General features: G+C 67.9%; 65 protein-coding genes and 1 pseudogene (1 of these 66 only partly in view). 21 read left to right on the forward strand and 45 right to left on the reverse strand.

Annotated elements, in window-relative coordinates; all coding sequences use genetic code 11:
- Positions 1 to 115: 115 nt before the first annotated feature.
- Positions 116 to 643 carry an NUDIX domain-containing protein gene (locus tag ACWGID_RS27455; RefSeq protein ID WP_452201271.1) on the reverse strand — a complete coding sequence of 176 codons (528 nt, stop codon included), beginning with the start codon at positions 641 to 643 and terminating at the stop codon, positions 116 to 118.
- Between the two features lie 18 nt (positions 644 to 661).
- On the opposite strand from ACWGID_RS27455, the gene ACWGID_RS27460 reads away from it, so the two are divergent.
- Complete coding sequence (locus tag ACWGID_RS27460; protein WP_452201272.1) at positions 662 to 829, forward strand: hypothetical protein; 168 nt, start codon at positions 662 to 664, stop codon at positions 827 to 829.
- 1 nt (position 830) lies between these two features.
- Here the strand turns inward: ACWGID_RS27460 and ACWGID_RS27465 are convergent, their stop codons facing one another.
- Complete coding sequence (locus tag ACWGID_RS27465) at positions 831 to 1616, reverse strand: DUF899 domain-containing protein (RefSeq protein WP_452201274.1); 786 nt, start codon at positions 1614 to 1616, stop codon at positions 831 to 833.
- Between the two features lie 103 nt (positions 1617 to 1719).
- Between ACWGID_RS27465 and ACWGID_RS27470 the strand changes: the two genes are divergently transcribed.
- Positions 1720 to 3195, forward strand: coding sequence for an MFS transporter (locus tag ACWGID_RS27470; RefSeq protein ID WP_452201275.1), 1476 nt, complete (start codon positions 1720 to 1722; stop codon positions 3193 to 3195).
- Here the strand turns inward: ACWGID_RS27470 and ACWGID_RS27475 are convergent.
- The 3 genes from ACWGID_RS27475 to ACWGID_RS27485 form a co-directional block, all read right to left on the reverse strand.
- Positions 3155 to 6190 (reverse strand): alpha-N-acetylglucosaminidase TIM-barrel domain-containing protein, encoded by a 3036-nt coding sequence (locus ACWGID_RS27475; RefSeq protein ID WP_452201277.1) that lies wholly within the window; start codon positions 6188 to 6190, stop codon positions 3155 to 3157. The genes ACWGID_RS27470 and ACWGID_RS27475 overlap by 41 nt on opposite strands.
- A gap of 91 nt (positions 6191 to 6281) precedes the next feature.
- The gene (locus ACWGID_RS27480) at positions 6282 to 7595 is read right to left on the reverse strand and encodes an ABC1 kinase family protein (protein WP_452201279.1); all 1314 of its coding nucleotides are present in this window, start codon (positions 7593 to 7595) and stop codon (positions 6282 to 6284) included.
- Between the two features lie 190 nt (positions 7596 to 7785).
- Positions 7786 to 7944, reverse strand: coding sequence for a DUF5679 domain-containing protein (locus ACWGID_RS27485; RefSeq protein WP_012922897.1), 159 nt, complete (start codon positions 7942 to 7944; stop codon positions 7786 to 7788).
- A gap of 524 nt (positions 7945 to 8468) precedes the next feature.
- Here ACWGID_RS27485 and ACWGID_RS27490 point away from each other — a divergent pair.
- From ACWGID_RS27490 to ACWGID_RS27510, 5 genes are all read left to right on the forward strand, one after another.
- Positions 8469 to 9005 (forward strand): M48 family metallopeptidase, encoded by a 537-nt coding sequence (locus ACWGID_RS27490; RefSeq protein ID WP_137258184.1) that lies wholly within the window; start codon positions 8469 to 8471, stop codon positions 9003 to 9005.
- Positions 9006 to 9264: 259 nt separating this feature from the next.
- On the forward strand, positions 9265 to 11466 hold the full coding sequence (locus ACWGID_RS27495) for an MMPL family transporter (protein ID WP_452201282.1): 2202 nt from the start codon (positions 9265 to 9267) through the stop codon (positions 11464 to 11466).
- Between the two features lie 208 nt (positions 11467 to 11674).
- The gene (locus ACWGID_RS27500; RefSeq protein ID WP_452201284.1) at positions 11675 to 12346 is read left to right on the forward strand and encodes a hypothetical protein; all 672 of its coding nucleotides are present in this window, start codon (positions 11675 to 11677) and stop codon (positions 12344 to 12346) included.
- A 27-nt stretch (positions 12347 to 12373) separates the two neighbouring features.
- Entirely contained in the window at positions 12374 to 12658 is a 285-nt protein-coding gene (locus ACWGID_RS27505) for a hypothetical protein (RefSeq protein ID WP_452201286.1), read from the forward strand.
- A 120-nt stretch (positions 12659 to 12778) separates the two neighbouring features.
- Positions 12779 to 13480 (forward strand): uridine kinase, encoded by a 702-nt coding sequence (locus ACWGID_RS27510; RefSeq protein WP_452201288.1) that lies wholly within the window; start codon positions 12779 to 12781, stop codon positions 13478 to 13480.
- Here the strand turns inward: ACWGID_RS27510 and ACWGID_RS27515 are convergent.
- On the reverse strand, positions 13434 to 14033 hold the full coding sequence (locus ACWGID_RS27515; protein WP_452201292.1) for a CGNR zinc finger domain-containing protein: 600 nt from the start codon (positions 14031 to 14033) through the stop codon (positions 13434 to 13436). The genes ACWGID_RS27510 and ACWGID_RS27515 overlap by 47 nt on opposite strands.
- 68 nt (positions 14034 to 14101) lie before the next feature.
- On the opposite strand from ACWGID_RS27515, the gene ACWGID_RS27520 reads away from it, so the two are divergent.
- Positions 14102 to 15277, forward strand: a complete 1176-nt coding sequence (locus tag ACWGID_RS27520) for an MFS transporter (protein WP_452201293.1) — start codon at positions 14102 to 14104, stop codon at positions 15275 to 15277.
- Here the strand turns inward: ACWGID_RS27520 and ACWGID_RS27525 are convergent.
- Positions 15252 to 17507 carry an FdhF/YdeP family oxidoreductase gene (locus ACWGID_RS27525; protein ID WP_452201295.1) on the reverse strand — a complete coding sequence of 752 codons (2256 nt, stop codon included), beginning with the start codon at positions 17505 to 17507 and terminating at the stop codon, positions 15252 to 15254. The genes ACWGID_RS27520 and ACWGID_RS27525 overlap by 26 nt on opposite strands.
- A 146-nt stretch (positions 17508 to 17653) precedes the next feature.
- Here ACWGID_RS27525 and ACWGID_RS27530 point away from each other — a divergent pair, with 146 nt between their 5' ends.
- The 5 genes from ACWGID_RS27530 (at position 17654) to ACWGID_RS27550 (ending at position 23148) form a co-directional block, all read left to right on the forward strand.
- Positions 17654 to 18382, forward strand: a complete 729-nt coding sequence (locus tag ACWGID_RS27530; RefSeq protein ID WP_452201297.1) for a 3-hydroxybutyrate dehydrogenase — start codon at positions 17654 to 17656, stop codon at positions 18380 to 18382.
- A 17-nt stretch (positions 18383 to 18399) separates the two neighbouring features.
- Positions 18400 to 19701: an MFS transporter gene (locus tag ACWGID_RS27535; protein WP_452201299.1), complete on the forward strand. Its 1302-nt coding sequence runs from the start codon at positions 18400 to 18402 to the stop codon at positions 19699 to 19701.
- 17 nt (positions 19702 to 19718) lie between these two features.
- The gene (locus tag ACWGID_RS27540; protein WP_452201301.1) at positions 19719 to 21485 is read left to right on the forward strand and encodes a helix-turn-helix domain-containing protein; all 1767 of its coding nucleotides are present in this window, start codon (positions 19719 to 19721) and stop codon (positions 21483 to 21485) included.
- A gap of 317 nt (positions 21486 to 21802) precedes the next feature.
- Positions 21803 to 22312, forward strand: coding sequence for a response regulator transcription factor (locus ACWGID_RS27545; protein WP_452201430.1), 510 nt, complete (start codon positions 21803 to 21805; stop codon positions 22310 to 22312).
- 155 nt (positions 22313 to 22467) lie between these two features.
- Positions 22468 to 23148: a response regulator gene (locus ACWGID_RS27550; protein WP_452201303.1), complete on the forward strand. Its 681-nt coding sequence runs from the start codon at positions 22468 to 22470 to the stop codon at positions 23146 to 23148.
- A gap of 5 nt (positions 23149 to 23153) precedes the next feature.
- Here the strand turns inward: ACWGID_RS27550 and ACWGID_RS27555 are convergent, their stop codons facing one another.
- Entirely contained in the window at positions 23154 to 24074 is a 921-nt protein-coding gene (locus tag ACWGID_RS27555) for an NADP-dependent oxidoreductase (protein WP_452201305.1), read from the reverse strand.
- Between the two features lie 101 nt (positions 24075 to 24175).
- Here ACWGID_RS27555 and ACWGID_RS27560 point away from each other — a divergent pair, with 101 nt between their 5' ends.
- Positions 24176 to 24583, forward strand: a complete 408-nt coding sequence (locus tag ACWGID_RS27560) for a winged helix-turn-helix transcriptional regulator (protein ID WP_452201307.1) — start codon at positions 24176 to 24178, stop codon at positions 24581 to 24583.
- A 116-nt stretch (positions 24584 to 24699) separates the two neighbouring features.
- The gene (locus ACWGID_RS27565) at positions 24700 to 25281 is read left to right on the forward strand and encodes a DUF2064 domain-containing protein (RefSeq protein ID WP_452201309.1); all 582 of its coding nucleotides are present in this window, start codon (positions 24700 to 24702) and stop codon (positions 25279 to 25281) included.
- Positions 25282 to 25949: 668 nt separating this feature from the next.
- Here the strand turns inward: ACWGID_RS27565 and ACWGID_RS27570 are convergent.
- Together ACWGID_RS27570 and ACWGID_RS27575 are read right to left on the reverse strand one after the other, a co-directional pair.
- On the reverse strand, positions 25950 to 26495 hold the full coding sequence (locus tag ACWGID_RS27570; RefSeq protein ID WP_452201311.1) for an NUDIX hydrolase: 546 nt from the start codon (positions 26493 to 26495) through the stop codon (positions 25950 to 25952).
- 103 nt (positions 26496 to 26598) lie between these two features.
- Positions 26599 to 27918 carry a zinc-dependent metalloprotease gene (locus tag ACWGID_RS27575; protein WP_452201313.1) on the reverse strand — a complete coding sequence of 440 codons (1320 nt, stop codon included), beginning with the start codon at positions 27916 to 27918 and terminating at the stop codon, positions 26599 to 26601.
- A 335-nt stretch (positions 27919 to 28253) separates the two neighbouring features.
- Between ACWGID_RS27575 and ACWGID_RS27580 the strand changes: the two genes are divergently transcribed.
- From ACWGID_RS27580 to ACWGID_RS27600, 5 genes are read left to right on the forward strand one after another with little or no spacing between them, the layout of a single operon-like run.
- Positions 28254 to 28679, forward strand: coding sequence for a molybdenum cofactor biosynthesis protein MoaE (locus tag ACWGID_RS27580; RefSeq protein ID WP_452201315.1), 426 nt, complete (start codon positions 28254 to 28256; stop codon positions 28677 to 28679).
- 30 nt (positions 28680 to 28709) lie between these two features.
- Positions 28710 to 29015 carry a hypothetical protein gene (locus ACWGID_RS27585; RefSeq protein WP_452201317.1) on the forward strand — a complete coding sequence of 102 codons (306 nt, stop codon included), beginning with the start codon at positions 28710 to 28712 and terminating at the stop codon, positions 29013 to 29015.
- A complete protein-coding gene (locus ACWGID_RS27590; protein WP_452201318.1) occupies positions 29012 to 30052 on the forward strand; it encodes a YlbL family protein in 1041 nt (346 codons plus the stop codon). Before ACWGID_RS27585 ends, ACWGID_RS27590 begins: the two co-directional genes overlap by 4 nt.
- Before the next feature lie 43 nt (positions 30053 to 30095).
- Entirely contained in the window at positions 30096 to 30707 is a 612-nt protein-coding gene (locus ACWGID_RS27595; protein ID WP_452201320.1) for a PPA1309 family protein, read from the forward strand.
- Positions 30704 to 33697: a UPF0182 family membrane protein gene (locus tag ACWGID_RS27600; protein ID WP_452201322.1), complete on the forward strand. Its 2994-nt coding sequence runs from the start codon at positions 30704 to 30706 to the stop codon at positions 33695 to 33697. Before ACWGID_RS27595 ends, ACWGID_RS27600 begins: the two co-directional genes overlap by 4 nt.
- A gap of 99 nt (positions 33698 to 33796) precedes the next feature.
- Here ACWGID_RS27600 and rplQ read toward each other — a convergent pair whose 3' ends face one another.
- From rplQ to ACWGID_RS27640, 8 genes are all read right to left on the reverse strand, one after another.
- Positions 33797 to 34483: a 50S ribosomal protein L17, sunset domain variant gene (gene rplQ, locus ACWGID_RS27605; RefSeq protein WP_452201324.1), complete on the reverse strand. Its 687-nt coding sequence runs from the start codon at positions 34481 to 34483 to the stop codon at positions 33797 to 33799.
- A gap of 68 nt (positions 34484 to 34551) precedes the next feature.
- Positions 34552 to 35577, reverse strand: coding sequence for a DNA-directed RNA polymerase subunit alpha (locus tag ACWGID_RS27610; protein WP_452201326.1), 1026 nt, complete (start codon positions 35575 to 35577; stop codon positions 34552 to 34554).
- Positions 35578 to 35680: 103 nt separating this feature from the next.
- Positions 35681 to 36289 carry a 30S ribosomal protein S4 gene (gene rpsD, locus ACWGID_RS27615; protein WP_452201328.1) on the reverse strand — a complete coding sequence of 203 codons (609 nt, stop codon included), beginning with the start codon at positions 36287 to 36289 and terminating at the stop codon, positions 35681 to 35683.
- Positions 36290 to 36315: 26 nt separating this feature from the next.
- Positions 36316 to 36723 (reverse strand): 30S ribosomal protein S11, encoded by a 408-nt coding sequence (gene rpsK / locus ACWGID_RS27620; RefSeq protein WP_130384622.1) that lies wholly within the window; start codon positions 36721 to 36723, stop codon positions 36316 to 36318.
- Positions 36724 to 36758: 35 nt separating this feature from the next.
- Positions 36759 to 37130: a 30S ribosomal protein S13 gene (rpsM, locus tag ACWGID_RS27625; protein WP_387771342.1), complete on the reverse strand. Its 372-nt coding sequence runs from the start codon at positions 37128 to 37130 to the stop codon at positions 36759 to 36761.
- A 178-nt stretch (positions 37131 to 37308) separates the two neighbouring features.
- On the reverse strand, positions 37309 to 37422 hold the full coding sequence (gene rpmJ, locus ACWGID_RS27630; protein ID WP_008361054.1) for a 50S ribosomal protein L36: 114 nt from the start codon (positions 37420 to 37422) through the stop codon (positions 37309 to 37311).
- 32 nt (positions 37423 to 37454) lie between these two features.
- Positions 37455 to 37676: a translation initiation factor IF-1 gene (infA, locus tag ACWGID_RS27635; RefSeq protein ID WP_012923661.1), complete on the reverse strand. Its 222-nt coding sequence runs from the start codon at positions 37674 to 37676 to the stop codon at positions 37455 to 37457.
- Positions 37677 to 37768: 92 nt separating this feature from the next.
- On the reverse strand, positions 37769 to 38092 hold the full coding sequence (locus ACWGID_RS27640; protein WP_452201331.1) for a winged helix-turn-helix transcriptional regulator: 324 nt from the start codon (positions 38090 to 38092) through the stop codon (positions 37769 to 37771).
- A 76-nt stretch (positions 38093 to 38168) separates the two neighbouring features.
- On the opposite strand from ACWGID_RS27640, the gene ACWGID_RS27645 reads away from it, so the two are divergent.
- On the forward strand, positions 38169 to 39029 hold the full coding sequence (locus tag ACWGID_RS27645) for an NAD(P)-dependent oxidoreductase (RefSeq protein WP_452201332.1): 861 nt from the start codon (positions 38169 to 38171) through the stop codon (positions 39027 to 39029).
- Here ACWGID_RS27645 and ACWGID_RS27650 read toward each other — a convergent pair.
- The 27 genes and pseudogenes from ACWGID_RS27650 to tuf all read right to left on the reverse strand — a co-directional run.
- Positions 39010 to 39825 carry a hypothetical protein gene (locus ACWGID_RS27650; protein WP_452201334.1) on the reverse strand — a complete coding sequence of 272 codons (816 nt, stop codon included), beginning with the start codon at positions 39823 to 39825 and terminating at the stop codon, positions 39010 to 39012. The two genes, ACWGID_RS27645 and ACWGID_RS27650, sit on opposite strands and share 20 nt — an antisense overlap.
- Positions 39822 to 40268: a DUF1707 SHOCT-like domain-containing protein gene (locus tag ACWGID_RS27655; protein ID WP_452201335.1), complete on the reverse strand. Its 447-nt coding sequence runs from the start codon at positions 40266 to 40268 to the stop codon at positions 39822 to 39824. Before ACWGID_RS27655 ends, ACWGID_RS27650 begins: the two co-directional genes overlap by 4 nt.
- A 101-nt stretch (positions 40269 to 40369) precedes the next feature.
- A complete protein-coding gene (gene map, locus ACWGID_RS27660; RefSeq protein ID WP_452201337.1) occupies positions 40370 to 41191 on the reverse strand; it encodes a type I methionyl aminopeptidase in 822 nt (273 codons plus the stop codon).
- A 22-nt stretch (positions 41192 to 41213) separates the two neighbouring features.
- Positions 41214 to 41786 (reverse strand): adenylate kinase, encoded by a 573-nt coding sequence (locus ACWGID_RS27665; RefSeq protein ID WP_452201339.1) that lies wholly within the window; start codon positions 41784 to 41786, stop codon positions 41214 to 41216.
- Complete coding sequence (gene secY / locus ACWGID_RS27670) at positions 41786 to 43087, reverse strand: preprotein translocase subunit SecY (RefSeq protein ID WP_452201341.1); 1302 nt, start codon at positions 43085 to 43087, stop codon at positions 41786 to 41788. Before secY ends, ACWGID_RS27665 begins: the two co-directional genes overlap by 1 nt.
- Positions 43088 to 43222: 135 nt before the next feature.
- Positions 43223 to 43663: a 50S ribosomal protein L15 gene (rplO, locus tag ACWGID_RS27675; RefSeq protein WP_344191671.1), complete on the reverse strand. Its 441-nt coding sequence runs from the start codon at positions 43661 to 43663 to the stop codon at positions 43223 to 43225.
- 1 nt (position 43664) lies between these two features.
- Positions 43665 to 43847 carry a 50S ribosomal protein L30 gene (gene rpmD / locus ACWGID_RS27680; RefSeq protein WP_452201344.1) on the reverse strand — a complete coding sequence of 61 codons (183 nt, stop codon included), beginning with the start codon at positions 43845 to 43847 and terminating at the stop codon, positions 43665 to 43667.
- A complete protein-coding gene (gene rpsE, locus ACWGID_RS27685; RefSeq protein WP_452201346.1) occupies positions 43847 to 44446 on the reverse strand; it encodes a 30S ribosomal protein S5 in 600 nt (199 codons plus the stop codon). The genes rpmD and rpsE overlap by 1 nt, the downstream gene beginning before the upstream one ends.
- Before the next feature lie 29 nt (positions 44447 to 44475).
- The gene (gene rplR / locus ACWGID_RS27690; protein ID WP_452201348.1) at positions 44476 to 44859 is read right to left on the reverse strand and encodes a 50S ribosomal protein L18; all 384 of its coding nucleotides are present in this window, start codon (positions 44857 to 44859) and stop codon (positions 44476 to 44478) included.
- Between the two features lie 2 nt (positions 44860 to 44861).
- Positions 44862 to 45404, reverse strand: coding sequence for a 50S ribosomal protein L6 (rplF, locus tag ACWGID_RS27695; RefSeq protein WP_452201350.1), 543 nt, complete (start codon positions 45402 to 45404; stop codon positions 44862 to 44864).
- Between the two features lie 27 nt (positions 45405 to 45431).
- Positions 45432 to 45839 (reverse strand): 30S ribosomal protein S8, encoded by a 408-nt coding sequence (rpsH, locus tag ACWGID_RS27700; protein ID WP_452201352.1) that lies wholly within the window; start codon positions 45837 to 45839, stop codon positions 45432 to 45434.
- A 91-nt stretch (positions 45840 to 45930) separates the two neighbouring features.
- Complete coding sequence (locus ACWGID_RS27705) at positions 45931 to 46116, reverse strand: type Z 30S ribosomal protein S14 (protein WP_012923674.1); 186 nt, start codon at positions 46114 to 46116, stop codon at positions 45931 to 45933.
- 1 nt (position 46117) lies between these two features.
- On the reverse strand, positions 46118 to 46690 hold the full coding sequence (rplE, locus tag ACWGID_RS27710; protein ID WP_452201354.1) for a 50S ribosomal protein L5: 573 nt from the start codon (positions 46688 to 46690) through the stop codon (positions 46118 to 46120).
- A complete protein-coding gene (gene rplX, locus ACWGID_RS27715) occupies positions 46690 to 47076 on the reverse strand; it encodes a 50S ribosomal protein L24 (RefSeq protein ID WP_452201356.1) in 387 nt (128 codons plus the stop codon). The genes rplE and rplX overlap by 1 nt, the downstream gene beginning before the upstream one ends.
- A 1-nt stretch (position 47077) precedes the next feature.
- Entirely contained in the window at positions 47078 to 47446 is a 369-nt protein-coding gene (rplN, locus tag ACWGID_RS27720) for a 50S ribosomal protein L14 (protein WP_012923677.1), read from the reverse strand.
- A 97-nt stretch (positions 47447 to 47543) separates the two neighbouring features.
- Positions 47544 to 47840, reverse strand: coding sequence for a 30S ribosomal protein S17 (gene rpsQ / locus ACWGID_RS27725; RefSeq protein ID WP_452201358.1), 297 nt, complete (start codon positions 47838 to 47840; stop codon positions 47544 to 47546).
- Positions 47837 to 48115, reverse strand: coding sequence for a 50S ribosomal protein L29 (rpmC, locus tag ACWGID_RS27730; RefSeq protein WP_452201360.1), 279 nt, complete (start codon positions 48113 to 48115; stop codon positions 47837 to 47839). Before rpmC ends, rpsQ begins: the two co-directional genes overlap by 4 nt.
- Positions 48115 to 48534, reverse strand: coding sequence for a 50S ribosomal protein L16 (gene rplP / locus ACWGID_RS27735; RefSeq protein WP_452201362.1), 420 nt, complete (start codon positions 48532 to 48534; stop codon positions 48115 to 48117). Before rplP ends, rpmC begins: the two co-directional genes overlap by 1 nt.
- A gap of 3 nt (positions 48535 to 48537) precedes the next feature.
- Positions 48538 to 49401: a 30S ribosomal protein S3 gene (gene rpsC / locus ACWGID_RS27740; RefSeq protein WP_452201364.1), complete on the reverse strand. Its 864-nt coding sequence runs from the start codon at positions 49399 to 49401 to the stop codon at positions 48538 to 48540.
- 151 nt (positions 49402 to 49552) lie between these two features.
- Positions 49553 to 50008 (reverse strand): annotated as a pseudogene (gene rplV / locus ACWGID_RS27745) (50S ribosomal protein L22); the annotation flags it as partial.
- Between the two features lie 56 nt (positions 50009 to 50064).
- Positions 50065 to 50346 (reverse strand): 30S ribosomal protein S19, encoded by a 282-nt coding sequence (gene rpsS, locus ACWGID_RS27750; RefSeq protein ID WP_130441496.1) that lies wholly within the window; start codon positions 50344 to 50346, stop codon positions 50065 to 50067.
- Positions 50347 to 50362: 16 nt separating this feature from the next.
- A complete protein-coding gene (rplB, locus tag ACWGID_RS27755) occupies positions 50363 to 51196 on the reverse strand; it encodes a 50S ribosomal protein L2 (RefSeq protein ID WP_355482555.1) in 834 nt (277 codons plus the stop codon).
- Positions 51196 to 51501 carry a 50S ribosomal protein L23 gene (rplW, locus tag ACWGID_RS27760; RefSeq protein ID WP_452201367.1) on the reverse strand — a complete coding sequence of 102 codons (306 nt, stop codon included), beginning with the start codon at positions 51499 to 51501 and terminating at the stop codon, positions 51196 to 51198. The genes rplB and rplW overlap by 1 nt, the downstream gene beginning before the upstream one ends.
- Complete coding sequence (gene rplD, locus ACWGID_RS27765; protein WP_452201369.1) at positions 51498 to 52202, reverse strand: 50S ribosomal protein L4; 705 nt, start codon at positions 52200 to 52202, stop codon at positions 51498 to 51500. The genes rplW and rplD overlap by 4 nt, the downstream gene beginning before the upstream one ends.
- Positions 52199 to 52858 (reverse strand): 50S ribosomal protein L3, encoded by a 660-nt coding sequence (gene rplC, locus ACWGID_RS27770; RefSeq protein ID WP_452201371.1) that lies wholly within the window; start codon positions 52856 to 52858, stop codon positions 52199 to 52201. Before rplC ends, rplD begins: the two co-directional genes overlap by 4 nt.
- 16 nt (positions 52859 to 52874) lie before the next feature.
- A complete protein-coding gene (rpsJ, locus tag ACWGID_RS27775) occupies positions 52875 to 53183 on the reverse strand; it encodes a 30S ribosomal protein S10 (RefSeq protein ID WP_012923688.1) in 309 nt (102 codons plus the stop codon).
- Between the two features lie 361 nt (positions 53184 to 53544).
- On the reverse strand, positions 53545 to 54087 hold the 3' portion of the coding sequence (gene tuf, locus ACWGID_RS27780; RefSeq protein ID WP_452201373.1) for an elongation factor Tu. Its footprint extends 651 nt past the window's final position; 543 of the gene's 1194 nt are visible here — the last part of the coding sequence; its start codon lies off the right edge, out of view; the stop codon is at positions 53545 to 53547.

Here is a 54087-nt window from a genome sequence, read left to right on the forward strand (position 1 = left end):
GTCTGGCGCCGCGCCCGCGCCCCGCGCCCCCCCCCCCGCACACTAACAAACCACAACACCCCCCGCGCCCGAGCACACACGGGGGGGGGCCCCCCCCCCGGCGCCCCCCCCCCCCTCAGCCACGTCTTTGAAGCAGCGCCTGCTGCAGACCGATCAGCGTGATCCCACTGACGATCTCGTGCCGCGCGATCATCCCCGGTACGTCGGCCAACGGGACCCACTCGATCCGATCCGACTCGTTCCGCTCCGTCGGCTCACCGACCCGTACGGCGCCAGCCGCGGAGTACACGAAATGCCGCGAGTCCATGATCCCGGCGGCCGGCTCGGACCGGATCAGCTCGGTCAGCTCACCCGCCCGCCACCCCGTCTCTTCCTCGAGCTCCCGCGCCGCCGCGGCCATCGGGGTCTCACCGACTTCGATGATCCCCATCGGGAGCTCCCACGCCCAGGTGTCGGTGAGGAACCGGTGCCGCCACATCAGCAGCACGTGCGCGTCGCGGAGGACGACCGCCGCGGCGATGTCCTTGAGCCGGACGGCGTGGTAGTCGAACCGCTCCCCATCGGGTTGCTCGACGTCCAAGCGCCGGACGCTCAGCCATCGATTGCCCCAGACTTCGGCCTCGTTGTGAACGGTCCATCGCACTCGGTGCAGACTAGTCGTATGGGAGTTGCTACGTGTGCGTTGTGTGGTCAGCAGGCTGAGTCGGAGGATGCGCCGCTGACCTGGGTGACGTCGATCGAGGGTGGCCGCAGGCTGTTGTACTGCGATCGCTGCGCCCGGGAGAACGTGCGCAGTATCGAGGGCAAGCTGGACTCGGTCCACTGGTGAGTCAGTACTGATCCGGTACCCGCATCGACGGGCCGCCGACCTGCAGGCCCAGCGGTTCGGCGCGTCCGGCCGGCTCCTCCCACGCCTCCTGGCGCCCGAGCGCCGTGAGGTCGAGGTAGCGGTAGCCGTTGTGGAAGTCCTCGATCCCGCGGCCGAACGTCGAGTAAGTGTGGAACACGTCGTCGCCGACCCGGAGGAACGCGCTGATCCCGGGCATCTCCTCGCCGTTCATGTCCGCGGTCCAGGGCCCGTCGGTCCACGGCGTACCCTTCTCGGCCGCCAGCTCGTCCTGCGTCCGGAAGTGCAGCAGCACCGGCGCGACCCGATCGTCGAGCGTGGCGTGGAAGTCGTAGTTGAAGTCGCCCGGGTACGACGAGTACCACGGGAACGTCCAGCCCAGCCGCTCCTTGAACGCGGCGATCTTCTCGTACGGCGCCCTGGACACGGCCGCGAGTGACGTGTTGCGAACGTGCAACTGGCGGAGGTTGCCGATCTCGTCTGCGGCGGACGAACAGCTCGGGCACGCCTCGTCCCAGTCCGGCCCGAACATGAAGTGGTGGATCACCAGCTGATCCCGGCCCTCGAACAGGTCGAGCAGACCCACCGGCCCGTCCGGCCCCTCGAACACGTACGGCTTCGTGACCCGGACCATCGGCAGCCGCCGTCGCTCGGCGTTCAGGCGGTCCCGCGCTCGGGTCGCCTCCTTCTCCAGCCGCAGCAGTTCGCGGCGGGCGGCCAGCCACTCCTGCTCCGACACGACCTCGGGAAGATTTCCGGACGCCGTCATCGCGCTCTCCGCTCGTCGGGGGACTTCTTCCGAGCCTATGTCGATTCCGGGGTGATCCGGTCGACGCAGGGAGTGAAGACACTCCTGTGGAAGGACCGCACTCATGACCCGCACCCTCGAGGCCGACACCGTGGCGACCGGCCGGCGGCAGTGGATCGCCCTGAGCGTTCTGTGCCTGGCAACGCTGCTGGTGTCACTGGACTTGTTCGTGATGCTGCTCGCGGTTCCGGCCGTCACCGAGGCGCTCGGCGCCACCAGCAGCCAGCAGCTGTGGATCCTGGACGTGTACGGGTTCATGGTGGCCGGCCTGATGATCACGATGGGCAGCCTCGGCGACCGGCTCGGCCGACGGCGCCTGCTGCTGATCGCGGCCGGCGTGTTCGGGGTCGCCTCCATCGTGGCGGCGTACTCGGTGAGCCCCGGCATGCTGATCGGGGCCCGAGCGGTGCTGGGGATCGCGGGCGCGGCGATCGCGCCGTGCACGCTGGCGCTGATCTCCACGCTGTTCCCGGACGAGCGGCAGCGGGCGACCGCGCTCGGCGTCTGGGGCGGTTGTTTCACGGTCGGCGCCGTGGTCGGGCCGATCGTCGGGGGTGTGCTGCTGAACCACTTCTGGTGGGGTTCCGCGTTCCTGATCGGTGTCCCGGCGATGGTGGCGCTGCTCGCGATCGGTCCGTTCCTGCTCCCGGAGTACCGGAACGAGAAGGCCGGGCGGATCGACGTACCGAGTGTGGTGCTGTCGCTGGCGGCGATCCTGCCGGCCATTCACGGTCTCAAGCACCTGGCGGCGCACGGGGCCGGTGCGCAGTCGGTCGGAGCCCTGGTGTTCGGGGGCGTGTTCGGGTGGTTCTTCGTACGACGGCAGTTGCGCCTGGCCGAACCGTTGGTCGACGTGCGGCTGTTCACGCGGCGGACCTTCAGCGTGACGCTCGGCAGCATGACGGCGTACTCGATGCTGTCCGGTGGCGTGATGGTGTTCGTCGCGCAGTACTTCCAGCTGGTGAAGGGGATGACGCCGCTGGCCGCCGGGCTGGCGTTGGTGCCGGGCATGATCACGTCGACGATCGGCTTCCAGCTCGCGCCGCGGCTCGCTCGGCGGATCCGCCCGGGCATCCTGATCCCGGCCGGTGTCGCGTTCACGGTCGCCGGGATGATCGTGGTCAGCCAGACGACGTCGACGACGGTCCTGGTCGTCGCGTTCGCGGTGGAGTGCTTCGGGCCCGGCGCGCTGGTCATCCTCGGCACGAACCTGGTCATCGGTTCGGTCCCGCCGGAGCAGGCAGGATCGGCCGGCGCGCTGACCCAGACCGGCAACGAGTTCGGCTACTCGCTCGGCATCGCGGTGCTGGGCAGCGTGGTGACCGTGGTGTACCGGGGCCGCATGGACGGCCGCGGCGGCAACTCGCTCGGCGAGGCGATCAGCCAGGGCGCGTCGGGCGACGTACTGGACGCCGCCCGACACGCGTTCACCTCAGGTCTTCACCTGGCTGCGGGGATCACCGCCGTCGCACTGACCGGTATGGCGATCCTGCTTGCCGTCACCCTCCGCTCGGCACCTGCGCTGGGCCGGCAGAACTGAAGCTGGCGAACTCGGCGGCGCCACGAGTCCCAGCACCGCCGTTCGCGGCCGACATGAACAGACCGCCATCAAGCACAGCCCCCGCCGGTACGACGGAGCTCGCGATCGTGGTCCACGTCGTACTGTCCGGGCTGCACGCCGCGGTCACGGTGTCGCCGTCCCGCGTGAGGCGCAGCCACTGGGGAGCAGTCCGACCGGTGACGTTGCGGTACTGGTCCAGGGACCCGTTGCCGTCGGAGTCCCACGAGTAGACGCACCCGTTGTCCGGAGTGATCGCGATGTCGGCCAGTCCGGCGCTGCCGGTCTTGGTCAGGTCGGGGCTGATGACCAGTCCGGCTCGTGCCCAGGGACCGGTGCGGTCCTGGGTGACAACGCGAGTGGTGAGCGATCCGCCTGCCACCAGGGCGTTCTGGCGGTAGATGGTGCCGTACTGCTTCGTCGTACCCCACATGTCGTTTCCGGCGCCTTCGATGAGGTAGGAGTCACCGGACTGGGCGAATACGGCGTTGTTGGTCGTGAGCGTGCGGTTCGGCTCCTGCACTGGTCCAGCGCGTAGGACGCGGAGAGACGCTGCTGACTGATCGGTGCGAGCAGTCAGGGTTGTTGTCAGGTGCGCTGCGGGTCCTGTCGCTGTCACGGCGAAGGAAGCGGTGGTGCGTTCACCAGGTGCCAGTCGGGGGATGGCGACGGACGCTGGTTCCACGGTGAGGCCGCTGTCGGCTGGAGCGGTCAGAGTGACGCTGACGTTGGAGGCGGTCTGGAACGGGTCGACATTGCGCAGACTGGCCGTCACGGTCGTCTTGGCGCCGTCCGGAACGTTGGCCGGCGTAGCGGTGGCTGTCAGCGCGACCGGTTCAGGGTGTGCGGTCAGGTAGCTGACGACCTGCTGTGCGACCTGGTGGATGTCACCGGTCGGCTTCTGGGGGAGTGGCGTCGTGGACGCCGTCCAGTCGGCGCCGCGCTGGTACCAGTCGAAGGTGGACGGTGCCCGGCTGTCCCGCAGCGCTGCGGACAGGTCGTCCAGGTATGCCTTCCACCGCGGGGCGTAGTACGTGCTGATCAGACCGGACCATTCGCGGTTGGCGTAGTCACTCAGACCGGCGTTGAACCCGGCCCGCGTACCCCAGATGGTGAGGATGGTGCGGGCGCTCTTCTGCAGTGACGCGTCGCCGGCGTTCGCCAGCCACGGTCCGAGCATCGTCTGCCGGTTTGTCGCCGTCACCTGCTCCAGCAGAGCCATCTGGTCCAGCCACTGCGCCTTGAGCGTGTCGAAGGTCGCGAGGTCCCTGGCGTCGTACGCCGACTTGAGCCGCGGGAGCAACGTCCTGCTCCGGTTCGACAGCACCTGCCGCGTCACATCCATCAGGTCATAGCGGTACGACGCTGTGCCGCGCAGCCGTCGATCGACCGAGAGGAGCGCCGGTAGTGCGGCTGCGAAGTCAGTGGCGTCGTACTGCATCGAGCTGGGCGACCACGTTGCTGCGGAGTCGGCGGTCAGCGATGGAGTGGCGGCGTACAGACCGTCCTGCGCTTCACTGCCTCCGGCGAGCGAGTACGCCGTCTTGCCGATCGCGGTCCACGCCGTCGCGGATGCCTGGTCAGAGCCGCCGTACCGACGCTGGGACCAGTCCTTGAACCAGGTGTCCCGGTCGATCGGTCCGCTGCGCCACGCGAGACCGGTGAGGTACTCGAAGGCCGCTGGGTTGTTGTCACTCGCTTCGGGCATCACCGCGATGCCGTCGAGCTTGCTGCCGGTTTCCGAGCGCCAGCGCCAGAAGCGGTCCTCCCAGGTCGTCGTGGCCGCACCGATCGTGGTGTGACCGCCGAAGTTCCAGATCGAGCCGAAGGCGTACGTCGAGTCCGGCCAGGTCTTGTTGCGGTTCTGATCGGTCCGGTCCGACAGGCCGTCCACGATCAGGATGCGTGAGCGGTCGATGCCCGCCAGCGTGTCCGCCCGCGGGTTGCTCTGCCAGCCGAGGAACACCCAGGTGGCTCCGGGACGTGCGGCCTCCAGTGCGTCCTGGACTGCCTTGCTAGCTGCGCCGACCGGTACTGGACCGGGCTGGCCTCCCTCGTGCAACAGGTCCATCTTGTAGTGCGTACTGCGGCCGAACAGCCGCTCGGAGTTGGCGTAGAACGCCTTCGCCACGTCGGCGAACGGAGTGCTCGTCGGGTCGAGCCAGTCCGGTCGCTGGAAGCCCACCCAGTTGCCCTGCGGCACGGTACGCGCGCTAGGGACCTTTGCTGCGAAGCCGGGCGGGACCGTACCGAAGTACCCGGGGAGCACGGGGGTGATGCCGAGATCGCGCAGTCTGGTGATGATCTTGCGCCCCAGGTCGGCGCGCTGGCGGACCTGGTCGGCGGTCATCGCGGCCGGGAAGCCGGACATGTTCTGCAGCAGCCACCACGGTTGGTGGCTCGGTTGCGGGACCCAGCTCAGCAGGTCGCTCTCGGAGTACCCGAACTGCTGGAACGTGTCGACGTACACCGCCTCCGCCCCGACCGGGACGAAGACCTCGTTGATCCCGTGCAGGGCGAGGACGTCGATCTCGTGCTCCCACTCGGCCCAGGTGCGGTACGCGCCGGTGTAGCCGTCGTCGGTGTCGTTGAGCGCGAAGCGGTTGGCGACCGTGGCCGACTGGTGCAGCGGTTGTTGTGGAGTGGGCAGGGTGCGGGGGAGGCGGGCCAGCGAGTCGCCGTTCCACGAGACGTCGACGCGGGCGACCTGCTCGAGGTACGCGTTGAAGCCGGCCAGCATCGCGCTCGGCGTGGTGGCCGAGATCCGCACGTTCTGGCCGTGCCGGTCGACGTCGTACGACTCACCGGTCGGCGGGAGGGCGCGGAGCTCGACCTGTGCGGCCTGAGCGGGGACGAGCCGCTTGATCACGGCTCCGACAGAGGTGGTGTCCCAGGGCTGCGGCGGGCCGGCCTGGGCGGCGGTGGTGGCCGTGGCCAGGAGGGCGAAGGGGACGGTGAAGGCCAGGAATCGGCGCATTGGGCGGTCCTTCCAGGAAAGGAAAGGTCGCTACATTAAGAGGCTGTAAATGCGCAGACGTCAAGGCTTGAGCGCACTAATGCGCAGAAAGTCAGTCCTCCGTGAAGCCCGGCAGCAGCTCCTCGAGCACCGCCCGGAACGGCGCCTCGGCCTCGAGCTGCGACAGTACGGCGATGCCGCCGATCCAGACGCGATGGATCAGCAGGTACGACGGCGGCAGGTTGAGGCGGAGCGCCAGCGACGCGTTCGGCGAGCGGAAGTCACCGGTCCGGTTCGCCTGCGCGCGCATCCACGCCCGGCTGAACTGGAACGTCTCCTCCTTGGCCGGCTCCGCGAACGGCGCCAGGTAATCCATCAGCTGGTCCGGATCGATGTCCATCCGCGGCTTGATGAAGCCCTCGGCCTTGAGCCCGTCCCGGACGGCCGTTCCGTCGCCGCGCAGCGAGATCCGCAGCAGCCGCCCGATCGCCGGCGGCAGACCGTCCGGCAGCCGGGCGCACAGGCCGAAGTCGACCACGCCGAGCCTTCCGTCCTCCATGACGCGGAAGTTCCCCGGGTGCGGATCGGAGTGCAGCAGACCGGCGTACTTCGGCCCGCTGAACATGAACCGGACGTACTTCAGCCCGATCGCGTCCCGCTCCTCCTTGGTGCCTTCGGTGATGTACGACGACAGCGGGCGGCCCTCGATCCACTCGGACACGATCACCGTGGGGGAGTGCTTCACCACCCGCGGGACGACGAACTCCGGGTGGTCCTTGAATGCGTCGGCGTACTGCTGCTGGGCCTGGGCCTCACGGTCGTAGTCGAGCTCCTCACCGATCCGCTCCTGGAGCTCGGCGATCAGCGGCTTCACGTCCAGACCGGGGACCAGCGTGCCGATCGTGCGGGCGAAGCGGCCGAGCTGGCGAAGGTCCGACCGGAGAGCCTCGGCGGCCCCCGGGTACTGCAGTTTGACCGCGACCTCGCGGCCGTCCTTGAGCCGGCCACGGTGCACCTGGCCGATCGACGCGGCCGCCGCGGGCAGGTCGTCGAACTCCTCGAAGCGGTCCCGCCAGCGCTTCCCGAGCTCGCGGGACAGGATCGTGTGCACGGTCGAGGCCGGCATCGGCGGGGCGGAGTCCTGCAGCTTGGTCAGGGTCGCCCGGTACGGCGCCGCGAGCTCCTCCGGCATCGCGGACTCCATCAGGCTGAGCATCTGCCCGAACTTCATCGCGCCGCCCTTGAGCTCGCCCAGGACGGCGAACAACTGGTCGGCGGTCCGGCGCTGGAACTCGGCCAGCACCGCCTCCGCGGGCGCACCACCGATGCGCTTGCCGAGGCCGACCGTCGCGCGCCCGGCGGCGCCGAGCGGCAGGCTGGCGAGTTTCGCGGTCCGGCTCAGCGCCTTACGAGGAAGGTCCGACACTCTCCCATTCTGTCCGGTCGCTCAAGCCCGGCCACCGTGGGGTCGCCGTGTGTCGCCCGAACATGTCCCCGGACGGCGCCCCCGAGGGTGTCCCGGAGCGTGCCCGCGGCGTGCTCCGGCCCGGGGACGACGAAGGCGGTGCCCGGCACGCGCAACGTGCCGGGCACCGCCCTTTTTACGACTTGGTGCGTCAGGCCTTGCCGAGGATCCGGTTCAGGTTCGTACCGCACTCGGGGCACTTGGCCTTCGCCATGCGCGTGCCCTTGTCGTTGACCTTGACCTCGCCGTCGGCGGTGCGCTTGGCCTTGCACTTGACGCAGTAGAACTCGCCGCTCCAGGTCTCTGCCATGAGGGCCCTCTCCTTGCTCTGAATTACAGCCCGGGGGTCTCGCCCCGGGCAGTCGTTGGATGCTAACGGCAGACCTTCCTGCCGTAGGCCGTTCGGCCCAGTCGGGATTCACCCTACGGCCTTCTGGCGCAGGCTCAAGCGCACCTGATGGCCCGCGTGCCGCCTGAATCCCCCGAGGAAAACCCTTACCGAAACTTTCGCCGGCACGGAACAGGCTCCCGGGGTTCCGCCGCCGGAACCGCTCGGCTTCCCCTCCGAGCGACCCCGGCGACGGTCCGGGAGCCTGTTGCAGACGACGCTAGGAGGCCACGGCCCCGGTGGCAAGACCGCGTTGTCCACCCCTGTGGATAACTCTGTGCGCAACCTGTGGGACGCGCCGTCGGGCACGGTGGACGGGCTGGGGAACACGGTGTGAACAACAGGGGGCGGCGGGCTCAAGATCTGGCATCTGACCTGCGGAAACAGGAATTCACAGGGTGTGCACCGAAGAAACTTGTCGGATTCGGGGGGTACATTTTTGAGCCATGGCCGACTCTCCACCGCGCCCGATCCCGCCGTACGTGGACATCCGTCGCAGCAAGCGCCGCAAGCGCACAGTCAGCGCCTACCGGGACGGCGAGCGAGTGGTCGTGCTGATGCCCGACCGGCTGTCCGCCGTCGAGGAGGCGCGCTGGGTAGAGACCATGTTGGCGCGGCTGGAGAAGCAGCGCAGCCGATCGCGCGTGTCGGACGAAAAATTGTTGGCCAGAGCACACGAACTCGCGTGTCGCCACCTCCCCGAAGTGCCCGAACCTGCGTCGGTGAGGTGGGTTTCGAACCAAAACAGACGGTGGGGATCCTGCACTCCGGCGGACCGGTCGATCCGGTTGTCGACCCGGTTGCAGTCGATGCCGGGGTGGGTTGTGGACTACGTCCTGGTGCACGAGCTGGCCCATCTGATCGAGCCGACCCACAACGCCACCTTCTGGGATCTCGTGCACCGCTACCCCAAGGCCGAGCGCGCCGAGGGGTACCTCGAGGGCGTTTCCGCCGCCTCGTCCCTGAACCTCGAGGACTTCTGACCCGCCTCCCGAGGACATCCGATCACCGGGTGCGTACGGCGTACGGGAAAGGGCTCCCGCGCGCTCGTGTGACGGCCGGTCCTCAGGTGGCGTAGGGCGTACGAGAAAGGGTGGGGTGGGGTTTCCCCCAGGGGGAACTCGGGGGTCTCCTGCATGGTCCCGGACTGTGTCCGCCAGCGAGGCTTTTGTCCCGTAGCCGGTGCCACGCCAGGGGGCGCCGGGTGGGGCGCCTGAGGGGGCGCAGAGGGGCAGGGACGGTATGGCCAGGGGACAGATCACGGTGCGGGCGGCGCGTTGGAGCGCCACCCATCCGTGGCGGGCGATCGCGATGTGGGTTGTCGTCGTGGTCGCCTGTTTCGCGCTCGGTTCGATGACCGGGACGAAGGAGTCGAAGAACGAGGGTGACATCGGTGAAGTGACCCGGGCGGACAACATCGTCAAGTCCGGCAACTTCGACGACCCGGACGTGGAGAGCGTGCTGATCACGGCGCCGTCCGGGCAGCTCGACCAGGCGGCGGCGACCACGGCCGCCGGCACGGTGATCCAGCGGATGCGCGGCCTCGGTGGGGTCGCGGAGGTCGCTCAGCCGATGCCGTCGCCGCAGAAGGACGCGGTGATCGTCCGGGTCACGCTGAAAGACGCGGCCGAGGGCGCCGACAAGGACGCTCGCGTGCAGCCGCTGCTCGACACCACCGCGCAGGTCCAGAAGCAGTATCCGGACCTCCGGATCGAGGAGGTCGGTGGCCTCTCGATCGACAAGGCGCTCAGCGAGACGCTCGGCAAGGACTTCAAACGGGCCGAGATGTTCAGCCTGCCGGTCACGCTGGCGATCCTGCTGATCGCGTTCGGCGCCCTGATCGCCGCCTCGGTGCCGTTGCTGCTCGCGCTGTCCGCCGTCGCCGCCGCGATCGGGTTATCGGCTGCCGCATCACAGCTCGTGCCCGCGGTCGACGCGGTCAACAGCGTCATCCTGCTGATCGGTATGGCGGTCGGCGTCGACTACTCACTCTTCTACCTGCGCCGCGAACGTGAGGAGCGTGCCAAGGGCCGCGGTCACGTCGACGCGGTCGAGATCGCCGCGGCCACCTCGGGCCACGCGGTCGTCGTCTCCGGTACGGCGGTGATCATCTCGATGGCCGGGCTGTTCCTCGCCCGCGACGCGGTGTTCTCGTCCTTCGCGGTCGGTTCGATCCTGGTCGTCGCGGTGGCCGTCGTCGGTTCGCTGACCGTGCTCCCCGCCGTACTGGCGAAGCTCGGGCGCTGGGTGGATCGTCCGCGGATCCCGCTGCTCTGGCGGCTGACGGCGAGCAAGGGACAGCCGCGGTTCTGGCCGACGGTGCTGAAGCCGGCTCTGAAGCACCCGATCGCGACGCTGCTGGTCGCCGTCACCGCGCTGCTCGCGGTCGCGTCGCCGGCGCTCGGGATGACGCTGAAGTTCCCGGGCACCGAGGACCTGCCCCGCACGACCTCGGTGATGAAGGCGTACGACCGGCTCACCGCCGCGTTCCCGAGCACGGGGACGAGCCACGAGGTCGCCGTACGGGCTCCGGCCAATCAGGAGCCCGCGGTGAAGGCGGCGCTGGCCGAGCTGATGCAGAAGACCAAGGGCGACAAGCTGTTCGCGTCGGACGGTCTCGAGGAGCCGCGGTTCTCCAAGGACGGCACCGTCGCGACGCTCGAGGTCGCAACGCCGTACGAGGGGGGCAGCCAGCAGGCGCGCGACTCGTTGGCCAAGCTGCGCAAGGATCTGATGCCGGAGACCGTCGGCAAGGTGCCGGGCGTCGAGTACGCCGTCGGCGGGTTCGTGGCCGCGGACGTCGACTATGCGGCGCACACGCGGGACAAGCTGCCGCTGGTGATCGGGTTCGTGCTGCTGCTGACGCTAATCGTGATGATGGTGACGTTCCGGTCGGTGGTGGTCGCGGTCACCGCGATCGGGCTGAACCTGCTGAGCGCCGGAGCGGCGTACGGCGTCGTCACCGCGGTCTTCCAGAACACCTGGGCCGAAGGACTGCTGCACTTCCGCTCCAACGGCGCGGTGGTCAGTTGGCTGCCACTGTTCCTCTTCGTGGTGCTGTTCGGCCTGTCGATGGACTACCACGTGTTCGTCGTGAGCCGGATCCGCGAGGCGGTACTGCGCGGCGTGCCGACCCGGCAAGCCGTCGCCGAAGGCATCACCGGCTCGGCCGGCGTGGTCACCAGCGCGGCCGCGGTCATGATCGGTGTATTCGCGGTCTTCGCGACCCTGAGCACCCTCGACATGAAGCAACTCGGCGTCGGCCTCGCCGTCGCGATCCTGATCGACGCGACGATCATCCGCGCGGTCGTCCTCCCCGCCGTCATGACCCTCCTCGGCGACGCCAACTGGTGGGCCCCCAAGTGGCTCCGCCCGACCCGCCCGAAGCACACCACCCTTCCCCCGTCCGCGGAGGAAGAGCGCGAACTAACCCCCGTCGGCTAACCACCCACAGGCGCCCCACCCGAACCAACTCGGGCGGGGCGCCTGCCGTTTCGCCTGTGTGGACGGGGCGACCGCGGTGACGAGCGCCGGGCGCACTCGGCACGGCGTGGGTTCGGCGTGGGCCTGCGGTGCGCTCCGCGCGGCGGTGACCTGTGGTCGCGGGGATGATGGACGCCGGGGCGGGTGATCCGAGCGGCGAGGGGGCGCGGTGACTGCTGGGGACGCGGGGGATCCGGAGGGCCGGGTCGGCGTCGAGGCAGGTTCAGGCACGGGCTCGGCGTACCGGCGTGTTTTGTTTCTCGCTGGTCAAGCGGGTCTGCTGATTAGCGCGCTGATCGGTGTGCTCGTGTTCGGTTGGGTGGGCGCGGGCCTGAGCTTCTACCTGACGACCGTCGACCCACGGGGTGGCACCGATCTTGGCAAGCCTCTCGACCTCACCTGGGCAGCACTCGTTCTGTGGATGGCGATAACGCTCGCCGCAACAACCGGCCTGCCCCGCCTGCTTGAAGGATCGGGAGGCGTTGGGCATTTGTGGCGTCAGGCTCGGGGTGGTGAGGGTGCGGCGCTCGTCCAGGGGATCAGCGGGGTGCTCGTGATCGGTGGTTCGCTGCTCGGGTACCTCCTCAGCCACCCGTACACCTTCGGCGGACCGGACACCCCGTGCACCCACACCTCCTGCTGGCCCGAGCGACCCCAGGCAATCGCACTCACCGCGCCCGGCCTGGCCGCCGGCCTCGCCCTGATCGCGATGGCCATCCTGGTCAACCGCCTGCCCTGGTGGATCCGGGCAGCGATGCCGGCCGTGGTGTGGCTACTCTTCCTCTCACTACAGCACGGGATCTGGAACACGACCCTGCTACCGATCTTCCAACGTGGATGAGCGAAACCACGACGAGGTAGGTGGAACTTGTCAGGAGCTCCCTTTGAGATCGAGTTTCCGTCATACCTGGACGGCTACGAATTCGAGACCGAGTCGAAGGGCTATCTCGTAGACCTCGTCGTCCGCAGCGGTGATCGGGTGTGGAACCTGACGGTGTACGACGCGGTTCGCCTGCAGCAGGAGGTGTCGGACGAGGTCCGATCCTCCGGATACACCACGCTGTCGAACATCCTCGTCGTTCCCCAGATAACGCGCACCGCCATCACCTCTGCCGTCTCCAAGCTGGCGAAGTCGAATTTCGTGGAGCTCTGAGGTATTCGCGTGGTACTTCGAGACCGGGCGGGTGCCGCACGCGTTTCACCTCCGACGCTTTCGCTGTGAGTCGCGAAAACCGTTCGGGTGGGGCGCTCGCTGGGGTGGAGGATGGCGGGTATGGGTGAGCGTGGTGCGGTGCTGGGGGAGTTGGCGGGGGAGATTCTGGCCGTGGAGCGGGCGCATCCGGTGCGGGTTGGGGTTGACGGGTGTTCGGCTGCTGGGAAGACGACGCTCGGGGATGAGTTGGCCGACGTACTGCGTCAGCGGAGTGGGCGTGAGGTGATTCGGGTTGGTCTCGATTACTTCAAGCGGGCGCCTGAGTTGCGGACGACGTACCCGATCGATTCTCCGGAGAGCTACTACTTCGAGATGTACGACCACGCCGCGATTCGTGACCGGCTGCTGGGGCCGCTTGGGCCGGGTGGGGATCGGCGTTATACGGCGGCGATGCGCGAGGCCAACGCTCAGGTTGTGCTGGACTCCCCGATCAGAACAGCCACACCACAAGCAGTCCTGATCGCTGATGGTTGCTTCCTGCAACGACAGGAACTCGACGATGGGTGGGACCTGCGGATCTACGTCCACATCGACTTCGAGACGGTACTGCGCCGCGGCGCCGCGCGCGATCAAGCGTGGATGGCGTCAGCCGAGGCCGCGGAGGAGCGCTACCGCAACCGCTACATCCCGGGTGAGCGAATGTACGTCGACGACGTCCGCCCGGCCGATCGGGCCCAACTCGTCGTTGGCAACGAGGATCCGGCGAACCCGACACTCACTCGGCCGCGGCCTGCTGACGGGCTCGATGCGCGGCGGCCTTGACCCGGCTCTGACACTGCGGCGAACAGAAGCGCCGCTGACCGTTCTTCGACACGTCGACGAAAACCCGGTCGCACTGGGGCGCCGCGCAGAGACCCAAGCGTCCGGCTAGATCACTACCGACCGCGAGCGCGAGACCAGCCGCGCAGCCGGCGGCCCACCCGTTGGCCAGTTGCTCGTCCGGGCCGTGGAAATGCAGGCTCCACGGGCGGTCCCGGCCGCGGTCGAGTTGCGGGCGGGCGTTGGTGTCCAGCAGCAGCGCGTTGATCTCGGTCGCGGCGGCGTCCAGCTCGCCGGAGCTCGCGGCCTCGAACACGACCCGCATTCGGCCCGCGAGCCGCACGAGTCGCCGTGCGTCGTCGACCGGTACCGACTTCGGCGGATGGCCGATCGCGGTCAGCGCCTCGGCGACCGCCTCCGTCACCGCCTCGGGTGTGTCGGGCGGAGCATCGAACGCGACACCTCCGGCGTACCCGGACGTCAGCCGGTTCACGTACTCGACCGACGCGGCCAGCACGCTGCGGGCATGACTATCAAAAGACACTTGACCAGTCACGCTTCACCTCCGTAATCTCAAGCTTGCGTGACCGATCATAGCCACTTAGACAGTCATGGAGGTACGTCGTGAGCGCTGCGAGCACGGTGACCGCGCCCTGGCGCGGGGTGTCGCCGACCGTGTGGATCCTGGTCGTCGCCCGGGCGGTCAACCGGATCGGCGCGTTCACGCTGCCGTTCCTGGGCGTGGTGCTCGCGGTCGAGTTCGGCGCGTCGCTCGCCGAGACCGGCGTGATCCTCGCGGTCTTCGGCGCGGCGACGATCCCGTCCCGCCTGCTCGGTGGCCAGCTCGCCGACCGCCTCGGCCGCCGGCTCACGATCGTCCTCGGCCTCACTGGCTGCGCGGTCGCTCAACTCTGGATCGCCCTCAGCCACGCGCTGTGGTCCGCCGTATTGGCCACGGTCCTGCTCGGTCTCGCGTTCGAGATCTACGAGCCGCCGAGCCAGGCGATGATCGCCGACGTCACCGAACCGGCGGACCGCCCTGCGGCCTACGGCCTCTACAGCGCGGCGCTTGCGGCGGCCGGCGTTCTCGCCGGTCTGCTCGCCGCCGCGATCAGCCACTGGGACCTGCGCTGGCTGTTCGTCGCCGACGCGATCACCTGTCTGTCCTGCGCGATCCTGGTCGCGCTCGCGCTACCGGCCGACGTACGCCGAGAGCACCCGAAGGACCAAGCTCCGGCCGCTTCGGCCTGGCGTGATCGACGGCTGCTCCTGCTCCTCGCGGGCGGCACGATGTTCGCCACGATCTACATGCAGTTGATCATCGGCCTGCCGCTCACCCTGCTCGAGCAAGGACTCCCGAAGTCCGGCACCGGCATCATCCTCGCCGTCTCCGCGGTCACCCTGATCGCCGCGCAGCGCCTGCTGCGAGTGCAGAACCTGGACGACTTCCGGTCGATCGCGATCGGCTATGTCCTGGTCGCCATCGGCCTGGTCGTCACCGCGTTCGCCCACAACCTGGTGCTTTTCGTCGGCGCCTCGATCTTCTGGAGCCTCGGCGACCTGTTCCTGCTGACTCGTTACCTCACCCAGGCTTCCGGCCTCGCGCCCGACGAAGCGCGCGGCCGCTACCTGGCCGTCTTTGGCCTGAGCTGGGGCATTGCGACCACGATCGCCCCGCTCACCGTCACCCAGCTGCTCAAGACCACGGGCCCGACCGGGTTGTGGTTGACGACCGCCGCGGTCGCCGCCGTACTCGCTCTTCTGCAGCCGTGGTTCAGGAAGCGACTGGCTCCAGCCTGACGGTCAGGCCCTTCGCGACCGGAGTGTTGCTGCCCTTCGCGAGGTCGTCGGCCGACATCAGGACGTTCGTCTCCGGGTAGTACGCGGCGACGCAACCACGCGCCGTCGGGTACGAGACCAGCCGGAAGTGCGACGCGCGTCGCTCGACACCCTGGAACTCGCTGACGATGTCGACGTACACGCCGTCCTTCAGACCGAGCTCGGCCAGGTCGTCGGGATTCACGAAGACGACGTCGCGGGTCCCGTGGATGCCGCGGTAGCGGTCCTCGAGGCCGTAGATCGTGGTGTTGAACTGGTCGTGACTGCGCAGCGTCTGGAGCAGCAGCCGACCAGGTGCCGTCGGCAACCAGGTCAGGTCGTTCGCGGTGAACTGCGCCCGCGAGTCCGACGTCCGGAACTCGCGCTTGTCGCGCGCCGCGTGCGCCAGCAGGAACCCGCCGTCACCGTCGCGCAACCGGTCCTCGTAGTTCTCGTATCCGTCCGCGACCCGCCCGATCCGCTGCCGGACCAGGCTGTAGTCGTCGGCGAAATCCGCCCACGGAATCTGCCCGATCTCCGGTACGACGGCCTGCGCCAGCCCGCACACGATCCCGATCTCGGACTTCATCTCCGGCGCCGGCGGGATCAGGTTCCCCTTCGACAGGTGTACGGCGCCCTGCGAGTCCTCGACCGACACGGACTGCGGACCGGCCGCGGTGTGGTCGTGGTCGGTGCGCCCGAGCGTCGGCAGGATCAGCGCCTCCCGCCCGGTGACGGTGTGCGACCGGTTCAGCTTGGTCGACACGTGCACGGTGAGATCGCACGCACGTAGGCCCCGATGCACGACCTCGGTGTCCGGTGTCGCGGACGCGAAGTTGCCGCCCATCGCGAAGAACACCCGGACGGCACCGTCCCGCAGCCGCTTCACGGTCGCGGCCGCGTCGATACCGTGCTCGCGCGGCGCGGTGAACGCGAACTCGCGGTCGAGCCGGTCCAGGAAGGCGTCCGGCACCTTCTCCCAGATGCCCATACTGCGGTCACCCTGGACGTTCGAGTGGCCGCGCACCGGGCACGGGCCGGCGCCCGGCTTGCCGATGTTGCCCTGCAGCAGCAGCACGTTGACGATCTCGCTGATCGTCGCGACGGCCTCGCGGTGCTGCGTCAGCCCCATCGCCCAGCAGATCACGGTCGCCTTGGACTTGATGAAACGCTGCGCCAGCTCCTCGATCTCGGCCCGGCGCAGCCCGGTGGCCAGCTCGACCGCGTCCCAGTCCAGCTCGGTGTTGTGTTTCGCGTAGAGCTCGAACCCGCTGGTGTGCGAATCGACGAACGCCTTGTCCAGGACGGTGCCCGGGTTCGCCGCCTCGGCCTCGAGCAGAAGGTGCCCGAGGGCCAGGAACAGCGCCTGGTCGCCACCGATCCGGATCCCCAGGTGCTGGTCGGCGAGCGGCGTGCCCTTGCCGACCAGGCCGCGGGGCTTCTGCGGGTTCATGAACGTCATCAGGCCGGGCTCGGGCAGCGGGTTGACCGCGACGATGTCGGCGCCGTTGCGCTTGGCGACCTCGAGGTGCGTGAGCATCCGCGGCGCGTTGGTGCCCGGGTTCTGCCCGACGATCACGATCAGTTCGGACTCTTCGAGCATCTTCAGCGTGACGGCGCCCTTACCGCTGCCGATCACGCGGGACAGCGCCGTACCCGAGGACTCGTGGCACATGTTCGAGCAGTCCGGCAGGTTGTTGGTGCCGTACGCGCGGACGAACAGCTGGTACAGGAACGCGGCCTCGTTGCTGGTCCGGCCGGAGGTGTAGAAGACGGCGTCGTTGGGGTCGGCGAGGGCCTTCAGGTGCCGGGCGACGACCTGGAACGCCTCGTCCCACCCGACCGGCTCGTAGTGCGTGGCGCCGGCCCGCAGCAGCATCGGCTCGGTGATCCGGCCGAGCTTGCCGAGGTCGAACTCGGAGATCCGGTGGATGTCCTCGACCGAGTTCTCCGCGAAGAACGCCCGCGGCACCCGCTTGCGGGTCGCCTCCCAGGCGACCGCCTTGGCGCCGTTCTCGCAGAACTCCGCGGTGTGCTTGTGCTCGGGGTCCGGCCACGCGCAGGAGGGGCAGTCGAACCCGCGGTCCTGGTTCATCTTCAGGAAGACGCGGCCGCTGCGGACCGCACCCATCTCACGGAGACCGAACTTGAACGACGACAGCACGGCGGGCACGCCGGCAGCCTTCTGCTTCGGCTGCTCGATATCGACCATGATTCAACAATAGGTCGATCTATGACGATCCGCTGGTTCGATAGACGCGACCACGCCTAGATGGTGATCCGGACTACAGCTTGCCGCCTGGATGTGTGGTCCCATCCCATAGTGCCGACTCGGCCGGATTCCTACAGTCGTCCGCCATGGAGACCCGTCGAGCCCTCGTCACCGGCGCCGCGTCCGGTATCGGCGCCGCGTGCGCCCAACGCCTGGCAGCGGACGGCGTGCACGTCGTGGCCGTCGACCTCGACCAGGCCGGTCTCGACGCGCTGGAGGGCGTCGAGACGGTGGTGGCCGACCTGTCCGACCTGGAAGGGCTGGCGAACCTGCCGGTCGACGTCGACATTCTGGTGAACAACGCCGGCGTCCAGCAGGTCGCACCGGTCGAGCAGTTCCCACCGGAGCGGTTCAGCTACCTGCTCCGGCTGATGCTGGAGGCGCCGTTCCGGCTGATCCGCCAGACGCTCCCACACATGTACGGCGCCGGCTGGGGCCGCGTGGTGAACATCAGCTCGGTCCACGGCCTCAGAGCGAGTCCGTTCAAGGCGGCGTACGTCGCTGCGAAGCACGGGCTCGAGGGACTCAGCAAAGTGGTCGCACTGGAGGGTGCGGCGCACGGAGTGACCAGCAACTGCGTGAACCCGGCGTACGTCCGGACTCCGCTGGTCACCGCGCAGTTGAGGGACCAGGCCGCTACGCACGGCCTGTCCGAGTCAGAGGTGCTGGACAAGGTCCTGCTCGAGCCGGTCGCGGTGAAGCGACTGATCGAACCGGCCGAAGTGGCGGAGCTGGTGGCCGTGCTGTGCGGCCCCGCGTCCGCCTCCATCACGGGGAGCTCGTTCGTACTAGACGGCGGCTGGACCGCCCACTAATTCAGGAGCCGCCCAAAATGACAGCTACAGAACCGGTCCGCACCCGTACGTCGATCGTTCGGGTGGTGGGCGCGAGTCTCGTCGGTACGACGGTCGAGTGGTACGACTTCTTCCTCTACGGGGTCGCCGCATCGGTGGTGTTCGGCGACCTCTTCTTCCCGAAAGGTGAGCAACTCACCGGGACCCTGCTGAGCTTCGCCACGTTCGCGGTGGGCTTCTTCGCCCGTCCGATCGGCGGCGTGGTGTTCGGGCACTTCGGCGACCGGCTTGGCCGCAAGCAGCTGCTCGTGCTGTCGCTGCTGATGATGGGGCTCGCCACGTTCGCCATCGGCCTGCTGCCGACGTACGCGCAGGTCGGTGCACTGGCTCCGGTCCTGCTGACCGTACTGCGGCTCATCCAGGGCTTCGCGCTCGGTGGCGAGTGGGGTGGCGCCGTACTGATCGTGTCGGAGCACGGTGACCCGGCGCGGCGTGGTTTCTGGGCGTCGTGGCCGCAGGCCGGTGCTCCGGCGGGTCAGCTGATCGCGAACGGCGTACTGGCTGGTCTGGCTGCGTTCCAGTCGGATGCGGCGTTCAACTCGTGGGGCTGGCGCATTCCGTTCCTGCTGTCCGCAGTGCTGGTCCTGGTGGGGCTGTGGGTGCGGCTGCGGATCGAGGAGTCGCCGGTGTTCCAGGAGGCGCGGGCGAAGCAGCAGCCTGAGGACAAGCTGCCGTTGATGGAGGTGCTGACGAAGTACCCGCGGGAGGTGCTGACCGCGATGGGTGCGCGGATGGCGGAGAACGTCAGCTACTACATCTTCACGATCGTCATCGCGACGTACGCCAAGGAGCACCTCGGGATGGGGAAGTCCTTCGCGCTGAACGCCGTACTGATCGGCGCCGCGGTGCATTTCTGCGCTATCCCGCTGTGGGGTGCACTGTCGGACCGGGTCGGCCGGCGACCGGTGTACCTCGTCGGTGCGGTTGGTGTCGGTATCTGGTCCTTCCTCTTCATCGCTCTGGTGGACACTAAGAACTTCGCGCTGGCGACCCTGGCCGTCACAGTCGGGCTTGTGTTGCACGGAGCGATGTACGGTCCGCAGGCGTCCTTCTTCACCGAGCTGTTCGGGACGCGCGTGCGGTACTCCGGTGTCTCGGTGGGCTACCAGCTCGCGTCGATTATCGCGGGTGGTCTGGCGCCGTTCATCGCGGTCGCACTGCTCAAGGCGTACGACTCCGGGTACGCCATCGCGATCTATGTGGCGGTCTGCGCGGTCATCTCGATCATCGCGGTGACGTCGTACTCCGAAACGCACAAGCGGGACCTGACCACCCTCTAGGTGGCATCATCCCCAGGATGGAGGAGCTGCTGCGGCTGCTGGCCGAGGATGCGCCCGGGAGCGAGTTGGCCCGGGCGGCGGGCGAGGACGCGGTGGCCCGTGACCTCGCCCTGCGCATCCGGGCCGGCATCGATGCCAGCAAGAAGCGCGAGGCAGAGCTCTCCACCCTGGTCGACGTCGCCCGGGAGCTCGCCTCGGCGCGCGACCCGGGCGGCGTGCTCGACACCATCGTGCACCGGACCCGCAGCCTGATCGGCGTGGACGTCGCCTACCTGACGCTGTACGACGACGCGCGCGGCGACACGTACATGCGGGCGACCGACGGGTCGGTGTCGGCGGAGTTCCAGCAGGTCCGGCTGCCGCTCGGGGCCGGACTCGGCGGTCTGGTCGCCAAGACCCACAAGCCCTACTGGACCGCCGACTACCCGTCGGACCAGCGTTTCCGGCACACCGTGACGATCGACCACGCGGTAGGGGACGAGGGCCTGGTCGCGATCTGCGGTACGCCGTTGATCGTCGACGGCGCGTTCGTCGGCGTACTGTTCGCGTCCAACCGGACGATGCGGCCGTTCAGCCACGACGAGGTGTCACTACTAGGTTCCCTCGCCGCTCTAGCCGCGGTGACCTTGGTACAGGTACGCGCCGCGGCTGAGACTGCGGCCGCGCTGGATCAGCTCTCCGCAGCGCATGCCGGTGTCGAGCATGCTGCCGCAGCACACGACCGTTTCGCCGGGATCGTCTTGTCCGGTGGGGATGTGGACGCGGTCGCTGCCGCGCTGGCCGAGCTGCTCGCCGTCTGGGTCGTACTGGTCGACGCCGTCGGCAACGAGCTGGCAATGGCTGGCAGCCCACCAGATACGGCAGTGCCTTGGCAGGACTCGGAGTCTGGCCGCCTGACCCGGATCGGTGACTGTTGGGTCGTGGCCGCGACGGCCAAGGGCGAACGGCTCGGTGCCTTGGTCATCGGCGGTGTCGACGACCTGTCCGGTGCGGACCAGCGCATTGTCGAACGGGCAGCAGTCGTGACCGCGCTGGTTCTACTGTTCCGACGGCAGGCCGCGGAGCAGTCGCAGCGAGCGCAGGCGGATCTACTGGCCGACGTACTCAGCGGGAGCGCCGATCCGCGCACACTGACCGATCGACTCCGGCTGCTCGCACCGAACCACCGTCACGACCGCCTGGTCATCGCCGTGTGCCGTGGCGACCACTCCGCCGTACGCGCTCGCCTGTCTGCTCCACTGGAGGACCGGCTGGTGCTATCTGGTCCGTACGGCGGGGATCTGGTGCTTCTGTTCGCTCGCACTACTCCTGTGACCGCGGCACGCGACCTGTCCGAGCTGGCCAAGCGCACTGGGGTCACCATCGCGGTCACTGGCCCTGCGGCGTGGGGTGAGCCGCTCGTCGAGGCGCACCGTCAGGCGGCTCGTCTGGTCGCCACGATGCTTCGTCTGGGGCGCACCAGCGAGTCCGCCACCCCTGATGACCTTGGAGTGGCGGGTCTGGTCGGGGCATCCGACGTTGACGTGCGTACCCACGTGCAGCACGTGCTCGGCAAAGTCCTCGACTACGACGAGCAGCGCGGTACCGACCTGATCGGCACCCTGCACGCGTACTTCGCCGCAGGCCAAAGCCCCACCCGCGCCGCCACCTCGCTCCACATCCACCCGAACACAGTCCAGCAACGCCTCGACCGCGTCACCGCCCTCCTCGGCGACGGCTGGCAATCCCCGAACCACACCCTCGACATCCAAGTAGCCCTCCGCCTCCTCGCCGCCCTGGGCTGACGGCCAGCTGTCCGTGGCACCCGGCGAACCCGACCGACGGCGTAGGTGCTGAGGACCCGGCGCCTGCCGAAATAGGGTCCTAAGTCCCTGGTCGACCCCTCCGCCCGTTACCTAGGGTAACGGCGTCACGGGGAGGTTGACTTTGAGTAATCACATCCGCATCGTTGTGGTCGACGGTCATACGCTGTCGCGCGACGGGCTGCGCGCACTGGTGACTGCGCAGCCCGACATGTCGGTCGTTCGGGAGACGGGCCTCGCATCCGAAGATCGCGGCTGTCGCTCTCGAGCGCGCCGATGTCGTCGTCCTCGACAGCACGCTGCCGGACGGCGACGGGTTGTCTCTCGCGCGTGAGTTGCGCGACCGGCATCCCGAGCTCCGCATCGTCCTGCTCACGTCCGACGGTGAGGACGACGTTCTCTTCCGGGCGTTGGAGATCGGCGTCTCCGCGTTCGTTCCGAAGACGGCCCCGGCTGTCGAGGTCCTGGTCGCGATCCGGCACTCCGCTGTCGCAGCGGGCTCGTTCATCGCGAGCGGCCTGGGTTCGGCTATCGCCCGTCGTCGGGCATCCGTGAGTACGCCGGCTCCCAGGCCTCTGCCACTCGGAGGCGGTTCGCCGTTGAGTCCGCGGGAGTCCCAAGTGCTCGAGATGCTCGGGCGGGGTGTGCCCGTCGTTGCTATAGGCACCACGTTGCAAGTGAGTCACTCGACCGCGAAGACCTACGTCTCGCGCGTGTACGAGAAGCTCGGCGCGACCAATCGGGCGCAGGCGCTGATGCTCGGTCTGCAACGCGGCTTGATCAGCCGAGACCTACCGGCCCTCCTGTGACCGGCAGCGGACCACGAAACTCGGGGACCAAGCAATTGGAAAGCATCTCCGGGGTTTCTGTAACGGGCTGTAGGCCCGAGTCGATCATGGTGGCAGAAGGTGACTTCGAACCCATTGGGCGGATGAGTCACGGCGGGATTGCACTGGGGGCAGTCATGGAAACCTCGATCACCGTCGTCGTCATCGACGGTCACACACTGACCAGGTACGGACTGGCGCGACTCGTCGGCGCCGGTGCCGGCATCGCGATCGTCGACGAATCCGGACTCGCGTCCGAGGCGTTGGCACTCGTCGCCTCCACGCAGCCGGACGTCGTGGTCCTCGACGTCGCGTTGCCGGACGCCGACGGTCTCCAGCTCGCCCGGCAACTCCGCGATCGGCACGCCGAGCTGGGCATCGTGGTCCTCACCGCCGAAGCCGGTGACGACGTACTGTTCCGAGCGCTGGAGACCGGCGTCTCCGCCTTCGTCGAGAAGACCGCTCCGAACGCCGAGGTGCTCGCAGCGATCCGGCACGCCGCGGTCGCGGCCGCCTCCTTCAGCGCCACCGGTCTCGGGCGCGCCCTGGCGCGCCGCGGACAGTTCGCAGATCGGGCCCCGGCTGGGATCGACCCCGCGGGCCTGGCGCTCAGCCCGCGTGAGCTCGAGGTCCTGTCGCTGCTCGCGACCGGTCTCTCGGTCCCGGCGATGGCTGCCACGATGTTCGTCAGTCTGTCGACTGCGAAGACGTACGTGTCCCGTGTGTACGAGAAGCTTGGTGCGACCAATCGTGCGAACGCGATCATGGCCGCGATGCGGTTGGGGCTGATCAAGCCGGAGCTCGGCATCCCTGCCTAGGGCTGTTAAGGCACGAGGACGAGGCGACCGCGTACGCCGCCTTCGGCAACCCGCTTGTAGGCGAGCTCAGCCTGCTCAAGCGGGTACGTGCCGGCGACTCGCGTCGAGACGACACCTGCTTCGACGAGCTGGGTCAGTTCCTGCAGATCGGTCTGATCGGCGCGCACGAGTAGCTGTGTGACGGTGATGCCGCGGAGGTGCGGCGGCCGCGGACCTCCCTGCAGATGTACGTGCCGCCCACCGTTACGCACAGCCTCCTGCGCGCCGACGCCGACCACCGCGGCATCCACCAGGCCATCCACGCCGGCGGGCGCAATCCGCCGTATGGTGTCGGCCAGGTTGTCCGCCGCGTCGACGAAGTGGTCGACGACTCCGCGCAACTGTTCCTTGTCAGTCGAGCGCGCGCTGCCGATCACCGTCATCCCGACATGCTTCGCGATCTCGGCGGCGCTGCGGCCAACTCCACCCGCGGCTCCGGTCACCAATATGGCGCCGGGCTGCAGCGCTTTGATCGCCTGCAATGCCGTGAGCCCGTTGAGGCCGAACGTTGCCGCCTGCACCAGTTCCAGACCTTCGGGGGCCCGGACCGTCGCGTCCGCATCCAGCACGACGTACTCGGCATGCGTCTTGAGTGCCCGGCCCAGCAGGTCCGCGACACCGACCACGGCCTCGCCGATCTGCAGCTGTGTATTGGGGCCGACGGCATCGACAGTCCCAGCCACGTCCCAGCCGAGGCCGAACTGCTTGCGGGCGGCCGTCAGACCGAACTCGAGCGGCAGCCCGATGCTGACCGCGACATCCACCGGATTGACTGCTGCTGCGGCGACCTTGATCCGTACCTGACCGGCAGCCGGTTCGGGGACGGCGGTCTCGATGAGCTCGATCGCCTCGGGTCCGTCGAGCCGACGGGCAACCAGTGCGCGCATGGTGTTCTCTCTCCTTCTCTGGGGTTGAGCCCACTCTCGGAGAGCTACTCTCTTCTGGGAAGTACGCACTTCGGAGTACGTACCGCACGACGAGGAGAGCCATGCCCACCCGCACCGCAGCGCAACGCCGAGAAGAGGCGGCCCGCGAGTACGACGCGTTCCTGGCCACCTGCCCCGCGCGCCAACTCCTCGACCGCATCAGCGACAAATGGGTGACCCTCGTACTCACGGCACTCGCCAACGGACCACAGCGGTACTCCGACCTGTCCCGTCGGATCGCCGGCGTCAGCCAGAAGATGCTCACCCAGACGCTGCGGTCGTTGGAGCGTGACGGGCTACTGACTCGCTCGGTCACCCCGTCGGTACCGGTCCGCGTCGACTACGAGCTCACGCCACTCGGCCACACCTTGATGCCGCTGATCGCCGCCATCAAAACCTGGGCCGAAACCCATATGCCGCAGGTCACCGCCGCCCGCACCACCTACGACCACGTGAGCACTCCCGCATGACCACCACTGGCGCACCAGGTGCGTCCAACCCAGACCGCCCCGATCTCGAGGCAGGCGAGGGCCTTGAAACGGCTGCTCGGTCTGAGGTGGCGGACCGGCGAGTTGTGATTGTTGTCGTGCCGGCCACGGGGTCGTGGGCTCCGCCGGGGCGGGATCCGGAGGCTTGGCGGTTGGCGCTTGCCGAGGACACGTACGAGGTGGTCGCCACGCTCGATCGCGTCGAGACAGCGGTCGCGGTCGCTGGTGGTGACGAGTCCGCGGTGGCCGAGGTCAGCGCACTGACCTGGCCGGGCACGCCGACGTACGCCGTCGACGGGGACCGGCCGATCCTGCACGCGGTGGAGGTCGTCGGTCCGGCTGCGGCGGTCGTCGCGGTTTCGCACGACGTACCTGATCTGCCCGGACTGCTCATCGGCAAGCTCTTCCGCGCGCTGAGCCACTCCGACATCGCGGTCACTCCTGCCGAAGACGGCTCCCTGGCCGCGATCGGAATCAAGCGTCCCGTCCCTAAGTGGATCGCCGACCTCGCACCGACCTTCGACACACCGCTGTCGGTCCTGGAGGCGCACAAGCCTCGCCGCCATGCGGTCGCGACTGGCCCAGGGTGGCACCGTCTGCGATCGAACTCTGACATAGCGCGACTGGATCCCGGCCTCGAAGGATGGGACGCGACAAGATCTCTTCTTCGTCACTCCTGACGCGTCACCTTCTCCGTCCCGGCTCGTTCACCATGCAGCGGGGAACTTCGGGGAAGCCCAGCTGATCGCCGATGCCGTTCAGGGGCGGCACCCGACATCAGCTCCCCCTGTCGGCCGCATCGGGGGGATGCGGCCCACCAGGGACAGCACGACGGGGGATCGCACGGGGGATCCGGTGGGATGTCGCAGTCGGGGGACTGCACCAACACACCCACCACAGGCGAAGCAGCACACGGGGTACGCCGTACACGGGGACGGAATGCAGCGGGGACGCAGTACGACGGAGTCCGCAGCGAGCACGGGGGATCGCGGTACGCGCAGGAATGCAGTGCCAACGGGGACGCAGCATCTGGGGTGGTGGCGGTACCAACCGGGGGCGCGATACCAGACCGGGACGCAGCACAAGCAGGATGCAGTACAAGCTAGGCAAGTGCGGGGCGCGGCACAGGCGGGGCGGCATCGCGGGGGCAATCACGGGGACAGCGCAAGCGGGGATGCAGTGCCAGCGGGACGAGGTGCTGGGGGGCAGCAGGGGGTGGGGACTGCGGGGTTTGGTGTGAGGTGGGCCGGTCAGTTCGGGTCGGCCCACGGATGTGCGGTCATGTCCGGGGTACTACTGCCTCGCGTTGGTCGACGCGGTGGTGACGGGTTCTGGCTGAGGGAACGGGTCAGCTGGATGTGAGGTGTTTGCGGGCTCGGGCGGCTAGGGCTTGGACGCTGGGGTCGGTGTCGGCCGGGAGGGCGTTCAAGGGGAACCATGCGAGATCGTGGGATTCCTCGGAGACGACGTACGCCGTGTTCGTGCTCGCGGTGACCAGGAACTGAACGTCCAGGTGGTACGCCCCGGCGCAACCGCCGGCCTCGAGCAGGTGACGGGACAGCTGTAGCGGTTCGGGGCTGACCGTCAGTTCCGGCAGACCCGACTCTTCCGTGGCTTCGCGGAGTGCGGCGCCGGTGAGCGTGGTGTCGCCGGACTCGCAGTGGCCGCCGAGTTGGAGCCACCGGCCGACAGTCTTGTGGAGCGTCAGGAGCGTGTTCTGGCCTGCGCCGTCCACCAGCAGCGCGCTAGCCGTCACGTGCTCGGGACGGCAGCCTCGCCACATGCCATCGGGACGGACCGCGAGGTGCCTCAGATAGTGCTGCCGCAGCTCTTCCTGCTCGGCGTCAGGCGCACGCCAGCCCTGCAGGACCTCGACCGCATCTCCATGAAGCACCCCGCAAGTCTCCACAACCACCGCTGAGGACCCTGACCGGGGGTACGAGCCCCGGCCCAAGCAGGGGACGCGCCCCGATTCGAGTGCCGGGGCGCGCTGGCTGCTACTTGTCCGGGTTGTTGCCGTCGTCGTCCTTGGGTGACGGCTCTTCGGGAGCGTCGTCCTTGGGGAGGAAGTCGGTGATGTCGATGTTCGCGAGCTCGCCGGCGTGCTGGGCGAAGCCGATCGGGTCGTCGAGGTCGCTGGTGCTCGGCATCAGGTCGGGGTGGGACCAGAGGTTGTCGCGGCCGTCCACCCCACGGGCGTCACGGACGGCGGCCCACAGGTTGGCGGCGTCGCGGAGCCGGCGCGGGCGGAGCTGGAGCCCCACGAGAGTCGCGAACGTCTGCTCAGCGGGCCCACCGGCAGCGCGACGGCGGCGTACCGTCTCGGCCAGTTGGACCGCCGCGGGCATGCGCTCCTTCGTGGCCTCGCGGACGACGTCGTCGACCCAGCCTTCGACGAGCGCAAGCGTGGTCTCGAGGCGGACCAGCGCCGCCTTCTGCTGCTCGGAGTCCTCGGGCTCGAACAGACCGCCCGCGAGCGCCTCCTGCATGGCCTCCGGGTTCTGCGGGTCGATGTCGGCCATCGCACGCTCGATCTTGCCGGTGTCGACCTCGATCCCGGCCGCGTAGTCGGCGACCGCGGCGAGCAGGTGCTGCCGCAGCCACGGCACCCCCGCGTACAGCCGCTGGTGCGCCACCTCGCGCAGCGCCAGATACAGCCGGACGTCCTCGTCGGTCAGCCCGAGGCCCTCGGCGAACTTGGCGACATTGTCCGGCAGCATGATCGCCTGGCCGGTCGGTCCGAGCGGCAGCCCGATGTCCGAGGAACTCACGACCTCGCCGGCGAGCTCACCGAGCCCCTGTCCGACCTGGGCACCGAAGACAGAGCCACCCAGCTGTCGCAACATCCCGGCCATCGGCCCGGCGAACTGCTGAGCCTCGGCGGGCAGCGCGTTGCCCATCGCGCCGGCGACGTGTTCCGCGACCGGGTCGACGATCGTCTGCCACACCGGAAGCGTGTTCTCCACCCACTCCGCGCGGCTCCAGGCCGCGGACGTCGTGGAGACCTCGGGCAGCGTGGTCGCCTGGTCCAGCCAGTGCTCGGCGAGGCGAACCGCGTCCGCGATCCGGTCGCCGTCGGTGGCCGTCATGGACCGGTCTCCGGCGGCGGAGACGGTCTTGCGGGCGATGTCCTTGGCCAGGTCCCAGTTCACGGGCTTGCCGTCGGTGGAGCCGCTCAGCAGCTGCTGGACCTGCGCGAAGATCGCGTTCAGGTCCGGGGTGCCGCCCGCTCCGGCCGCACCCGAGAACTGCTGGAACATGGCCTCGAACGGCGTTCCCTTGAACGGGTTGTCCGGGTTGTCCGGTTCGTCGCTCATCGGAGGGCCTTCCTGTGCGGGTGGGGCGTACAACTCCAACGTACTGGTTCCGTCGACCAGTTCCTCGCCCGGTGAACGCATCACCGCCCGTGTTCGCCGCAGGCAGAGCGATGAACCGGTGCAGTACCAGGTAGGTGAGGAAGGCAACAGTCTCTCCTGGTGCACGGAACGCCACGCACAGCAGCCCTCGGGTACGCCAGGACGCCGCGGCCGACCCGGGTGGCGCAGGCGGGGATGTGGGCGAATCGGAGGGTGGGAGGGAGAATTGGGCGGTGGGGGATGGGATGGGATGGTGTGTGCTGTGCAGGCGGGGAAACGGCCGGAATGAGGAACCGATGAGCGACGCGATCAGGCTGCTGGACATTCGTGACAGCGCGTTGTCCAGCGACGAGGTACTCGCTGCCGTCGCGGATCCGACGGCGGGCGGGGTTGCGCTGTTCATCGGCAGTGTGCGCAACCACGACCACGACAAGCCGGTCGACCGACTGAGCTACGAGGCACATCCGGACGCGCTGGAGCACCTCCGGAAGGTCGCGCAGCGTGTTTGTGACGACCCGGCCGTGACTGCGCTGGCCGCGGTCCACCGGACCGGGGACCTCAAGATCGGGGACGCCGCGGTGATCGTGGCGGTGGCCGCGTCGCACCGCGATGTCGCGTTCGCGGCGTGCCGGCGGCTGATCGACGATCTCAAGGCCGAGGTCCCGATTTGGAAACACCAGCACTTCAGCGACGGTGGCAGCGAGTGGGTCGGCGCTCACTGACCCGTACGCTGGGCCCATGAAGGTGGCCCTGTGAAGGTTTTGGCGTGGCTGGCGTTCCCAGTGACCGCCACACTGCTGGCGATGTGCTGGGCGGCGTGGCGCGGCTGGCGCAGCCGCGAGCCGCGCCGGTCCGGTGGCGCCTTCGCCTCGGTCGACGAGTTCCGCCGCTTCAACGCCGCCCTCGCGGCGCCCGGCCCACGGGCCACTCCGGAACGTCGCCGGGGCTTCGGTCGTCGTAATCATCAGGCGGCCTTCACCGAGAACCGCGGCCGGTCGGCCTCCGCCGAGGCTGGTAACCAGGCAGCCTCCACCAAGATCGCAGGGCAGGGTTCGTGACACGTCGTACCGCCACATTGGTCACTTCGATCGTCGTGCTCGTGGTCTCGCTCGGGCTGGTGACCGCGTTCCCCGTGCCGTTCGTCTCGTTCAGCCCCGGGCCCGTGAAGGACACCCTGGGATCGTCGTCCAAGAACAAGCCGGTCATCGAGATCTCCGGGCACGAGACGTTCCCGACCTCGGGCCAGCTCGACCTGACGACCGTGTCGGTGACCTCCCCGGACCGGCAGCTGACGCTGCCGCAGGCGATGCGTAACTGGCTCGACCCGCACCACGACCTGTTCCCGCGCGACATCATCTATCCGCCGGACCAGAGCGCCGACCAGGTCGAGCAGCAGAACACTGCGGAGATGACCGGATCCCAGGACAGCGCGGTGGCTGCCGCGCTGCAGGCTGCGAAGGTGCCGTTCCACACCAAGGTGTCGACGGTCGCCGAGAAGTCGCCGGCCCAGGGCAAGCTGAAGCCCGGTGACATAGTGCTGGCCGTCGACGGTCACACCGTGACCCAGGTCCCGCAGGTCGGTGAGTTCGTCCGCAAGCACAAGGTCGGCGAGAACGTCGTCTTCCTGATCCGCCGTGGCACCGCCGAGCAGACCGTCCAGCTGAAGACCGCCGCGACTCCCGGCGAGGAGACCCGGCCGATGGTCGGGATCACGATCGGCGTCGAGTCGCAGGTGAAGGTGACCGTCAACCTCGGTCAGGACATCGGCGGCCCGAGCGCCGGCACCGCCTTCGCCCTCGCGATCTACGACAAGCTGACGCCGGGCCCGCTGCTCAACGGGAAGCACGTGGCCGGCACCGGCACGATCGACGCGCTCGGCCAGGTCGGCGCGATCGGCGGCATCCAGCAGAAGATCGCCGGCGCCAGGAACGACGGCGCCACGGTGTTCCTGGTCCCGGCGCCGAACTGTGAAGCCGCGCTGCAAGCGGACGTGAAGGGCATCCAGCTCGTGAAGATCAGCACGCTGACCGACGCGATCAGCGCGTTGCAGGCGGTCACCAGCGGCAAGGGAGCTGTTCCGTCGTGCAGTCAGTGAGCCACCCGTACGTACCGGCGAACCGAAGGGATGATCGGCCGGCATGGATTCCGTAGGCACGCTGCCCCGTGACGCACTCAGTCGCGCGGTGGTCGAGATCGAGAAGCACGTGAGCAGCGCGGGCTGGGACCAGCCCGCGCAGTTGTTCGCCCTGGTCCCGACCGCCGAACTGCTCCGTGCCGAGCCGAACCTGGCCGCGCAGCTCGGCGCCGACGACGCTTCGCAGCCGCTCACCCCGGTCGCGCAGGGAGAACTGCCCGGCGGCCTCGAGGACGACAACCTGGCGGACGCGCTCGGCCGGATCGAGTGGCCCGACGGGGTCGCCGGCTGCGCGCTGGCGATCGAACGGATCGTGCTGCCGGCCGCAGCCGAAGCCGGTCTCTCCAGCGTCGAATCCGACGCCGAGCTGGCCCAGTTGGCCGGCAGCGACCCGCGCCGGCACGAGGTCCGAATGGTCGCCGCGGTGCTCCGCGAGGGTGACCGGTTCGGCGCTGTCCGGCTCCGCGCCCACGACGAGGACAGTGCGGTGCTGACCGGTGTCGACTTGGTCCCCACGCTGTGCGAAGTACTGTCATTGACATTCGAACCTTCGTCCGGCAGCCGGCCGGGCAAGGGGGTTGCGGTCGAGGGCGACGACGAGGAGAAGCGACCATGAGCGACGGCGTCTACGACATGCCGGACGAGCCGCCCCGAAAAACGCGGCGAACAGGCGGCCGCCCTCGCGCCTTGCTGCCGACGATCGCCACGCTGATCGTCCTGCTGATCCTCTTCAGCGTCTTCACCGACGTCTGGACCCAGCGGCTCTGGTACCGCTCCGTCGACTTCGGCTCGGTCTTCAGCACCGTCCTCGGGACCCGGGTGCTGCTCTTCGTGGTCGTCGGCGTACTGATGGCAGCGGCGGTCGTCGCGAACATCATCGTCGCCTTCCGCACCCGCCCGCGGGTCGCGCTCGCCCCGTCGCCGAGCCCGGGCTTCGAGAGGTACGGCGATCTGCTGCAGCAGCACGGCCGGATTGCCGTCGGCGTGGTCGCGGGGCTGATGCTGATCTTCGGCGGCTCGGCCGCGTCGGGTGAGTGGAAGGTCTTCCTCGCCTGGAAGAACCGCACCCCGTTCGGTGTCACCGACCAGCACTTCCACAAGGACATCTCGTTCTTCGTCTTCGACTACCCATGGCTGCGCGTCCTTCTCGGCTTCGGTTACTCGATCGTGCTGCTGTCGCTGGTGGCAGCGATCATCACCCACTACCTGTACGGCGGCTTCCGCCCGTCCGCGAAGGGGCAGAAGGCCTCGGGCGCGGCGCAGGTGCAGTTCTCGATCCTGCTCGGTCTGCTCGTGCTGCTCAAGGCGTTCAGTTACTGGCTGGACCGCTTCGGCCTCACGACCTCCGACGGCAGACTCTTCACAGGTATCTCCTATACCGGTGACAACGCGATCCTGCCGAGCAAGGAGATCCTGGCCGTCATCGCGGTGCTTTGCGCGTTGTTGTTCTTCGCCAACGTGGTGCGCCGGACCTGGCTGCTTCCTGGCGTCGGCACGGTCGTCCTGATCCTGTCGGCGATCCTTCTCGGTGCGCTCTGGCCGGCCGCGCTCCAGCAGTTGCGGGTGCGCCCCAGCGAGCCGGTGAAGGAAGGGCCGTACATCAGCAAGAACATCGAGGCAACGCGGCAGGCCTACGGGCTCGAGAACAGCGACATCACCGAGTACCCGGCGGCAACCACGGCCAAGCCGAGCGAGCTGACGGCGGACGCCGAGGTCCTCCCGGGGATCCGGCTGATCGACCCGACGGTGATCGGGCCGACCTTCGAGCAGCTCCAGCAGGTGCGTGGCTTCTACTCGTTCCCGACGGATCTCGACGTCGACCGGTACAAGATCGGTCAGAAGGTCAACGACACCGTCATCGGCGTGCGCGAGGTCCAGGTCGACCGGCTGCCGGCCGGTCAGCGCAACTGGAACAACGACCACACCGTCTACACCCACGGCTACGGTGTCGTCGCCGCGAACGGCAACCAGCGCGCCGCGGACGGTACGCCGGTCTGGACCGAGAAGGACCTGCCGCCGACCGGTCAGCTCGGTGACTACGAGCCGCGGATCTACTTCGGTGAGCAGTCGCCGGACTACTCGATCGTCGGCGGCCCGAAGGGATCCTCGCCGGTCGAGCTCGACACCCCGGAAGGTAAGAGCGGCGGCGACCCGACGCTGAACACCTACGAGGGCAAGGGCGGCGTCCAGGTCGGCTCCTTCGTCAACCGTTTGCTCTACGCAACCAAGTTCCGGGATGCGAACATCCTGCTGTCCAGCCGGGTGAACTCTGACTCGAAGATCCTCTACGACCGCACGCCACGCGAGCGGGTCGAGAAGGTCGCACCGTGGCTGACGCCCGACGGTGACCCGTACCCGGCGATCGTCGACGGCCAGGTCGTCTGGATCGTCGACGGCTACACCACCTCGGACAACTACCCGTACTCCGAGAAGGTCGCGCTCGACGTCAGCACCCGGGACACCACCACGGGGCGCGGGACGATCGCGCAGCAGCCGAGCGAGAAGATCAACTACATCCGCAACTCGGTCAAGGCCGTGGTCAACGCCTACGACGGCTCCGTCGAGCTGTACGCGTGGGACGAGAGCGACCCGGTCCTGAAGACGTGGATGAAGGCCTTCCCCGGCACCGTGAAGCCCAAGTCGGCGATCTCGCCGGCGCTGATGTCGCACCTGCGCTACCCCGAGGACATGTTCAAGGTGCAGCGCGACCTGCTGGCCAAGTACCACGTCCAGGACGCGGGCACCTGGTACCAGAACAGCGACCTGTGGCGTGTCCCGGACGACCCGACCGCGGTGTCGTCGGGCGGTGACTCGTCGACGCATATCAGCCAGCCTCCCTTCTATCTGTCGTTGCGGATGCCTGGTCAGACCGATCCGAAGTTCTCGCTGACGTCGGTGTACGTACCGAACGGTGAACGCGAGAACCTGACTGCCTTCATGGCCGTGGATTCCGAGGCCACGTCCCCGGACTACGGCAAGTTCCGAATACTGCGATTGCCGGGCAACCTGCAGATCCCTGGTCCGGGGCAGGTCTACAACAAGTTCCAGACCGACGAGGGCATCAGACAGGCGCTGCTCCCGATCAACCAGCCGAACAGCGGGGCAAGAGCGCAGTACGGCAACCTGCTGACGTTGCCACTCGGTGGCGGTCTGCTCTATGTCCAGCCGGTGTACTCGGTGCGGACCAGTGGGCCTGGTAGTTATCCCGTCCTGCGCTATGTCCTCGTGTCGTTCGGTGATCGTGTCGCCTACGGCTCGACACTGCAGGAAGCTCTGACCAAGGTCTTCAACACCAGCGTCGATACCGGCGAGGAACCACCCGGGACGAAGACACCTCCGGCGCAGCAGAGCGCAACGGTCAAGCAGGCGCTTGCCGATGCGCAGGCCGCCTACGGTCGGGCACAGGACGCCCTCAAGAAGGGCGACCTGGCCGGCTACCAGAAGGCCGTCACCGACATGAAGACCGCGGTCGACAAGGCGGTGGCTGCAGGAGCCGTGGTGACGCCCACCCCGACACCCAAACCGTCCGGCAGTCCGTCGACACCCGCGAGCCCACCGGCGTCCTCAACGCCGCCATCGAGCCCACCGAGCTCACCCACGGGCTGAGCCACAGGGCCACAGGGGCGCTTCCAGGGGCGGGGAAGCCCACAACACTAGGGGTGGGCCCCCCCCCGGTGTGTGGGGGGGCCCTCGCTCGTGTCGTGCTTACTTCTCGTCGGCGTCCGTGCCGCCGGCCTTCGCGAAGCCCGCGGCCTCGGCGTCGGCCTCGGTCTTGAACCAGACCTCGGCGACCGTCTGCTCGTACCACGGGGACTCGGTGGTGTGGTACTTCATCGAGTCCTCGTTGCCCTTGATCGTGAAGCCCTCGGGCGCGGAGCCGTCGGCGGTCGGGGCGGCGGAGTTCTCGAACTTGCCGGCCACGACGTCCTGGACCGGCGCGTCCTCGACCTTGTCCTCGACCTTGGTCTCGGCCGCGGCAGCCTTCTTCGCCGGGGCCTTCTTGGCGGCGGTCTTCTTCGCCTTCGGCGAGTCGGCCAGCGCCTCGACCAGCTCGATCTTCACCATCGGGGCGTTGTCGCCCTTGCGCGGGCCGAGCTTGGTGATCCGGGTGTAGCCACCCGGACGGTCGGCGTACCGCTCGCCGATCTCGGTGAAGAGCACGTGCACGACGCTCTTGTCCCGGATCCGCTTCATCACCTGGCGGCGCGAGTTCAGGTCACCACGCTTGGCCTTGGTGATCATCTGCTCCGCCAGCGGCTGCAGGCGCTTGGCCTTGGCCGCGGTGGTGGTGATCGCGCCGTGCTCGAACAGCGACGTCGCGAGGTTGCTGAGGATCAGCTTCTCGTGCGCCGGGCTGCCGCCCAGGCGAGCACCCTTGGTGGGGGTTGGCATCTCATAACTCCAGGAATCTAAGGCCCGTCGGGCCGAAGGGGTTGAGGGCCCGACGGGCCTTGGTCAGCTCAGTACTGCTCGGTCTCGGCGAAGCTCTCGTCCTCGTCGTCCGCCTCGTTGCCGTAGGCACCGGACGCGGCGCGGAGGTCGAACCCGGGCGGGGAGTCCTTCAGCGACAGGCCCATCTCGGCCAGCTTCAGCTTGACCTCGTCGATGGACTTGGAGCCGAAGTTCCGGATGTCCAGCAGGTCCTGCTCGCTGCGCGAGATCAGCTCACCCACGGTGTGGATGCCCTCACGCTTCAGGCAGTTGTAGGACCGGACGGTCAGCTGCAGGTCCTCGACCGGCAGTGCCAGGTCGGCGGCCATCTGCTCGTCCACCGGCGACGGGCCGATGTCGATGCCCTCGGCCTCGACGTTCAGCTCGCGGGCCAGACCGAACAGCTCGACCAGGGTCTTACCGGCCGACGCGACGGCGTCGCGGGGCAGCATCGACTGCTTGGTCTCGACGTCGACCACGAGGCGGTCGAAGTCGGTGCGCTGCTCGACACGGGTGGCCTCGACCTTGTAGGTCACCTTCATGACCGGCGAGTAGATCGAGTCGACCGGCATCCGGCCGATCTCGGCGTCGGCGGACTTGTTCTGGACCGCGGAGACGTAGCCACGACCGCGCTCGACGACCAGCTCCATCTCGAGCCGGCCCTTCTCGTTCAGGGTGGCGATCTTCAGGTCCGGGTTGTGCACCTCGACACCGGCCGGCGGCGCGATGTCGGCGGCCGTCACGTCACCGGGGCCCTGCTTGCGCAGGTACATGGTGACCGGCTCGTCGTGCTCGGAGGAGACGACCAGGTCCTTCAGGTTCAGGATCAGCTGGGTGGCGTCTTCCTTGACCCCGGCAACGGTCGAGAACTCGTGCAGGACACCGTCGATCTTGATGCTGGTGACGGCCGCGCCCGGGATGGACGACAGCAGGGTCCGGCGGATCGAGTTCCCGAGGGTGTAACCGAAGCCCGGCTCCAGCGGCTCGATCACGAACCGCGAGCGGTACTCGTCGACGACCTCTTCGGTCAGGGTGGGGCGCTGTGCAATAAGCAACTTCTTGTTCCTTGTCTCTCGCGACGACCACTATTTGAGGTCGCGATGGGTGAAGAACGCACCGGACCGGCCGGCAGCCCGAGGGCCACCGGCCGGCACGCGGTCAGTTCTTCGAGTAGAGCTCGACGATCAGGTGCTCGGCGACCTGGGTGTCGATCTGCTGCCGGGTGGGCAGCTGGTGGACGAGGATCCGCAGACGCTCCGGCATCACCTCGAGCCACGCGGGGACGACACGCTCGGCGTGCGTCTCGCGGGCGATGATGAACGGCGTCGTCTCGACCGACTTCTTCTTGACATCGATGATGTCGTGAGCAGCCACCCGGTACGACGGGATGTTCACCTTGATGCCGTTCACGGTGAAGTGACCGTGGACGACGAGCTGACGGGCCTGCCGACGGGTCCGGGCCAGGCCGGAGCGGTAGACCACGTTGTCGAGGCGGGACTCGAGGATCTGCAGCAGGTTGTCACCGGTCTTACCGGAGCGCCGCGAGGCCTCCTCGTAGTACCGGCGGAACTGCTTCTCGAGAACGCCGTACGAGTAACGCGCCTTCTGCTTCTCGCGCAGCTGGAGCAGGTACTCGCTCTCCTTCGGGCGGCCGCGGCCGTGCATACCCGGCGGGTACGGACGACGCTCGAACGCCTTGTCGCCACCGACGAGGTCAACCCCGAGACGGCGCGACTTCTTGGTCATAGGTCCGGTGTAACGGGCCATGGTTCGCTACCTTCCTCTCTCTGGGGTCAGACCCGGCGCCGCTTCGGCGGGCGGCAACCGTTGTGGGCGACTGGGGTGACGTCCTGGATGGTGCCGACCTCGAGGCCGACCGCACCCAGCGAACGGATGGCGGTCTCACGGCCGGAGCCGGGACCCTTGACGAACACGTCGATCTTGCGCATGCCGTGCTCCATCGCCCGGCGCCCGGCGGCCTCGGCGGCCATCTGCGCGGCGAACGGGGTCGACTTGCGCGAACCCTTGAAGCCGACGGTGCCCGCGGAAGCCCACGAGATGACCGCGCCGGTCGGGTCGGTGATCGTCACGATCGTGTTGTTGAACGTGCTCTTGATGTGCGCGTGGCCGGCGGCCACGTTCTTCTTCTCCTTGCGGCGCACCTTCTTCGCGCCGGCCGCACTGCGGCTCTTGGGAGGCATAGGTCAGTTGCTCCTGGGGTCGACGGTCATCCGGGTCACTTCTTCTTCTTGCCGGCGATCGCCTTACGACGACCCTTACGGCTGCGGGCGTTGGTGCGGGTGCGCTGACCGCGCACCGGCAGTCCGCTGCGGTGCCGGCGACCCTGGTACGACCCGATCTCGATCTTGCGGCGGATGTCCGCGGTCACCTCGCGACGGAGGTCACCTTCGATCTTGTAGTTGCCTTCGATCCAGTCCCGGAGCTTGACCAGCTCGTCGTCGCCCAGCTCGTGGACGCGCTTGTCCGGGGAGACCCCGGTGTTCTTCAGCGTCTCGACCGCGCGCGTGCGGCCGACGCCGAAGATGTAGGTCAGAGCGACCTCGATGCGCTTGTCGCGCGGCAGGTCCACTCCTACGAGGCGTGCCATGTGGCGGTGTTCCTTTCGTCAGCAGAGGTGTGGTGGCGCGCTGCGTCCTTGCCCGCCTCGGTGAGAGTTTCTTCACCGGCAAGGCCCCGGCCTCTGTTCCGGGGGCGACGTCCAGAAACCGCCTGGACGAGCATGCGCGCTGTGGTGCGAAAGTGCCGTGTTCCTGCGTGAGGCTGGATCAGCCCTGCCGCTGCTTGTGCCGCGGGTTCTCGCAGATCACCATGACCCGGCCGTGCCGGCGGATCACCTTGCACTTGTCGCAGATCTTCTTGACGCTCGGGTTGACCTTCATCGAGCTACTTTCTTCGACAGGTGTTGGTGGTGTTACTTGTACCGATAGACGATGCGACCCCGGGTGAGGTCGTACGGCGACAGCTCCACGACGACCCGGTCCTCGGGGAGAATCCGGATGTAGTGCTGCCTCATCTTGCCGCTGATGTGCGCGAGCACCTTGTGCCCGTTGGACAGCTCAACACGGAACATCGCGTTCGGCAGGGCCTCGACGATGGTGCCCTCGAGTTCGATTACTCCCTCTTTTTTGGGCATGTCCTCGCACTTCTGTAGACGTGACTGGCTATGGCTACAAAGAGCCAAGGAAAAAGTGTACGCCACGCACGGCAAGGAGCCCAATTGAGCCCTCAGCGGGTACTCTCCAGCTCCTCCAGGTGCTCAGCACCCCAGGCATCCAGAGGCATCAAGGCCACGTTGAGTGACGTCCCGAGTTCGGTCAGTGAGTATTCCACCTTCGGTGGCACCTGGTGAAAGACCTCGCGATGCACGATATCCCGCGCCTCCAGCTCACGCAGCTGCTGGATCAGCATCTTCTCGGTGACCCCGGAGACCTCCCGCCGCAACTCACCGAACCGCATCGGCCCGTGATGCAGCGCCCACAGGATGCGTGGCTTCCACTTCCCGCCGATCACGTCGGCCGCGGCGTCCAGTCCACAGGTGTACGGGCGCATACTTACCTTTCCGTCAGTACCTGACTATTTAGTGGGTACTTGTCCATCCTAAAGCGGTCGATCCAGGGTGGACCGCATGAAGACACCTGTCACCGTCCTGGGGCTCGGCGCGATGGGAACCGCCCTCGCCCGCGCCCTCCTGGCCGCCGGCCATCCGACCACCGTCTGGAACCGCACGCCCGGCCGCTCCCCCGAACTCGACGCAACCCGCGCCACCACCGCGGCCGAGGCGATCGCCGCCAGCCCCCTCGTCATCGTGTGCCTGCTCGTCGACGACACCGTTCGCAGCACGCTCGACGGTCTCGACCTCACCGGCAAGACGGTCGTCAACCTCACCAACAGCACGCCCGACCAGGCCCGCCGTACGGCGGAACGGGTCACGGCCGCGGGAGCGCAGTACCTCGACGGCGGGATCATGGCGGTCCCCGCGATGATCGGTGGCCCGGCGGCCTTCATCTTCTACAGCGGTACGCCGGCCGCCTTCGAGAACCACAGCGCCACCCTGTCCGCACTGGGCAGGCCCGCGTACGTCGGCTCGGACGCCGGGCTCGCCGCGTTGTACGACATCGCCTTGCTCAGTGCGATGTACGGGATGTTCGGCGGCGCCCAGCACGCGCTGGCGCTGATCGACGGCGAGCCACTGCCGGCGGCGCGGTTCACCCAAGAGTTCCTGGTGCCCTGGCTGACCGCGATGATCGGCAGCCTGCCGCGCATCGCCAAGGATCTGGACGAGGGACCGGCGACTGGCGCTGCCGGATCCAACCTCGCGATGCAAGCTGCGGCGTACGACAACCTGATCGACGCCTCGGTTGCCCAGGGCGTCGATCCGGTCCTACTCGTGCCGATGGGCGACCTGCTCCGCAAGGCGGTCGCCGCCGGGCACGGGGACGCGGATCTGTCGGCAGTAGTCCGGCTGCTCAGGACTCCTGCTCGGTAGCGGCCCACTGCTCGCCGGCACGCCACACCTGCTCGGGCATCAGGTCCAGCAGGTCGCAGGCCGCGTCCAGCTGCGCGAGGGCGGTGGTGGCATCGCGGTACGCCGGAAGGATCGCGACGAACCGCCGCCCCTCACAGCTGAACCCGAACGCCGGTACTTCGGCCAGCGCCTCGACGGCCCGCGGATGCAACACCGCCAACGCCTCCTCCTCGTGTCCGTTGAACAGCAGGTACTGCGTCGGCAGTCCGTCGACCGCCAGCTTCAACGGCAGAAAGCTGGCCGCCGCCACCGGTGCCAGTCCCGCGGGCAGCACCTGCAACGGCGGCAGGGGTCGTTCCACGTGCAGATCGATGAAGTCGAAGCCGAGGAGCCGGCGCCGTACCTTGTGCTGGAACCGCCCGGTCCAGAACTCCCGGCCGCGGTGCCGGCCGGACGTCACGTCCATCACCTCGGCGTCGGGGTCGCTGTCGAACGGTGGGAACGGCCAACGATCCAGCAGTTCGTCGCCGGACGCGCTGATCCGCCAGCCGAGCTGTCCGGCGGCGTTCACCCACGACCGCCGACGGCGCGCGTCACCGATCCGTAGCGCCACCGTGAACCCGATCAGCACCAGGAACCAGGCCAGCACCATCCAGCCCACCCAGCGCGGCTCCACCAGCAACCCCACGATCGCCAGCGGGATGGCGACCGCGAACCAGATCACGTAGACGATCGCGGCCCCTTGGTGGAACTGCCATGCCCAGTCCGGCCGCAGCCGTGGGCCGGTCAGGCGGCGGCTGACCGGCGCCGCCGTCAACGGCGCCTGCCGAGACCGCCGAGGGCGATGATCGCCCACGGGATCAGCAGCCACACCGGCCAGAAGTGCGGCCAGTGCCCACCGTTGCCCAGCCCGATCACGAACCAGATCACCACGTTCATCATCACGACGCCGGTGAAGCCACCGATCGCGCCGCCCCGGCGGTGCGGGTGGTTGTCCTTCTTCCGCTCCGGGAAACTGCCCGGCTCCGGCGCGGGCTTGGTGTCCTGGACCACCTGGGGCGTCTCGTACGTCCGCACTGCCGGCAGGTCACGCACCAGCGGCTCGAGCTCGCCGTACGTCTGCACGGTGTAGAGCTGGTCCAGGCGGGAGGAGAACTCGGGCTGGTCCAGCCGGCCGTCCGCGAACGCGTCCCGCAACCGTCCGGCGATCTTGTCCCGGTCGGCTTCGGTGAAACGCTGGTGCGGCTGGTACTGAGGCATGGCTCAAGTGTGCCTCAGCCCCGGTTCCCTCCGCGTCCCCCGACGGGTGGACCCGCGGGTCCGCCGATCGGCCGGGTGATCGGAAAATCAGTCGGCCAGAGTTAGTCGGCCAGGGCGCCGATCTTGAGGCCGAGCTCCGCCAGCTTCGCCTCGCCGCCGTCGATCGCGGTCAGTACCCACGGCCCTTGCGGAGTGAGAGTGAACGTGTGCTCGGTGTGCGCGGCCGACCGGCCGTCGTCGGTGACGACCGTCCAGTCGTCCTCGAGCGTGTGGTTGTCCTGCTTGCCGAGCGTCAGCATCGGCTCGACGGCCAGCGCCATCCCCTCGACCAGCTTCGGGCCACGGCCGGCGCGGCCGAAGTTCGGCACGTTCGGCGGCTGGTGCATCGCCGAACCGATCCCGTGCCCGACGAAGTCCTCGACGATCCCGTACGACGAGTTCGCCCGCACGTGGGCCTCGATCGCGGCCGAGATGTCGGTCAGCCGCCCGCCGAGCCGCGCGGCGCCGAAGCCGCGCCACATCGACTCCTCGCAGATCCGCGCCAGCTCCAGCAGCTCGTCGTCGACCTCGCCGACGCCGACGGTGATCGCGGCGTCGCCGTGCCAGCCGTCCACGATCGCGCCGCAGTCGATCGAGATCAGGTCACCCTCGGCCAGCACGCGGCCGCCCGGGATGCCGTGCACGATCTCGTCGTTCACCGAGGCGCAGATCGAGCCGGTGAAGCCGTGGTAGCCCTTGAAGGACGGGGTCGCGCCGGAGGACCGGATGTTGTCCTCCGCGATCGCGTCCAGCTCGCCCGTGCTGATGCCGGGCTTGACGTGTTCGCGGAGCAGCTCCAGCGTGCGACCGACCACCAGGCCGGCCTTGCGCATCGCCAGGATCTGCTCGCGGGTCTTGATCTCGATACCGCGGTCTCTAAACATCGGCGTACATCACTTGCTGTCTTTACTCCGTGACGGACTTGAGGGCGCTGAGCACGCGCTCGCTGACCTCTTCGATCTCGCCGACGCCGTCCACCTCGACCAGCAGGCCGCGCTCGGCGTACACCTGCAGCAGCGGCTTGGTCTCGGCGGCGTACACGTCCTGCCGGTGCCGGACGACCTCTTCGGAGTCGTCCGAGCGGCCCTCGATGTGCGCCCGCTTGGTCATCCGCTCGACCAGCACGTCGATGTCCGCGACCAGCGCGACGACGGCGTCCAGCTTGTGGCCGTGCTCGGCGAGGATGTCGTCCAGCGTGCCGACCTGGGCCAGCGTCCGCGGGTACCCGTCGAGCAGGAAGCCCTCGCCGGCGTCGGCCTCGGACAGCCGGTCCCGCACCATCGCGTTGGTGATCTCGTCCGGGACGTAGTCGCCGGCGTCCATGTACCGCTTGGCCTCGACACCCAGCGGCGTCTCGTCCTTCACGTTCGCACGGAAGATGTCGCCGGTGGACACGGCCGGGATCTTCAGGCGTTCCGCAAGCACCTTTGCCTGCGTGCCCTTGCCCGCCCCGGGCGGACCCATCAGCAACATTCTCATCAGCGCAAGAACCCTTCGTAGTTACGCTGCTGCAGCTGAGACTCGATCTGCTTCACCGTGTCGAGTCCGACGCCGACCATGATCAGGATCGACGTACCACCGAACGGGAAGTTCTGGTTCGCGTTCAGCAGCACGAGAGCGACCAGCGGGATCATCGAGATCGCCGCGAGGTAGATCGCGCCCGGCAACGTGATGCGGTCCAACACGTACTTCAGGTATTCCTCGGTCGGCCGCCCCGCCCGGATGCCCGGGATGAAGCCGCCGTACTTCTTCATGTTGTCCGCGACTTCCTTCGGGTTGAAGGTGATCGAGACGTAGAAGTACGTGAAGAAGATGATCAGGGCGACGTACGTCACCATGTAGATCGGGTGGTCGCCCTTGACCAAGTTGCCCTGGATCCAGTTGGACCAGCTCTTACCCTGCTGGAACTGACTGACCAGGACGGGAAGATACAGCAGGCTGGAGGCGAAGATCACCGGGATCACACCGGCCTGGTTGACCTTCAGCGGGATGTACGTCGACGTACCCCCGAACATCTTGCGGCCGACCATCCGCTTCGCGTACTGCACCGGGATCCGGCGCTGCGCCTGCTCGATGAAGATGACCGCGGCCATGATGACCAACCCGATCGCGATCACCACGACGAAGGTGGTGATGCCCTTCTGCTTGCGGATGTTCCACAGCTGGGTCGGGAAGGTGGCGACGATCTGGGTGAAGATCAGGATCGACATTCCGTTACCGACACCACGGTCGGTGATCAGCTCACCGAGCCACATGATCACGCCGGTACCGGCGGTCATGGTGAGCACCATGACGGTGATCGTGAACCAGTCGTCCTTGTACAGCAGCGGCTCGTTGCAGCCCTGGAACAGCCGGCCCGGCGTCCGGGCCAGCGCCACGAACGCGGTGGACTGCAGGATCGCCAGCCCCACGGTCAGGAACCGGGTGTACTGCGTGATCTTCGCCTGCCCCGCCTGGCCCTCCTTCTTCAGCGACTCGAGCCGCGGGATCACCACGGTGAGCAGCTGCAGAATGATGCTGGCGGTGATGTAGGGCATGATGCCGAGCGCGAAGATCGCGAGCTGCAGCAGCGCCCCGCCGGAGAACAGGTTGATCAAGTTGTACAGGTTGGCGTTCTGGCCACCCTGGGAGATCTTGATACAAGTGTGCAGCGACTGGACGTTCACGCCCGGTGCCGGCACGACGGAGCCGATCCGGAAGATCACGACGATGAAGAGCACGAACAAGATCTTCCGGCGCAGGTCCGGAGTCTTGAACGCGTTGGCGAAGGCGCCTAACACCCTGTCCTCCCACAAGTTTCCCTGGCCGCGGGCACGGCAGGGGCCTAGCTAAGCCTCTGGGCAAGAGACGAACCAGGGCTCGTCCGTCCGGCGCAGGATATCAAGCACCGATCGTTACGAGCCCTGGACCTCGTGTCACACCTCGGTCGTGGTTCCCCCGGCCGCCTGGATCTTGTCCGTGGCGGACTTGGAGAACTTGTGCGCCGAGACCTGCAGTGCCACGGTCAGTTCGCCGTCACCCAGCACCTTGACCGGCTGACCACGACGGACCGCACCCTTGGCGACCAGGTCGGCCACGCCGACCTCGCCACCTTCGGGGAACAGTTGTCCGAGCTTGTCCAGGTTAACGACCTGGAACTCCACTCGGTTCCTGCTCTTGAAGCCCTTCAGCTTCGGGAGCCGCATGTGCAGCGGCATCTGGCCACCCTCGAACCACTCGGGGATGTTGTTACGCGCCTTGCTGCCCTTGGTACCGCGGCCGGCGGTCTTGCCCTTGCTGCCCTCACCACGACCCACGCGGGTCTTGGCGGTCTTGGCACCGGGCGCCGGACGCAGGTGATGAACCTTGAGCGCCATGTCAGTCGACCTCCTCGACGTCGATGAGGTGGCGAACCGTACGGACCATCCCACGAACCTCGGGCTTGTCCTCGTGGACGGCGCTGTCGCCGATCCGCTTGACGCCCAGGGTGCGCAGCGTGTCGCGCTGGTTCTGCTTGCCACCGATGCCCGAACGGACCTGGGTCACCTTCAGGCGTGCCATCAGGACGCCACCTCCGCCCGGGCCTTCAGCAGGGCCGCCGGGGCGACGTCCTCGACCGGCAGGCCACGGCGCGCGGCCACGGCTTCCGGGGTCTCCAGGCTCCGCAGCGCCTCCACCGTGGCGTGCACCACGTTGATGGAGTTCGAGGAACCCAGCGACTTGCTGAGGATGTCGTGGATCCCGGCGCACTCCAGTACGGCGCGCACCGAGCCGCCCGCGATCACACCGGTACCAGGAGCAGCCGGGCGCAGCATGACCACGCCGGCCGCCTTCTCACCCTGGACCGGGTGCGGGATGGTGCCCTGAATCCTCGGCACCTTGAAGAACGCCTTCTTGGCCTCCTCGACACCCTTGGCGATCGCCGCGGGCACCTCCTTGGCCTTTCCGTAACCCACACCGACGGTGCCTTCACCGTCACCGACGACCACGAGGGCGGTGAAGCTGAAGCGCCGACCACCCTTCACGACCTTGGCGACCCGGTTGATGGCTACCACGCGCTCGATGTAGGCGGTCTTGTCCGCCTGCTGACCGCGACCACCGTCGCGGCCACGGCGCTCACCACCGGCGCCGCCTCCGCGACGCTGCTGGCCTCCGCTCATGTCGAACTACCTCTTCCCTTGATCGCCTGTCAGAAGCCGAGCCCGCCCTCGCGGGCGGCGTCGGCCAGGGCCGCGATACGGCCGTGGTACTTGTTCCCGGCCCGGTCGAACACGACCGAGTCGATGCCGGCGGCCTTGGCGCGGTCGGCGATCAAGCCGCCGACGGTCTTGGCCTTGTCGGTCTTGTTCGCCTCCGCGCCACGCAGGTCGGCCTCCATGGTGGAGGCGGAGACCAGCGTCTTGCCGGCCACGTCGTCGATGACCTGAACGAACAGGTGCTTCGAGGACTTGGTGACCACCAGCCGCGGCCGGACGGCCGTGCCGTTGATCTTCTTCCGGACCCGGATCTGGCGACGCAGCCGGGAGGCCGTCTTCTTGGCGGAGTGCTTGTGCGGACGCAGTCCGATCGCCATGGTTACTTACCAGCCTTTCCGACCTTGCGGCGCACCTGCTCGCCCGCGTACCGCACACCCTTGCCCTTGTACGGCTCGGGCTTGCGCAGCTTGCGGATGTTGGCGGCGACCTCGCCGACCGACTGCTTGTCGATGCCGAGCACCGAGAACCGCGTCGGAGCCTCCACGTTGAACGTGATGCCTTCCGGCGCGTCCACCGTGATGGTGTGGCTGTAACCGAGCGAGAACTCCAGCTGGGCCGGGCCCTTGGAGAGCACGCGGTACCCCACGCCGACGATCTCGAGCTTCTTCTCGTAGCCGTCCGTGACCCCGGTGACCAGGTTGGCGATCAGGGTGCGGGACAGGCCGTGCAGTTCCTTGCTCTTGCGCAGGTCGTCCGGACGCGTGACGGCGATCGCGCCGTCCTCGTCCCGGCTGACCGCGATGGGCTCAGCGACGACGTGCGAGAGCTGACCCTTCGGACCCTTCACGGTGACCGTCTGGCCGTCGATCGTGACGTCGACGCCGGACGGGACCGTGACCGGGAGCTTACCGATGCGAGACATTTCTGTGGTCCTCCTTCCGGTTCTTCGTCACCAGACGTAGGCGAGGACTTCCCCGCCAACGCCCTTGTTCTTGGCCTGCTTGTCGGTCAGTAGTCCCTGGGACGTCGAGATGATCGCGACGCCCAGGCCACCGAGGACCTTGGGCAGGTTGGTCGACTTCGCGTAGACCCGCAGGCCCGGCTTCGAGATCCGGCGGACGCCCGCGATGGAACGCTCCCGGCTCGGACCGAACTTCAGGTCGACGGTCAGGGTCTTGCCGACAGCCCCCTCCTTGGGGTCCTCCACCTTGTAGGAGGCGATGTAGCCCTCCTGCTGGAGAATGTCGGCGATGCCCTGCTTGATCTTGCTGTACGGCATCGCGGTCGACTCGTGGTACGCCTGGTTGGCGTTCCGCAGACGCGTCAACATGTCTGCGATCGGGTCGGTCATCGTCATGGCCTGGGGCCTCTTTCCCGCCGTGGTTTCGCCGTTCGGCGACCTACGGTGACTAGATGGTGAATGGGGAGAAGTTCGGGGGTGGAGACGGTCACCAGCTGGACTTGGTCACACCGGGCAGCTCGCCCCGGTGCGCCATCTCCCGCAGGCAGATCCGGCAGAGGCCGAACTTGCGGAAGACCGCCTTCGGCCGGCCGCAGCGCTGGCAGCGCGTGTAGCCACGCACCGCGAACTTCGGCTTCCGGGCCTGCTTGACCTTGAGTGCTGTCTTCGCCACGTCAGTTCTCCTTGAACGGGAAGCCGAGCGCCCGCAGCAGGGCCCGACCCTCGTCGTCGTTCGTCGCGGTGGTCACCACGGTGATGTCCATGCCCCGGACGCGATCGATCCGGTCCTGGTTGATCTCGTGGAACATCACCTGCTCGGTCAGACCGAAGGTGTAGTTCCCGGTGCCGTCGAACTGCTTCGCGGACAGGCCGCGGAAGTCGCGGATCCGGGGCAGCGCGAGCGCCAGCAGCCGGTCCAGGAACTCCCACATCCGGTCGCCGCGGAGCGTCACGTGGGCGCCGATCGGCATCCCCTCGCGCAGCTTGAACTGCGCGATCGACTTACGGGCCTTGGTGACCTGCGGCTTCTGGCCGGTGATCGCGGCCAGGTCCTTCACCGCGCCCTCGATCAGCTTCGAGTCGCGCGCCGCCTCGCCGACACCCATGTTCACCACGATCTTGGTGAGCCCGGGCACCTGCATGACGTTCGCGAACTGGAACTGCTCGTGCAGCTTGCCGACGATCTCCTCGCGGTACTTCGTCTTCAGCCGCGGCTGGACCTTGGTCTCGGATACTGCGGTGGTCATCAGATCTCCTCGCCGGTACGCCGGGCGATCCGGACGCTCCGGTAACCGGTGTACGTCGAACCGTCCGGACGGCGCTTCTGCACCTCGACGCGGTTGTAGCCGACGCGGGTGGTCACCTTCTGCTTCTTGCCGTCCTTCTCGACCTCGACCAGAAGCGCCACGTTCGAGACGTGGATCGGGGCTTCCTGGGTGACGATGCCACCGGTGGTGCCGCCGCGCTGGGCCTGCTGCACCTTGGTGTGCTTCTTCACCCGGTTGACGCCCTCGACGATGACCTTCTCGTCGTCCGGGAAGACCTGGATAATCTTGCCCTCGAGGCCCTTGGACTTACCGGCGATCACGCGAACCTGATCGCCCTTCTTCACGGGCAGTTTGTTCTGGGCCATTTCAGAGCACCTCCGGCGCGAGCGAGATGATCTTCATGAAGCGCTTCTCGCGCAGCTCCCGGCCGACCGGCCCGAAGATACGGGTACCGCGCGGCTCGCCGTCGGCCTTCAGGATCACCGCGGCGTTCTCGTCGAAGCGGATGTAGGAGCCGTCCGGACGCCGGCGCTCCTTCACGGTCCGCACGACGACCGCCTTGACGACGTCACCCTTCTTGACACCACCGCCGGGGATCGCGTCCTTGACGGTGGCGACGATCGTGTCACCGACACCGGCGTAGCGCCGACCGGAGCCACCGAGAACGCGGATGCAAAGGATCTCCTTCGCGCCCGTGTTGTCGGCGACCTTCAGTCGCGACTCCTGCTGGATCATCTGTTGATCTCCTGGTTGTCTCGCTGGTTCTCACTCACGTGAGCCTTGCGGAACGAATAAAATCGGTTAGTTGCCGATCCGTGCGGACCGGGAACAGCTACTTGGCCTTCTCGAGGATCTCGACGACGCGCCAGCGCTTGGTCGCCGACAGCGGCCGGGTCTCCATCAGGAGGACGCGGTCGCCGATGCCGGCGGCGTTCTGCTCGTCGTGCGCCTTGAGCTTGCTGGTGTGCCGGATGACCTTGCCGTACAGCTTGTGCTTGACCCGGTCCTCGACCTCAACCACGACGGTCTTGTCCATCTTGTCGCTCAGCACCAGGCCCTCGCGGGTCTTCCGGCGGCCTCGCGCCTGCGTGGTCGTGCTCACGGTCTCGTCCTTCACGTTCTCGGTCATGCGTTCGCCTTCTCACTGTCGTCCGCAGTGTCCTCGGCCACGGCCTCGACCGGGGCGTCGACCTCGTCGGTGATGCCGAGCGCACGCTCGGACAGCACCGTGTAGATGCGGGCGATGTCCTTGCGGACGGCGCGCAGCCGGCCGTGGGACTCCAGCTGGCCCGTGGCAGCCTGGAACCGGAGGTTGAACAGCTCCTCCTTGGCTTCACCGAGCTTGCTCATCAGCTCGTCCCGTCCCAGGTTCCGCAGCTCGGCGGCGGTCACGGTGTCGGCCATCAGTTCTCACCTGCCTCTCGGGAGATGAAGCGGCACTTCATCGGCAACTTGTGAATCGCGCGGCGGAGGGCCTCGCGAGCGATGTCCTCCGGTACGCCGGACAGCTCGAACAGGACCCGGCCGGCCTTGACGTTGGCGATCCACCACTCCGGCGAACCCTTACCGGAACCCATGCGGGTTTCGGCCGGCTTCTTGGTCAGCGGGCGGTCCGGGTAGATGTTGATCCACACCTTGCCGCCACGCTTGATGTGCCGGGTCATCGCGATACGCGCGGCCTCGATCTGCCGGTTGGTGACGTAGTGGTTCTCCAGCGCCTGGATGCCGAACTCACCGAAGGCGAGCGTCGTACCACCCTTGGCAGCGCCGGAGCGCTTCGGGTGGTGCTGCTTGCGGTGCTTGACCTTGCGGGGGATGAGCATCGGTCAGCTCTCCGTTCCGGTCGTCTCGGCGGGCTTGTCGGCCGCCGGGGCGCTCGCCGCAGCGGCCGGAGCCGCGTTGTCACGCCTGTTGTTGTCGCGACCACCACGGTCACCACCGCGACCACCACGGTCGCCACCGCGACCGCCACGGTCACCGCGGTCGCCACCGTCACGGCGGGCCGGACGGCCACGCTGCTGGGTAGCGGCTCGGGCAGCGGCCTGCGCCTCACGCTCGGCGCGGGTGCCGGCCACGTCGCCCTTGTAGATCCAGACCTTCACGCCGATCCGGCCGAAGGTCGTCCGGGCCTCGTAGAAGCCGTAGTCGATGTCGGCCCGCAGCGTGTGCAGCGGAACGCGGCCCTCGCGGTAGAACTCCGACCGCGACATCTCCGCGCCACCGAGCCGGCCGGAGCACTGGATCCGGATGCCCAGGGCGCCGCCACGCATGGTGGTCTGCATCGCCTTGCGCATCGCGCGGCGGAACGCCACGCGGCCGGACAGCTGCTCGGCCACGCCCTGCGCGACCAGCTGGGCGTCGACCTCGGAGTTCTTCACCTCGAGGATGTTCAGCTGCACCTGCTTGCCGGTGAGCTCCTCCAGGCTGCCCCGGATCCGGTCCGCCTCGGCGCCACGGCGACCGATCACGATGCCCGGACGCGCGGTGTGGATGTCGACCCGGACCCGGTCACGGGTGCGCTCGATCTCCACGCGGGAGATGCCGGCGCGCTCCATGCCCTTGCTCAGCAGGCGGCGGATCTTGACGTCCTCGCCCACGTAGTCCTTGTACAACTTGTCGGCGTACCAACGGCTCTTGTGGTCGGTGCTGATGCCGAGACGGAACCCGTGCGGGTTTACCTTCTGTCCCACGTCAGGACTCCTTCTTCTCAGCGGTGGCCTTCTTGGCGGCCTTCTTCGCGGTCGCCTTCTTGGCCGGCTTCTCGGCGGCCTCGTCCGTGACCGGCTTGTCGGCGGCCTTCTTGGCCGCCTTCGTCGCCGGGGACTTCTTCGCCGTGTCCGCGGTGTCCGCGGACTTCTTGGCTGCCGCCTTGGTGGCCGGTGCCTTCGGCGCGGCCTCCTCGGCGACCCGCGGCTCGACCACGACGGTGATGTGGCTGGTCCGCTTGTCGATCCGGGTGGCCCGGCCCTGGGCGCGAGGACGGTGACGCTTCAGCGTCGGTCCCTCGTCGACCAGGACCCGAGACACGACCAGGTCGGCGCGGCTCAGGTGCTCGGTGCCCTCGGCGTTCGCCGCGGCGCTGTCGACGACCTTGTACACGGTCGCGGCAGCGGCCTGCGGGGCGAACTTCAGAGTGGCGAGTGCGTCGTCGACGCCCAGACCGCGCACCAGATCGCCCACGCGGCGCGCCTTCATCGGCGTCACGCGGACGAAGCGCGCGACCGCGAAGGCCCCGGGCTGCTCGCCCAGCAGGCTCTCGCGACGGGCGCTGGTCGCCCTACGCTCTTGAACGCTCATGATGTTCGAATCTCTCCGTAGATTGCTTTCGCTTCGTCACTGGTCCCTCGTGGGGATCAGCGACGCCGTGACTTCCGGTCGTCCTTCTCGTGACCCTTGAACGTCCGGGTCGGGGCGAACTCGCCGAGCTTGTGCCCGACCATTGCGTCCGTCACGAACACCGGCACGTGCTTGCGGCCGTCGTGCACCGCAATCGTGTGGCCGATCATGTCCGGCACGATCATCGATCGGCGGGACCAGGTCTTGATGACGTTCTTGGTGCCCTTTTCGTTCTGCACCTCCACCTTCTTTGCCAGGTGGTGGTCGACGAACGGGCCCTTCTTGAGGCTGCGTGGCATTGTGGCCGGCTCCCTATCAGCGCTTCTTGCCGGCCTTGCGACGCCGGACGATCATGCGGTCGCTTTCCTTGCGGGTGCGGGTCCGGCCTTCCGGCTGGCCCCACGGGGACACCGGGTGGCGACCACCCGAGGTCTTACCCTCACCACCACCGTGCGGGTGGTCGACCGGGTTCATCGCGACACCGCGGACGGTCGGGCGCTTGCCCTTCCAGCGCATCCGGCCCGCCTTGCCCCAGTTGATGTTCGACTGCTCGCCGTTGCCGACCTCACCGAGGGTGGCGCGGCAGCGTACGTCGACCATCCGAACCTCACCCGACGGCATCCGCAGGGTGGCCATCCGGCCTTCCTTCGCGACCAGCTGGATGCTCGCACCCGCCGAGCGGCCCATCTTGGCGCCACCACCCGGGCGCAGCTCGACGGCGTGCACCGTGGAGCCGACCGGGATGTTGCGCAGCGGCAGGTTGTTGCCGATCTTGATGTCCGCGGCCGGGCCGTTCTCGACGATCGTGCCCTGGCGCAGGTTGGACGGGGCGAGGATGTAGCGCTTCTCGCCGTCCACGTAGTGCAGCAGCGCGATCCGCGCGGTGCGGTTCGGGTCGTACTCGATGTGCGCGACCTTGGCCGGCACGCCGTCCTTGTCGTACCGCTTGAAGTCGATCAGCCGGTACGCCCGCTTGTGACCGCCACCGTGGTGCCGGGTGGTGATCTTGCCGGAGTTGTTCCGGCCGCCCTTCTTGGGCAGCGGACGCAGCAGCGACTTCTCGGGGGTCGAACGGGTGAGCTCGACGAAGTCGGCCACGCTCGAGCCACGGCGGCCCGGCGTTGTCGGCTTGTACTTGCGGATTCCCATTACGACTGGCCTCCGAAGATGTCGATGCGGTCGTCACCCTTGAGGGTCACGATCGCCCGCTTGATGTCCGGGCGCTTGCCCCAGCCCGCACGAGTGCGGCGGCGCTTGCCCTTGCGGTTGAGGGTGTTGACGTCGCTGACCTTGACCTTGAACACCTTCTCGACCGCGAGCTTGATCTCGGTCTTGTTGGCGTCCGGGGCGACCTCGAATGTGTACTTCTGCTCGTCCAGCAGGCCGTAGCTCTTCTCGCTCACGACCGGCCGGAGCAGCACGTCCCGGGGGTCCTTGTTGACTCCGTGGCTCATGCCTCTACCTCCTCGGCCTCAGTCGACGTGGCGACGGCCTTGACGGACTTTCCCTTGGGCGCGCCGGCGACGTAGCTGTCCAGCGCGTCCTTCGTGAACACGACCGAGTCGCTGACCAGGACGTCGTACGCGTTCAGCTGGTCGGCGGCGATCAGGTGCACGTGCTGCACGTTGCGCAGGCTCAGCCAGGTGAGCTCGTCCTCGCGGCCGACGACCACCAGGGCCTTGCCCGGGTCGGTGACCTCGTTGAGCACCTTCAGCGCCGACTTGGTGGAGGGCTTGTCGCCGTCCACGAAGCTCTCGACCACGAAGACCTGGCCGTCGCGGGCCCGGTCGGACAGCGCACCGCGGAGCGCAGCGGCGATCATCTTCTTCGGGGTCCGCTGGCTGTAGTCCCGCGGCAACGGGCCGTGGACGACGCCACCGCCGGTGAACTGCGGCGCGCGGGTCGAACCCTGGCGGGCGCGACCGGTGCCCTTCTGGCGGTACGGCTTGGCGCCACCGCCGGACACCTCGCCCCGGGTCTTCGCCTTGTGCGTACCCTGGCGGGCCGCGGCCAGCTGGGCCACGACGACCTGGTGGATCAGCGGCACGTTGACCTGCACGTCGAACAGCTCGGCCGGAAGCTCGGCGGAACCCTTCTTGCTGACCTTGTCGCCCTTCACGACGACGACGTCGACGGTGTTGGATGCGGGGCTCACTTCGCAGCTCCCTTCGCGGCGTTGCGGATCAATACCAGACCGCCCTTGGGGCCGGGAACCGCACCCTTCAGCAGGATCAGGCCGCGCTCGGTGTCGATCGCGTGCACCGCGATGTTCTGCGTGGTGACCTGCTCCTGACCCATCCGGCCTGCCATCCGCAGACCCTTGAAGACCCGGCCGGGGGTGGCGCAACCGCCGATGGAGCCCGGCGAACGGTGCTTCTTGTGCACACCGTGCGTGGCGCGCAGACCGTGGAAGCCGTGCCGCTTCATCACACCGGCGAAGCCCTTGCCCTTGCTGGTCGCGGAAACGTCGACCCGCTCGCCGGCCTCGAAGGCCTCGGCGTTGATCTCCTGGCCCAGGGTGTACTCACTGGCGTCGGCGGTGCGCAGCTCCAGCAGGTGGCGCCGCGGCGTCACGCCGGCCTTGTCGAAGTGACCGCGCAGGGGCTTGGTCACCTTGCGGGGGTCGATGTCGCCGAAGGCGATCTGGACGCCGTCGTAGCCGTCCCGGTCCGCGGTGCGGACGCCGGTGACGACACACGGCCCGGCCTGGACCACGGTGACGGGGACGACACGGTTGTTCTCGTCCCAGGTCTGGGTCATGCCGAGCTTGGTGCCCAGCAGACCGCGCGTGTTCTTGGTGGAAGTGCTCATTGGTTGTACGCGTCCCTCAGAGCTTGATCTCGATGTCGACACCGGCCGGCAGGTCGAGACGCATCAGCGAGTCGACGGTCTTCGGCGTGGGGTCGATGATGTCGATGAGCCGCTTGTGGGTGCGCATCTCGAAGTGCTCGCGGCTGTCCTTGTACTTGTGCGGCGAGCGGATGACGCAGAACACGTTCTTTTCCGTCGGCAACGGCACCGGGCCAGCAACCTTCGCACCAGTACGCGTCACCGTGTCGACAATCTTGCGTGCCGAGCTGTCGATGACCTCGTGGTCGTAGGCCTTCAGCCGGATGCGGATCTTCTGTCCCGCCATCGCTTCGCTTCGTCCTTCTCTATCGTCTTTCGGGCTGTTGCTCCGACCCCCGCGGTCGGGTGTGTCGCGGACGCGGCACGCGCGTGACTCACCGCTTTGTCGACCTTGGTGGAGATCGGGGCCCCGGTCTCGGACCGGAACCTCGGCAGGGTCTCCGGTCCGGCGCACCAGCCAGATCAAGAAGATCTGGGGCGCACCCCGGCGGCCTAGCCTGAGCAACCTGAATATTGTGCCAGAGATCGGCGCCGGAACGCCAATCGGGCGGCTTCCACGCCTGATCCGGTACCACCTGAGCGCCGGATCAGGCGCAAAGCAGAGGTCCGCGGGGGCTCAGTCTCGAGCCCTCGCGGACCTCATGAGATCACTTGATGATCTTGGTGACCCGGCCGGCGCCGACGGTGCGGCCACCTTCACGGATCGCGAACTTCAGACCGTCCTCCATGGCGATCGGCTGGATCAGCTCGACCAACATGTCGGTGTTGTCGCCCGGCATGACCATCTCGGTGCCCTCGGGCAGCGTGACGACACCGGTGACGTCGGTGGTGCGGAAGTAGAACTGCGGGCGGTAGTTCTGGAAGAACGGCGTGTGCCGGCCGCCCTCCTCCTTCGACAGGATGTAGACCGACGCCTCGAAGTTCGTGTGCGGGGTCGTGGTGCCCGGCTTGATGACAACCATGCCGCGCTCGACGTCCTCGCGCTTCGTACCACGGAGCAGCAGACCGACGTTCTCACCGGCCTGGCCCTCGTCGAGCAGCTTGCGGAACATCTCGATACCGGTGACCGTGGTGGTCTGCTTCTCCGGACGGATGCCGACGATGTCGACGGTCTCGTTGACCTTGATGACACCGCGCTCGATCCGGCCGGTGATGACCGTACCGCGACCCGTGATGGTGAAGACGTCCTC

This window comes from Kribbella sp. NPDC054772, from assembly GCF_053611945.1.

Bases quoted from the DNA above. Each gene is read 5' to 3' on its own strand.
- ACWGID_RS27460 (WP_452201272.1), top strand. From the start codon at position 662: ATGGGAGTTGCTACGTGTGCGTTGTGTGGTCAGCAGGCTGAGTCGGAG.
- ACWGID_RS27465 (WP_452201274.1), bottom strand. From the start codon at position 1,616: ATGACGGCGTCCGGAAATCTTCCCGAGGTCGTGTCGGAGCAGGAGTGG.
- ACWGID_RS27470 (WP_452201275.1), top strand. From the start codon at position 1,720: ATGACCCGCACCCTCGAGGCCGACACCGTGGCGACCGGCCGGCGGCAG.
- ACWGID_RS27475 (WP_452201277.1), bottom strand. From the start codon at position 6,190: ATGCGCCGATTCCTGGCCTTCACCGTCCCCTTCGCCCTCCTGGCCACG.
- ACWGID_RS27485 (WP_012922897.1), bottom strand. From the start codon at position 7,944: ATGGCAGAGACCTGGAGCGGCGAGTTCTACTGCGTCAAGTGCAAGGCC.
- ACWGID_RS27490 (WP_137258184.1), top strand. From the start codon at position 8,469: ATGGCCGACTCTCCACCGCGCCCGATCCCGCCGTACGTGGACATCCGT.
- ACWGID_RS27495 (WP_452201282.1), top strand. From the start codon at position 9,265: ATGGCCAGGGGACAGATCACGGTGCGGGCGGCGCGTTGGAGCGCCACC.
- ACWGID_RS27510 (WP_452201288.1), top strand. From the start codon at position 12,779: ATGGGTGAGCGTGGTGCGGTGCTGGGGGAGTTGGCGGGGGAGATTCTG.
- ACWGID_RS27525 (WP_452201295.1), bottom strand. From the start codon at position 17,507: ATGGTCGATATCGAGCAGCCGAAGCAGAAGGCTGCCGGCGTGCCCGCC.
- ACWGID_RS27530 (WP_452201297.1), top strand. From the start codon at position 17,654: ATGGAGACCCGTCGAGCCCTCGTCACCGGCGCCGCGTCCGGTATCGGC.
- ACWGID_RS27535 (WP_452201299.1), top strand. From the start codon at position 18,400: ATGACAGCTACAGAACCGGTCCGCACCCGTACGTCGATCGTTCGGGTG.
- ACWGID_RS27540 (WP_452201301.1), top strand. From the start codon at position 19,719: ATGGAGGAGCTGCTGCGGCTGCTGGCCGAGGATGCGCCCGGGAGCGAG.
- ACWGID_RS27550 (WP_452201303.1), top strand. From the start codon at position 22,468: ATGGAAACCTCGATCACCGTCGTCGTCATCGACGGTCACACACTGACC.
- ACWGID_RS27555 (WP_452201305.1), bottom strand. From the start codon at position 24,074: ATGCGCGCACTGGTTGCCCGTCGGCTCGACGGACCCGAGGCGATCGAG.
- ACWGID_RS27560 (WP_452201307.1), top strand. From the start codon at position 24,176: ATGCCCACCCGCACCGCAGCGCAACGCCGAGAAGAGGCGGCCCGCGAG.
- ACWGID_RS27575 (WP_452201313.1), bottom strand. From the start codon at position 27,918: ATGAGCGACGAACCGGACAACCCGGACAACCCGTTCAAGGGAACGCCG.
- ACWGID_RS27580 (WP_452201315.1), top strand. From the start codon at position 28,254: ATGAGCGACGCGATCAGGCTGCTGGACATTCGTGACAGCGCGTTGTCC.
- ACWGID_RS27595 (WP_452201320.1), top strand. From the start codon at position 30,096: ATGGATTCCGTAGGCACGCTGCCCCGTGACGCACTCAGTCGCGCGGTG.
- ACWGID_RS27600 (WP_452201322.1), top strand. From the start codon at position 30,704: ATGAGCGACGGCGTCTACGACATGCCGGACGAGCCGCCCCGAAAAACG.
- rplQ (WP_452201324.1), bottom strand. From the start codon at position 34,483: ATGCCAACCCCCACCAAGGGTGCTCGCCTGGGCGGCAGCCCGGCGCAC.
- rpsD (WP_452201328.1), bottom strand. From the start codon at position 36,289: ATGGCCCGTTACACCGGACCTATGACCAAGAAGTCGCGCCGTCTCGGG.
- rpsK (WP_130384622.1), bottom strand. From the start codon at position 36,723: ATGCCTCCCAAGAGCCGCAGTGCGGCCGGCGCGAAGAAGGTGCGCCGC.
- rpsM (WP_387771342.1), bottom strand. From the start codon at position 37,130: ATGGCACGCCTCGTAGGAGTGGACCTGCCGCGCGACAAGCGCATCGAG.
- rpmJ (WP_008361054.1), bottom strand. From the start codon at position 37,422: ATGAAGGTCAACCCGAGCGTCAAGAAGATCTGCGACAAGTGCAAGGTG.
- infA (WP_012923661.1), bottom strand. From the start codon at position 37,676: ATGCCCAAAAAAGAGGGAGTAATCGAACTCGAGGGCACCATCGTCGAG.
- ACWGID_RS27640 (WP_452201331.1), bottom strand. From the start codon at position 38,092: ATGCGCCCGTACACCTGTGGACTGGACGCCGCGGCCGACGTGATCGGC.
- ACWGID_RS27645 (WP_452201332.1), top strand. From the start codon at position 38,169: ATGAAGACACCTGTCACCGTCCTGGGGCTCGGCGCGATGGGAACCGCC.
- ACWGID_RS27655 (WP_452201335.1), bottom strand. From the start codon at position 40,268: ATGCCTCAGTACCAGCCGCACCAGCGTTTCACCGAAGCCGACCGGGAC.
- map (WP_452201337.1), bottom strand. From the start codon at position 41,191: ATGTTTAGAGACCGCGGTATCGAGATCAAGACCCGCGAGCAGATCCTG.
- ACWGID_RS27665 (WP_452201339.1), bottom strand. From the start codon at position 41,786: ATGAGAATGTTGCTGATGGGTCCGCCCGGGGCGGGCAAGGGCACGCAG.
- rplO (WP_344191671.1), bottom strand. From the start codon at position 43,663: ATGGCGCTCAAGGTTCATCACCTGCGTCCGGCGCCCGGTGCCAAGACC.
- rpmD (WP_452201344.1), bottom strand. From the start codon at position 43,847: ATGGCACGCCTGAAGGTGACCCAGGTCCGTTCGGGCATCGGTGGCAAG.
- rpsE (WP_452201346.1), bottom strand. From the start codon at position 44,446: ATGAGCGGAGGCCAGCAGCGTCGCGGAGGCGGCGCCGGTGGTGAGCGC.
- rplR (WP_452201348.1), bottom strand. From the start codon at position 44,859: ATGGCGATCGGACTGCGTCCGCACAAGCACTCCGCCAAGAAGACGGCC.
- rplF (WP_452201350.1), bottom strand. From the start codon at position 45,404: ATGTCTCGCATCGGTAAGCTCCCGGTCACGGTCCCGTCCGGCGTCGAC.
- rpsH (WP_452201352.1), bottom strand. From the start codon at position 45,839: ATGACGATGACCGACCCGATCGCAGACATGTTGACGCGTCTGCGGAAC.
- rplE (WP_452201354.1), bottom strand. From the start codon at position 46,690: ATGACCACCGCAGTATCCGAGACCAAGGTCCAGCCGCGGCTGAAGACG.
- rplX (WP_452201356.1), bottom strand. From the start codon at position 47,076: ATGGCCCAGAACAAACTGCCCGTGAAGAAGGGCGATCAGGTTCGCGTG.
- rplN (WP_012923677.1), bottom strand. From the start codon at position 47,446: ATGATCCAGCAGGAGTCGCGACTGAAGGTCGCCGACAACACGGGCGCG.
- rpsQ (WP_452201358.1), bottom strand. From the start codon at position 47,840: ATGACCGAGAACGTGAAGGACGAGACCGTGAGCACGACCACGCAGGCG.
- rpmC (WP_452201360.1), bottom strand. From the start codon at position 48,115: ATGGCCGACACCGTGACCGCCGCCGAGCTGCGGAACCTGGGACGGGAC.
- rplP (WP_452201362.1), bottom strand. From the start codon at position 48,534: ATGCTCATCCCCCGCAAGGTCAAGCACCGCAAGCAGCACCACCCGAAG.
- rpsS (WP_130441496.1), bottom strand. From the start codon at position 50,346: ATGCCACGCAGCCTCAAGAAGGGCCCGTTCGTCGACCACCACCTGGCA.
- rplB (WP_355482555.1), bottom strand. From the start codon at position 51,196: ATGGGAATCCGCAAGTACAAGCCGACAACGCCGGGCCGCCGTGGCTCG.
- rplW (WP_452201367.1), bottom strand. From the start codon at position 51,501: ATGAGCCACGGAGTCAACAAGGACCCCCGGGACGTGCTGCTCCGGCCG.
- rplC (WP_452201371.1), bottom strand. From the start codon at position 52,858: ATGAGCACTTCCACCAAGAACACGCGCGGTCTGCTGGGCACCAAGCTC.
- rpsJ (WP_012923688.1), bottom strand. From the start codon at position 53,183: ATGGCGGGACAGAAGATCCGCATCCGGCTGAAGGCCTACGACCACGAG.